Origin of the sequence: Thermoanaerobacterium butyriciformans, from assembly GCF_017874545.1 — a bacterium.
GTDB classification, from domain to species: domain Bacteria; phylum Bacillota; class Thermoanaerobacteria; order Thermoanaerobacterales; family Thermoanaerobacteraceae; genus Thermoanaerobacterium; species Thermoanaerobacterium butyriciformans.
On the sequence record NZ_JAGGLT010000016.1, the window covers coordinates 1 to 57,671 of the forward strand.

A 57,671-nucleotide genomic window follows, 5' to 3' on the forward strand; every position below is an offset into this window, starting at 1 on the left:
TGTACACTATTATTAAAAGCTTCAATTACACTGTCTTTACTACATTTCTCAATATTGTCTAATAATGTAAACACATCCATGATGCATGGTTGTTTTTTTTATATCCTTTCCCGTATTGATTGGAATCTCCTCTTTCACATAGTCCATTTTTTAATTTGTCTACATTAAGTCCGAGTAAACTCATCGCTCCTAAATCTCCTAACAGCATTTCACTCCCACGTATCTTAGGAATTCCAACAATAATTTTTAATATGTATAACAGTACAAATATGTGCGTTGCTATCATTTTTCTAAGATGTGTACCAGTGATTGTCTTAAGTTCTTTAATAATTCCTTGGCATTCGAGAAATTTTAGAAATTGTCCTATAAAAGGCCATTTGGTATTTATGGCAAAGTCTATTTTTTTATTTTTTAATGCTTCTGTCACTTTTCTTTTGTTTTCTATTATGTCTTTTATTTTATTTTCTTTTGATTTACTTTTTAATGATTTCATCTATATCTCCTTCCTTTATTTTTAAAATCTCTTGTATTAATTCATTTATCTCATTATTTATCTTTTTTATTTCTTTTTGAGCATTTCTAAATGTTTTATAGTTTTCGGTCATTTCTTTTGTTCTTGCAACGTTGTTAGATGGAACTGAAGTTGATACGGTTTTAGTTTCTTTTTTGCATGTTATCCAGGGTATTGGTCCATGCTTTTCTCCATGCATGCATTTGCAATTTGGTTTGCCACATACGATGAAACGTTCATAATATGAAGCTTTTAAAATATCTCCTGTATTCATGATTTTATTCTCAAGCATTTGCCGTCTTTTACTTAATTGTGAAATTCTTTGTCTTATTTTTGATAAATCTTCATTCATTTTCATTACCCTTTCTATTTTTAAAGTATACTTACTTATATATTCGACATAAAGGCGTAAGATTCCTGCTAAAAAATGAAGAAAATCAAAAAAAATTTGATTTTCTTTACCTTTTTTTATTCATATATTAGGCTTTTCAACTGTTTCGAGCTGCATTTTTCTTATAGCAACTTTAAAGTGAGAAATTTTTATAGGGAACTGATGGCTATTTCATCAGTTCCTCTCTGATTATCGTCTTTTCTCTTCCTGGACCTACAGATATTATTGAAGCATTTATTCCTGTCAGTTCTTCTATCCTTTCTACATATTTCTTAGCGTTTTGAGGCAAATCTTCAAATTTTTTAATATTAGTTATGTCTTCTGTCCATCCATCTAATTCCTCATAGACAGGCTCACACATAGCAAGGTCTTTTAAACTAGCCGGAAAATTATTTATTATTTTCCCATTATATCTATATCCTGTACATATTTTAATCTTTTTAAGTCCTGTCAGTGTATCAAGTTTAGTCAGTGCAAATGTTCTTATGCCGGATACTCTTACAGCGTAATTGACTATGACAATGTCAAGCCAGCCGCATCTTCTGGGCCTTCCTGTCGTTGTGCCGTACTCATGTCCTTTCTCCCTTAAAAAATCTCCTTCTTCATTAAAGAGCTCTGTGGGAAATGGCCCCTTTCCGACTCTTGTCGTATACGCTTTAACAACTCCTACCACATCATTAATCATTGTAGGGCCTATACCTGCACCCACAGTTACACCACCTGATATCGGATGTGATGCTGTAACATACGGATATGTCCCTAAATCGATATCAAGAAGAGTTCCCTGAGCACCTTCAAATAATACCTTTTTGCCTTTTTTTATTAAATCATACAAAAGCGAAGTTGTATCAACGATGTAAGGTTTTAAAATTTCTGCATAATTCATGTATTCTTCATATATTTTTTCAAAATCCATTTCTTTTGAATCATATATTTTGGTAAATATCTTATTCTTACTTTGTACGTTATTCATCAGTTTTTCTTTAAAAGATTGGGGATCTACAAGGTCGCAAGCCCTTATTCCAATCCTTTCTGATTTATCCATATAACATGGGCCAATGCCTCTCTTTGTTGTGCCTATATCGTTCTCACCTTTAGACAATTCTTCCAATTCATCAAGTCTAACATGATACGGAAGAACTATATGTGCCCTATCGCTTATTTTTAAATTTTCTACGCTAATTCCTTGGCTTTTCAGTGTATTTATCTCCTCAATCAGTGAAGCAGGATCTAGTACAACGCCATTTCCAATTATGCAGATTTTATCAGGATAAAGAATACCAGATGGTATTAAATGCAATTTATATTGAATACCATCTTTCTCAACAGTATGTCCAGCGTTATTGCCACCTTGATATCTTACGACGACATCGGCCTTTTCAGCAAGATAATCAGTTATCTTTCCTTTTCCTTCATCGCCCCATTGTGAGCCTACTATGACAAGTGTTGACATTATTTTTGCTCCTTTCCTTACTTAACTCTATTTAAAATTTCTCTCGCAACAACGACACCTGACACAGATGCTTGTGCTAGCCCCCTTGTAATACCTGCACCATCGCCGGCTGCAAAGAGATTTTCGATTTGCGTTTCAAACTTATTTGTAAGTTTTACTCTAGATGAATAGAACTTCACTTCTACCCCATACAAAAGGGTGTGCTTGGAATAAATGCCAGGTGATACTTTGTCAAGAGCCTCAAGCATTTCAACGATGGATTGGAGAAATCTATAAGGTAGTACAAGGCTTAAATCACCTGGTGTGGCATCTTTAAGAGTAGGTTCTACAAGCCCTCTTTTAAGCCTTTCTGGAGTTGACCTTCTACCTGACAAAAGATCCCCAAGCCTCTGCACAATTACGCCGTCCCCCAGCATATTTGCCAGTGATGCAATGTACTTTCCATACGCAATTGGCTCTTTAAATGGTTCTGTAAATTCTTTGCTTACAAGTATTGCAAAATTTGTGTTATCTGTCTTTATATCTTTGTAACTGTGTCCATTGACAGTCTTAAGGCCTTCATTATTTTCTACAACTACTTTACCATAAGGATTCATACAAAAAGTCCTGACTCTGTCATCAAAAGACTTTGAATAGTAAATGAATTTCGACTCATAAACAACGTCTGTTATGTCTTCCATGACGACAGCAGGAATTTCTACTCTGACACCAACATCGACCGCATTATTTTTCGTCTCAAGAGACAACCTCTCTGATTCTCTCTTAAACCAGTCAGCACCTTCCCTTCCTGGCACAACTACTACAAATTTAGCCAAGTACTTCTCCCCATCCTCTGTCACAACACCGTAGGCTTTGCCGTCTTCCGTCAGTATCTCCTTAACCATCTTTTTAGTCTTTATCTCTATTTTATCCATTAAAAAATCTTCTATATTTTTTATTATGTCGTAACACTTTTCCGTGCCTAAATGCTTTATAACAGCAGGTATTAATTTCAAGTCTGCCGCAGCAGCTCTTTTTTCTATTTCCCTTATTTTTTCTTTATCAGTTCCGTGTACTTCTCTAGTTCCGCCAAATTTCACATAAACACTGTCTACGTAATTTATCAGCTCATCCAATTGTGACTTTGGAATATATTCATCCAAAACACCACCATAGTCAGATGTCAAAGTAAGTTTTCCATCGCTAAAAGCACCTGCTCCACCTATTCCGCATGTGATGGAACACGGTTTGCAGTTTGTGCACTTTGAGCCATACTGACTTATGGGACATACTCTTCCTCTTATATCTCTACCTTTTTCTAGAAGCAATATGTTAAGTCCACTATTTTCTTTCACCAATTCCAGGGATGCAAATAGTCCTGCCGGACCACCACCAACTATTATTACATCGTATGATTTCATATGAAACACTCCTTCTAGATAAGATAACAACATCCCCTTAAGTATATTATCAGATATTCTTAATTTAATCAACTAAAATTACGAATAATAATCAATATTTTTTGCATAAAGTTCGTTTTTTACCCGTATTCTGGATTTTTTGAGACCAATTTTTAATTTTTTAATGCCAACTTTTATTTCGTTAATGAGATAAAGTCAATAAAATCATACCTTATATAATACTGTTGCCTTTTTAAATTCCTATATCATTAATGTCGTTTTTTTATGCCCAAAAATAATATATAATAGTCTTGTAAATTTTATAATATGAAAGGAATGTAACTAATTGAATCACGAAGATCTTTTAAAATTTGCCGTTACAGCAGGCCAGACGGTATTGGAAAATGGCGGAGAAACATACAGAAGTGAAGACACAATAACAAGAATGCTGGAAAACAAAGTGGAGAGAATAGAGACGTTCGTAACACCTACAGGCATTTTTGCATCTATTGAAAATGATGGGAAGATTCAGACTACAATAACAAGAGTAAAACAAAGAGATAGCGATTTGAATAAGGTTGCTCTTGTCAATGATTTATCAAGAAGGTTTAGCGGGGAAAAATTAGATACACTGAATTTTGACAAATACGTAGAGGAATTAAGGGAAATAAGATCAAAAGGTAAATACAATTATGTGTTGAGAATATTTTTTGCAGGTGTTGCAGCTGCATCGTCAGGTATGTTACTAGGAAGTACGCTTAAAGATTTCTTGCCTACATTTGTAACTGCCACATTTTTACAAATATTTGTAACATATTTTGAAAATTTGCGTCTTTCAACATTTATAATCAACATCATCGGTGGAGCATTTGCAGCATTACTTGGAATAATCTTTTCGCATTTTTCTGTCGGTACATTAAATGGTATCATAATAGGATCCATCGTGACACTCCTTCCAGGTGTGGCCATAACAAATGCTGTAAGAGATGCCATATGGGGTGATCTAGTGTCAGCTGTCTCTAGAGGTGTTGAAGCAGGAATGTCTGCTATAAGCATCGCCGCTGGAGTAGGATTTATCCTTAATATATGGTATGTAATTGGAGGTAAACTATGATACTGCAGATTTTATACGGTTTTTTTGCAACAGCCGGTTTTGCATTTCTCTTTAATGTACCATTTGATGCTATAGTTGTATCAGGACTATCTGGCGCAATTGGATGGGCCGGATACCTTTTGTCCATGAAAATATATCCATCTATTGTGGCAGCTTCTTTTATAGCATCCCTTTTCATTGGTATAATGGGAGAAGTTTTTGCCCAAAAAAAGAAGTACCCTACAACTATATTTGTCATACCCGGCATCATCCCATTAGTACCGGGAGCATATTCCTACAAGACAGTACTTGCCATAATTCAAGGCAATAATAAACAGGCCTTTGATTTAGGCCTGCAAACCATCGGCATCGCTTTAGCAATAGCCGCTGGACTGATGTTCGTAGTCTCTTTTTCAAGAATTAGGAAACGATAATCTTTGATAGCTCTTTGTCAAGATCTCTAACAGTGCTCAACAAATTCTCTAAATCGTCTTTAATATCGTGTATAAATTTAGATTGCTCTTCAGTTGATGCAGATACTTCTTCTGTAGATGCCGCAGTTTCCTCCGAAACTGCCGATATATTTTCAATAGAAGATATAATCTCATTTTTGTACTCTGTAAGTCCTACAACAGCATCATTCAATACCCGCGTATTTTTAATAATCGTATCTATAGACGATTTAATATCATTAAACGCCTGTGCAGTAGTCTCCACCTGATCTGATTGTTCATCAGCGATTTGCTTAACTACATTAGCCTGTTCGACAGTCGCATCAGTTTTCTGTTTAATATTGCCTATAATCTTTGCAATCTCTGACGCTGCTTCTCTTGACTGTTCAGCTAAGTTTCTCACTTCTTCTGCAACGACTGCAAATCCTTTGCCTGCTTCACCAGCTCTTGCAGCCTCAATCGCAGCATTTAAAGCTAGAAGGTTTGTCTGATCAGATATTCCTGTAATAACTTCTATAATCTTTTCTATCTGTCTTGAATTTGACTGCAATTCATTAATCTCAGCAACAACGCTGTCAATTGACTCTTTAGTTTCGGCTGTCTTGTCCTTTAGTGATTTTATTGTTTCTATACCATTTTGGCTTATCATGTTGGCATTGTTTGTAGATTCTTCTACAGCTTTGAAGTAGTTTGCAGATTCATCGATATTCTGTCCCATTTTCTGTGCCATTTCTGCTGCATTGGAAGCATCTTTTGCCTGTTCTGAAGAACCTTGAGCTATTTCTTCTACTGCTTTTGATATCTGGCTGAAAGTCGTATTTGCCTCTTCTATAGAGCTTGAAAAATTGCTTACTGTACTCTCTGTATTTTTAGCGAATTCAGTCACATTTTTAATTATGCTTCTTACCCTGTTAACCATCATATTGTAGCTTTCTATCAAAGAACCCAGCTCGTCATTGCGTCCCCTTTTTACATTGGCATTAAAATTTCCATCTGAAAGCTTTTTAAAACCTTCTTTAAGCCTGGATATAGGCTTTGTAATTGATAATGATATGTATATTGAAAATAATATTGACAATAAAAACGAAACAACCGCTACAATAACAAATACGCCTTTACGTGTGTCATCCACAACATATTGATATGTCCCAGCAAGAGGAACAAGTACTACAACTATAAAGGAAAGCATCAATCTCCAAAATATACTTTTCATTCATATACCCCCTAACTTTTATATATTCTCCCTATTTTAACGACAAAATATATATAACTACCTGCCTAAAAGTTTAGCTATATACATAAATAATTGGCCGCCCAAGTAAATACCTACTATTCCTGCTATACCCGGGAGAACATTTGGTGCAGGCAGTGGCAGCTTCAAAAATGAAAATATAAGTCCAACCAACAGACCTGTAAATAAAGCAAAAACTGTAGCCTTCAAATTAACACCTCACTTATCATTATCGTCATCAAGACTATAAACTTTAGAACTTTTATATTATACCACAAAAAATAATTTTTTATGGCTTATGCAGTTCTAAGCTTTATTAAAAAACAGACACCTTCATCTGTGTTAAAGGCTTCAATTGTTCCACCGTGCCATTCTATTATTGCCTTAGTAATAGCAAGACCAAGGCCTGTTTCACCCTCATCACCTTTAAAAAACCTTTCGAACATATTGTTTAATTCTTCATCTGTAAATTTCCTCCCATCATTTTTAATCTTTATCTCTACATGGTCTTTTTGATTATGTGTTTCTACATCTATTGCCGTTTTAGCATACCTTACACCATTGCTTAATATATTCATAAAAGCTTGAATCAATTTCCCTCTATCGCATTTTACGACTGCATCATCACCACTTAATCCTATTTTAATGTTTTTCTTATTTAACTGAGGCATTATTTTCTCTATACATTCGTCAAAAATGTCTTTGAGATATTCTTTGTGCATTTTAAGGCCTTCTTGATGTGTCTCTAGTTTCGTCAGATACATCAAGTCATTTACGATGTCTCTAAGCCTTATGCTTTCATCTATTATTATGTCTAGAGACTTTGGTATATCATCACTTTCAATGACCCCATCCTTTATCCCTTCTGCATAGCCTTGTATTGACATAAGGGGAGTCTTTAACTCATGTGAAGCATTTTGCAAAAAACGCCTTTGGGATGTATAGTAATTCCTGAGTTCCACAGACATGTCGTTAAAAGCATCTGCCAAAAGCTTTATTTCTCCATCAGATTTTATTTCTACCTTTTCCCCAAACTTCTTGTTTTTAATCTTCTCAACCACTTCTGTTAGTTTTGCAATTGGTGCGGAGATAGATTTTGAAAGCAAATAACCTATTATGAGTGATATTATGCCAGAGACTAAAAATCCTTTTAAAAGGACTCCTACTATATGAAGGGAAGCAATCTTTATGCCTTTGACAAGTGTATACATAACTATAGAACCTATTACTTTTCCGCTTATATTGCTTATTATGGGAAATACAGCAGCTACTACATCTATGTTGCCTATCTTTATGCTATTGTAAGAGCCTTCCTTTGTTATTTTATCCAGTATAGCGTACTCTATCTTATTGCCTCCACCAAACGGGTTTTGTTTTGATGAGTACACAATATCACCATTAAGGTCTACTACTAGCAAATCGCCATCAAGGATTTTGCCACCAACCCTAAACTGCGGCATGTACCTTATGGATTGCAACGCCTCAGGCGTACTTATCCTTCCATTGTAAAGCCTCTGTATAACAGAACCTTGCCTTATGAGATTTTGCCTCGCTTCATTTATTAAAAAGTCCCTTATCATTAAATTAAAAAATACACCGATTATAGAGAATGAAATAAATATAAGCAATATATAAGAAATTATCAACTTAAATCTTATAGACATCACGATTCCACCTTATAACCATATCCCCAAATGGTAGAAATATTAAACTCACAACCATAGCTTTGCAATTTTTTCCTTACCCTTTTTACCATATCGTCAACTGCCCTTGTCTCAGTAAACGAATCATATTTCCAGACTTTCTCTAAAAGCTGTTCTCTTGTAAATGCCTTATTTGCATTCTCAGCTAAAAATTGTATTAGCTCAAACTCCATCGAAGTAAAACTCATTTCTTCTCCATTGTAAAGGACTTTCCTTTCGTCTGGAACTATAACTATATCTTTTATTTTTATCTCGTTGCTTCTTTTAGGCATTTTCACCCTTCTAAATACAGATTTCATTCTTGCTATAAGCTCTCTAGGCGAAAAAGGCTTTGCAATGTAATCATCAGATCCTAATTCTAAACCTAATATTTTATCCAAATCCTCATCTCTTGCAGAAACAATTATTATTGGCACATCGCTTATCTTCCTTATTTCCTTGCAAAGCTCGTAACCGTCCATTCCAGGCATCATTATGTCTAAGATAAGCATATCAGGCTTATCTTTATTGAAATTTTCTAAGACGTCTTCAGCATTATCAAATGCTTTTACATTATACCCTTCTTTTTCGACGTATTTAACCATTAAATCTCTAATATTCTTATCATCATCAATAATATATATAAGCTCAGACATAGTACCACCTCATCTATAATTTACCATTTTAAAACTGTAAAAACAACACTTGTATACTGTAGATATACATATTTTAAAACATTTTGACATAAAAAATAAAAGACGGGCATACCGCCTTTAAATATACTTTAATTTTATACAAATGAAAACACCATAAGAATTGCGGTTAGTGAAATCAATACAATTGTAGTTCCCCAACCAATAACATTTTTTGCAGGACTATTTACGTATTTGCCCATTATTTCTTTATTATTTACAAGTAGCATCATAGATATTAAAACTACCGGCAATAAAATACCGTTCAATACCTGTGTCCATATTGTTATGGTAATAAGTGGTGCATGTGGAATCAATATTATGGCAACAGCTATGATGATTATAGCCGTAAATAGTGTATAAAATTCTGGAGCTTCATCAAGCCTTTTGTCTATACCTGCTTCAAAACCAAATGCTTCACAGATGTAAAATGCCGTTGCAACCGGAAGTATTGCAGCAGAAAAAATTGACGCAATAAAAAGCCCAAACGCAAATACACCTGAAGCCAACTCACCAGCCAGCGGTTTTAAAGCCATAGCTGCATCCTTTGCCTCGTTTATCCTTATTCCGTTAACATGAAGTGTGGATGCGCAAGCTACTATTATAAAAAATGCTACGGCTACTGTTGCGATACAGCCTATCACAACATCCCAAATAGTGTACCTATAATCCTCTATTTTTACGCCTTTTTCTATAACAGATGACTGCATGTAAAATTGCATCCAAGGGGCTATTGTAGTACCGACGATACCTATTACCATGCTTAAATAATCTGCTTTAAACGACATCGTAGGTTTTAATATAGATAATCCAATTGTCTTCCAATCCGGATGTGCCAAAAGGGCTGAAATTATATAAGACAGCAAAAATACGCTAAAAACCAAAAACACCTTTTCTGCTATCGTATAATTCCCCTTGACAATTAGAAGCCAAACTGCAATAGCCGCTAAAGGTACCATTATATACTTGCTAATGCCAAAAATCTCCATACTGCCTGCAACGCCGGCAAATTCTGTTGCAGTGTTGCCAATATCCGCAATGAGGAGTCCAAGAAAAATAAAAAATGTAACTTTTACACCAAAATTTTCTCTTATGAGATCTGCCAATCCTTTTCCTGTTACAACACCCATTCTAGCATTCATCTCTTGAATCACTATTAAGACAATAAATGATGGTATCAATGTCCAAAGCAATTTATATCCGTAAATGGCACCTGCCACAGAATACGTGGTTATGCCACCTGCATCATTATCTACACTTCCTGTTATAATACCTGGGCCTAAAATAGACAGAAATATCAACAAATTTGTAAGAAATGTCTTTCTCTTTGCCACTCCACACTACCTCCTTGCGTACATCTTTCCGCTCTTCATCAGTTCATATATAATGTCGTTTATAAGTACTGTTCCTAAAAGCTTCATATCATCATCAACGACAGGTATTGCCACCAAGTTGTACTTAGTCACAGTTTTTATAAGCGACTTAATAGAGTCTGTGTCTTTTGTATAAATTATATCTCTGTTCATAATATCATTTAACAGAGTGTTTGGCTCTGAAATGACTAAATCTCTTAATGTTACAGCTCCTAAAAGTTTATTCGTTTTATCGACTATATAAAGATAATATATAATGTCTTCATCAGGTTTTAAAAGCCTCAGCTCACGTATTGCCTCTTCAACGGAAAGAGTATTCTCAAATGCCACAAAATCAGTTGTCATCAAGCTTCCAACAACATACTCAGGATACTCCATCAGCTCTCTAACTTCTAATGAGGCATTGTTTTCCATTTCATTTAACAGTTCTTCAACTTTTTCTTCATTCAGATCATCAAGTATGTCTGCAACTTCATCTGCAGGCATTTCTTCCAAAATATCTGCAGCCTTAGACACAGGTAGCTCGTTTAATATGCTTCTTTGAGTATCTGTCTCCATCTCTTCCAGCACATCTGCTGCTCTTCCATGCTCGAGGCTTGAAAATATATCTATACCGGTTTTTAAATCAAGATCTTCGATTATGTCCGCAAGGTCTGAAGGGTGAAGTGTTGCCAATTTATGATAAGTCTTTGATAACATTATATTTTCATTTGAACGAGAAACTGTTTCTATATCCTCCCAAAGTATGAATTTACTGGATACGGTTTTGCCAAATCTCTTTAATACCCTTTTTAACGGCTTTGCAAGTCCAAGCCTTCTTAAAATTCCTTCAATTCCTATATCAACAGCAATCGCAAACAAGCCCTTATCCAAAAGTGCAAGCCTTATATCATTTACCCTTACAACTTTTCTTCCATTGACATCAATAATCTGCTTATCCAAAACGTTTTTTGATAAGTATAAAACATCCTTAAGATTACCTGCTTCTACTGGATTATTGCATACAAGTTCATACTGCCCAAACTTTTTTGTTATCTTCATATTCTCCCATTTGTATGTCTTAGTGCCCAATCTCGTTTTTACTACCATGGATATGGCTACAGGATGCTGAATAGCCGTTGAAACACCGATGTCTTTTAACCTGCCTAGAACTTCACCATTTTTTAAAAATATCTTATTTCCTAAGATTCTGCTTAAATAAAGGCTTAAAATAGGCATCATACTACCTCCTTTTCACCGGGAGGAGTTTAAGGTAAGATAGACTCCTCCCTCATATTCTTTTTTGAATTTTTAAATTTTATTCGCTTATTATAAGGGCCAGAGTCCATCATTACCACCTGCCTTTTGAAAAATTTAAGCCTTTTACAATAAAGTAAAAGGCTCTTTTCTCAACACACTCGTTGGGTTTTAGCACTATGCGGCATAGGCTTCACCAGCTGAATTAGATTAAACCTTGTTACGGTAGAATCTGTTGACCCATTGGCATCTCTCGATGTTTCCGGGCATCAGCATGTATCCGCATAGGAGCCTCACTTAACGAACTTTATTCAATTGCACATAAATTATAACATACAATCTTTATGTATACAACAAATTTATGACAAATTTTTTAACGCATTTACATCTTTTATTATTATAGCGTGTCTATCCAGTTTTATAACTCCTTCTTTGTCTAACTGACTTAAAATTCTTGTCATATTTTCTCGAGACGTCCCTACCATGTTGGCAAGGTCTTGTCTGCTTAAGTTTAATTCTATAGCAATTCCTTCTTTATTTTTCACACCTTTTTCTCTTGCAAATGTCAAAAGTATAGAAACAGTCCTACCTAAAGAATCCTTCAATGCCAAGTTTTCAATTATAACTGCAACATTCTGTAGTCTTTTTGCCATAAGTTTTATTATACCAAGGGCTATTTCGTTATTCTTTAATATGAGATTTTCAATGTCTTTGTTTTTTAAGATGATAATTATTGAATCTTCTATCGCTTCCGCTGTAGCTGGGTATTTCCCACCTATAAATAGAAGGGATTCAGCAAATATATCTCCATTTTCCATGATTTTAATAATATGCTCTTTGCCTTGTTGTGACGTTTTTGAAATCTTAATTTTACCTGTTTTTACAAAGTAGATAGCATCTCCTTCATCACCTTCAAAAAAAATAATGCTACCCTTTTTGTACTCTTTTTTATAGGCGATTTTATCCAATTCTTTTAATGAATTTTCGCTAAGAGTATTGAAATAGGGTATCTTCTTAAGATAATCATATTCACACATAAAAATACCTTCTTACCTATTCTGTCCTGTATTTTTCAATACTTACAAATTTCGTATATTGTCCCATCCACAATAGCTCAATCGTACCTGTTGGCCCATTTCTGTGTTTTGCAATGATTAGCTCTGCTATATTTTTCTTTTCGGAGTCTTTGTTGTAATAATCATCTCTGTAGAGAAACATCACTATGTCAGCATCCTGTTCTATTGCACCTGATTCTCTTAAATCGCTTAAAATTGGCCTATGATCTGATCTTGCCTCAGGTGCACGGGATAGCTGCGATAATGTTATAATGGGAACCTGTAATTCCCTCGCAAGTCCTTTTAATGACCTTGATATCTCTGAAACTTCTTGCTGGCGGCTTTCCGAATTTCCTCTTCCTTGCATAAGCTGCAAGTAATCTATAAGCACCAATGATAAACCTTTCTCCAGCTTTAGTCTTCTACACTTTGCCCTTATGTCCATCACAGATATGCCAGGTGTATCATCAATGTATATTGGTGCTGTGGAAAGAGGTGCCATTGCAGCAGCAAGTCTTGGCCAATCATCATCATCTAAATTGCCAGTCCTTAATTTCTGGCTATCGATATTAGCTGTAGAGCATATAAGTCTATTTACAAGCTGCTCTTTTGACATCTCAAGGCTAAATATTGCAACAGGCTCTTTAAGCGCCAGCGCCGCATTTTCTGCAATGTTTAAAGCAAATGATGTTTTACCCATTGAAGGCCTCGCTGCTAAAAGTATGAAATCTGATGGCTGAAATCCAGATGTCTTCAAATCCAGATCCGGAAAACCTGACGGCACACCGGTCAGATGCCCTTTATTTTTATAGAGATTCTCTATATTATAAAATGTATCCATTAAGACATCTTTTATGGGATAAAAATTTTCAGTGTTCCTTCCCTGTGCTATATCAAATATCTTTTGTTCTGCCGCATCCAATACATCATGGATATCGCCGCCGCTATATCCCATTTCCATTATTTCAGATGAAGCTTGGATAAGACGCCTTAATGTAGCCTTTTCCCTAATCATCTTTGCATAATACGATACATTAGCAGTAGTAACAATACTGGATGATAAATTTGTTATGTAGTCAAGTCCTCCAACAGCCTCCAAAAGGTTTTGCCTTCTCAACTCATCAACGACAGTAACTAAATCAACCGGTATGTTTTTTTCAAACATATCCATAATGATTGTAAAAAGCTTTTTATTTGACTCTTTATAAAAATCATCTGCTTTAATTATCTCAGATGCATCGATTATGGCATCCCTTGATAAAAGCATTGCACCTAAAACAGCTTGCTCTGCCTCTATATTTTGAGGAGGGATTTTATTCCACTCCATCTCATACCCCCCTTAAAGCAACCAAAACCCTGTGAATTTTTAGTACCAAGACCTGCAAAAAATTTTATTCGCCTACAACCTCTACTTTTATTTTAGCCTGTATGCCGGGGTACAATTTTACATCTACATTAAATGTACCTGTTGTTTTTATTGCATCAGCAAGATTTATTTTCTTTTTGTCTATATCGTATCCTCTTTTCTTTAGCTCATCTTGTATATCCTTAGACGTTATAGAACCAAACAATTTGCCATTTTCTCCTGTCTTTACTTTAAGCTTAATTGTCTCCTGTGAGAGCTTTTTTGCTATCTCTTGTGCTGCTTCCACCTCTTTCTGCCTTTTTTTCTCCTCTGCCTTCTTCTTTTCATTAAGCACATTTATATTGGACTTCGTGGCATCTATAGCAAGCCCCCGTGGCAAAAGATAATTCCTGCCATAACCATCGCTTACATTTACTATATCGCCTGCTTTACCTATGCCCTTTACATCTTTTTGCAAAATCACTTTCATTACAATTCACCTTCCTTAAAGTATTCATCAATAGCTTTCTTCAAATCATCTATTACATTTTGAAGGGGTTTTTTAACCTGCGCACCTGCAACAGTTAAATGTCCACCGCCTCCGAGTTTTTCAAGTATTACCTGAACATTTATATCTCCTATAGACCTTCCGCTGATAGCCACGTCGTCATGCCTTTTAAATACGACAAAAGATGCCTGAACACCTTTTATGTTTAAAAGCTCGTCTGCAGCTTGAGCAGCAATCACATTGTCAGTCTCTTCAGGGCTTACAGCAATTGCTATCCCTTCTTTTGTTATTTCCGCATTTTTAACTATCGTAGATTTTATTATATACGATTTTAAATCATTTTGAAATAGCATCTTGACAGATATGGTATCTGCTCCTTTCCTCCTCAAATAAGATGCTGCCTCAAACGTCCTTACACCTGTCCTAAATGTAAAATTTTTTGTATCAACTGTTATTCCAGCAAGTAAAGCTTCTGCCTCTATCGGTTTTAAGTCTACTTTATCTTTAATATACTGGGATATCTCCGTCACAAGCTCACACGTAGAAGATGCGTACGGCTCAAGGTAAACAAGCAATGCCTTGTCTATAAACTCTTTTCCCCTTCTGTGGTGATCTATAACTATTATCCTCTCTACAAGATTTACCAATTCAGGATACGTTAAATAACTTGGTCTGTGAGCATCTACTACTATAAGCAATGTTTTCTGATTAACGACACTTTTTACATTGCCTACATCTATAAATGGATTTGCATATTCCTCGTCTCTTTCTATCTTTTCTAAGAGAGTTTCTATTGCTGGATTCGATTTATCTAAAATTATCTTAGCTTCTTTTCCAAGTGATACAGCACACCTGTACATACCAATCGCTGCACCTAAAGAATCAAAATCCATAAAATTATGTCCCATCACCAAAACATTAGAAGACTCCTCAATAAGCTCTCTTATTGCATGTGATACAACTCTGGCTTTGACTTTTGTCCTTTTTTCAACAGCTTGTGTTTTACCACCGTAAATCAAAATTTTTTCACCTTTTTTTACGACGGCTTGGTCTCCGCCTCTGCCTAAAGCTAAATCAATTGCAGACGTTGCATACTCGTTCAATTTGCTGAACTCAGGTGAATCAGCACCAACACCTATACTCAATGTTACAGGAATTTTGTTGCCTACATTTATATCTCTTATGAAGTCAAGTATTTCAAATCGATTTTCTTCTAGATTGTTAAGATCTCTCTCTTGTGTAACAAAGATGTACCTATCATTAGCATATTTAATTATATATGCATTCATAGACTGTGCCCAGATATTAAGCCTTCTTTCAATCTCTGCCGCAATAACAGGCCTATTTAAATCATCTGCAGACTGAAGTGCTTCTTCATAATTATCTACAAGTATGTAGCCTAAAACCGGTTGTAAATTGCTAAGTTTCTTTGATATTTCCATGTAATCAGTTTCGTCAAAAATGAAAATATTATAATAAGTATGATTGTCTTTAGACTTTTTTCTTTTAGGTTGAGATAATATGCTCATCATGTAATAGTATTTATTGCCTATTTTAAAATGATACTTATCATCTTTTCTTGATTTAGCATATTTTAAAATAATATTATTTATGTCTTTCTTATCTTCAAAATTTTGAGCAAAACATGAATTATACCATACTATATTTCCTTCATCGCTTATTAAAGCGACTGGTATAGGCAAAAGTGATAATACATTGCCAGACGCCTTATCAACACTAAAAAAAAGTCTTTCAATGTACTTATCAAATTCTGTCCGCTTCTTTTTTTCTCCCTTGTACTCTAAGTACAAAATGTATATCAGCAATACCATTGATGCAAAACCTATATAAATATTGTAATATAAAACTGTAATCGTCAGAACCGCTGACAAAATTGCATTAAGTAGACTTACAGAGGATATCAATTTATAAATTTTTTTATCAAACATATCCACATCCCCTTAAAACTTAGATACTAAGTTAATCAAATTTCTAAGTAAATTTTCTCAAATTCATGCTTGTATCGATTACTCCTAACAGTGTCATTAATGAAAAAGTAACAGGAAATAGAAACAATGCTAACAATATGATATTGCTGATGGCAGAACTTAAATTAAATCTCTTTGTAATGAAATATTTAACGTAAGAAAGACCGCTTATAGTAAATCCAATAGACAGAAGAAGCAAAAGATTAGACGCCACTATACTGGAATTTACAAAATACTGATATAAAAGGGCACCGATAAATATCCAACCCGTCACGTACGGCATCCTCCAAAACATAAATTGAGGCAATCTTTTTACTTTCTGATCTTTCATCATTATCTTGGACAAAAGCATATAGTTTGCCACAACAACTATAGCAATCATTATGACAAAAATCGAAGGCAGCAAAACTTTAATAGTCTCTATCATATAATTTATCATGCTTCTAATCGCAGCTTCATTGGGGGTATTTTTATAAAGTGCTAAGACCTCATTCCCAATTTGTGCATAATCATTTAAAATACTGTTTATTACATTTATACCAAATATTTTGAGAATATACAATAGCCCAACAAATCCAACTAAAGATATTACTCCAGTCTCTATTACAACATCACGAGGTGTATTCCCTTTTTTTATGAGATAACCCATTATAATTCCGATTACACTTATAACTGCAACTATTGAGGCAGTTATAATATCTGTAAATAAAAATGTAGCTATAAAAACTATAATAGTGGATAAAATCCCATATAATAAATCGCTTCTAATAGATACAATGCTTATAGGCACTGGTACAAAAAAAAGTATGAAAAAAAGCGGTGGTACATATGCACCAATTAAAACAATTATAACTGCCATAGCCACCATAATAGCTGCATTTGCAATATTTTTGCTATCCATCTCTGCGCCTCCATGTATAGATCTTACCTCTTTTTAAGATAAGCAATAAGATCTTTATAATTCTCCGAACCCTCTTCATCGATTTCTGCCAAAATAGATCTTATGCGCTTTAAAATCTCCTCGTCAATTTCTCTAAAATCATATCCTAATTTATTTCCCAACAAATACCCAGTAATTATCACATGGCATATATTATCAATCAGCTCTAGTGATATATCATCATTATTAAAATTCTTGAATATAGATGCCGTTCTATCTAAAAGCTCTACTTTTAAATTTTCTAAGCTTTTGATATTCTTCGTTATATCAAAATTATTATCCATAATATCCCACCTTATACACATGAAAAACAAGAGAGGGCTGCGCCCTCTCTATTATATCATTATTCGACTGTATATGGTAGTAGTGCAATTTGCCTTGCTCTTTTTATGGCAACTGTAAGCTGTCTTTGATGTATTGCACAGTTTCCAGTTATCCTTCTAGGCAATATCTTGCCTCTTTCTGTTATATACTTACGCAACTTACCAACTTCTTTATAATCTATATAATCTATCTTGTCGGCACAAAAAGCACAGACACGCTTTTTTGCTTTTCTGTTTTTTCTCTTTTGAGCGGAATTTTCTTTAGCATTGCTATTATTGTTATTGTTGCCTGACATACTCAACCCTCCTTAGAATGGAAGATCATCTTCTGACTCTACCGGACTAAATCCATCAAAATCGCCGCCATCCACATCGATATCAAAACTATGAATATCTTTGCCTAAATCAATCATAGGATCATTGCCACTGCTTTTGTTGGAATCCAAAAATTTAACTTCATCTGCAACAACTTCTGTAATCCAGTGGCGATTGCCGCTGTTGTCATCCCATGAACGAGTCTGGATACTTCCGGCGACAGCAACTAATCTTCCCTTTTTAAGATTATTTCCACAAATCTCTGCAAGTTTTCGCCATGTAACGATGGGTATAAAATCTGCCAACCTGTCACCATTTTGCTGAGTATAATTCCTGTTAACAGCAAGTGTAAAAGTCGTTACAGGAATCATATTTGATGACGCATATTTTAGGACAGGATCTTTTGTTAAACGGCCTATCAATACAACTTTATTTAACATTATTTAACCCACCTATCAATGAATTATTTATCAACTTTAACAATAAGATATCTCAATATACCGTCTGTTATTTTGTAAACTCTCTCAAGTTCGTGTGGGACATCTACATCACTGTTAAAGTTCATCAAAACGTAATACCCTTCACTCTTCTTATCGATTTCATAAGCAAGCTTCCTTCTGCCCCACTCATCGACATTTGTAATTTCTCCACCTTTTTCTGTTATGAGATTTTTGAACTTCTCAATTAAAGCAGGTCTTGCTTCATCATTGACATCTGGAGAAATTATAAATATTGTTTCATACGATCTCATTATTTCACCTCCTTACGGACTTTACGGCCCTATTGGGCAAGGCGGCAATCCATATTGTTATTTTATCATTGTTCATTTGGTTTTTCAACAGTTTTTATTATTTTTTTCATTCCCTTCTCAAATTTAGGTCTTGGCATCAGCACCATTCTACCGCACTTTAAACATTTTATCCTTATGTCCATACCTACTCTAAGTACCTCCCATTCGTCTCCTCCACACGGATGGAGTTTTTTCATCTTGACAATATCACCCACGTTAATCTCTTTCGGCATCACTATCACCTTTCTTATTAATATCTTTTAATACAACATCCATGTGTGGATATGGAAACTCTACACTATTATCATCAAATTCCTGCTTTATTCTATATCTTAAATCCCTCTCTACAGCCCACTGCTGCATTGGCTTCGTCTTCGCAATTATTGTGACTTCAATAGCAGAATCTTTAAAGTTGGTTATACCAAGTACTGAAGGTCCTTCTAATATATCATCTCTATCTTTTTTTACCGCATTACATATTTCATTTAATATCTTTAAAGCTTTGTCTACATCCTCTTCATAAGATATACCAATAGTTACGAGAGCTCTCATAGCACCTTTAGAATGGTTTGTTACAGACGTAATTTCGCCATTTGGAATAATATTAAGATCACCTGAAAAGTCCCTAATTTTTGTGACTCTAAGTCCGATTTCCTCCACAGTTCCTGAAAAATTGTTTATAGTAATATAGTCACCAACTCCAAATTGATCTTCAAATATTATAAAAAAACCTGTTATGACATCTTTCACAAGACTTTGTGCTCCAAATCCAACTGCAAGACTGCCTACACCAGCTACAGCCAGTATTGAACCCATTTTTAATCCTAATATCTCCAGTATAGAGTAAATTGCAACAAAGTATATGACATACCTTAAAATATTTTTTGTAAGAGAAGAAAGTGTTTTTATCTTCCTTTCAGAAAATTGTATCTTAGACTTCTCCTGCATTACATAGAATCTATCTATCAAAAGGTATCCTAATTTTTTGGCAATATATGCTATTATTACGACTTTTAAAATATCAAAAGTCGTTCCTAGCATCTTTATTTCATAAAGTTTCAGTATTTGATTATACAAATTAAGCAGATATTCCAAATCAAACATCCTTTCACTCTAAATTATAGCAAAAACATTTTAAGGACATCATTGTTATTCAAAAATAGCTTTGCAAACTGAGACTTGTCTATATATGCCCAATAACTTAGTGGTAACATATTGTTTATAACTTTAAACAAACTGAATATGAAAAAAACAAATGCAAATCCTTCTACCATGCCTAAAAGTCCACCAGCTATTTTGTTAAAAATCCTTATAAACGGATAATTCAATAATTTGTTGAGTATCACTGCAAAGATTTTTAAAAATAATGTAAAGAACAAAAATATCAAAACTATGCTAATCAAATCTACAAACGACTTTATAGATGTAACATTAAAGACTACATTTTTTAAAGAACCTGCCAATTTCAATACAAAATCCAACAATTTTACATTCCCCATTATATACTGTGATACAATTGGATAAAACTTCACAGTCAAAATCCATGATATTACAATATTTGCTAATCCGTAAAGTGTCATAATAAAACCACTTATAAAACCAGAGTATATAAAATATGAAATTATCAAAACTATTAGAACATCAACAATATTCATAAAAACCACCTTAAAACACCTAATATTATAATACACATTTATGTGTCTGTTTTCAACCAATACTTAATTACAGTGTATTAACGGAACGAAACTTGTGAAAAATAATTATAGAAATACGCTTTAAGGAGATGGCATAGTGAAATTAATCAACATAAATGATAAAACGTGTTACAGTGATTTTAGTTTGGAATTTTCAAGATGTTTTAATAGATTGTTTAACTTTAAGGATGACTTTGTCGTTGTCTGTATTGGAACAGACAGATCCACTGGTGACAGTCTTGGACCAATAGTTGGATATAAACTGAAAAATTTCTTTTCAGATAGAATCGGTATTTATGGAACATTAAGCGAACCTGTCCATGCAAAAAATATAAATGAAACCTTATACAATATTAAAAAAGTACATAAAAATCCTTTTATTATAGCTGTAGATGCATGTCTTGGTTCACTAAATCATGTAGGCTGTATATCTATAGGTGAAGGTGCTATAAAACCCGGTGCTGGTGTTTCAAAAGATTTACCTCCTATAGGAAATATGTATGTGACAGGTATAGTAAATATTTCTGGATTTATGGAATTTATGGTACTACAAAACACAAGGCTCAATGTTGTAATGAAGATGGCAGATATAATAACATATGGCATAACGAAATCTATAATAGAATTGAAAAATCGCAAAGAAAGGGCATAATTCAAGCCCTTTCTTTGCTTTCATCTATATCAAACTGACTTATTTTTATAAAATTGTTTATGGCATCTACTACAGGCGCATATTTTTCATAGAATATCACAATCAAATCTCCCGGTTGTGCTTCGTACATAGCGGTCTTTAACGCATCTACTTCTTTTAAAATCACATTTACGTCTTCTTTACCGAGTCCACCCTTTAGTGCGCCTATTTCCAGAAGTTTTGCTATTTCACCTGGCTTTCGTCCTCTTAAATCTAAATCCTCTTTTATATAAACTTTATCAAATCCTTCTCCGCAGATTTCACCTATCTTCAATGTGCTTGAATCACTTCTGTCACCCGGCACACCAATTACTCCAAGCAAGCGATTAGGATTCAGCTTTCGAGCCGATTCTATTACCTTTCTTATACCGTCTATATTATGGCCATAATCCACAAGGACTCGGAAACTTCCTACATTGAAAATATTAAATCTACCTGGATTGTGATTTTCATCGCAATAAAATGATTTGATTCCCTTTGAAATCACATTCACTGGAATCTTGATGCCGTACGATGCGGCAATTGCTGCCATGGCATTTTCTACATTGTACAAGACTTTGCCGTTTAGCGTAGCTGGAATCTCATCAATTTTTGCAACAGGTACTATTTCACCATTTGCGATTACTATCGTATCATTTTTTACGTATACAGAAATACCACCTTCTTCTAAATGCCTTTTTATAGTAAGGTTATTCTCATGCATTGAAAAATATATGATTTTTCCTTTTGCCCTTTTAGAAATATACGGTGTCATAGGATCATCAGCATTTAAGACTGAGTACCCATCTTTTTTTACAGCTTCCACCACTAAAGATTTTACAAATGCTAGATCTTCTAATGTTTCAATACCATCTATGCCAAGGTGGTCTTCTGAAATATTCGTAATTATGCCTACATCAGCCAAATCGTATCCTAAACCTTCCCTTACAATGCCACCTCTTGCTGTTTCCAACACAGCCGCATCAATATTTTTATCCGCAAGACATGTCCTGGCACTTTTAGGTCCTGAATTATCACCTTTATATATACATACATCATCAACATAAATCCCATCTGTAGACGTCATTCCAACCGTATAACCATACGTCCTCAATATTTGAGATATCATTCTCACTGTCGTCGTTTTCCCATTGGTACCAGTAACTGATATAATTGGTATTGTAGCTTTGCTCCCTTTTGGATAAAGCATATTTATAATCGCTTTTGCGACATCTCTTGATTTACCCTTAGACGGGTAGTGATGCATCCTTATGCCTGGAGCCGCATTAACTTCAATTATAGCGCCATTGCCTCTGTTTAAAGGCATAGAAATATTTTCCATAGTAATATCAATTCCTGCAATATCCAAGCCAATGGCCTTTGCAGCTCTCACTGCTATTTCTATATTATCAGGATGTATTTCTTTCGTCCTATCAATTGCTGTACCACCAGTGCTTAAGTTTGCACTTTCGCGAAAATATACGTATACACCTTTTGGAGGAATATCATCAATTTGGTATCCTTGCTTTTTTAACACAAATTGTGAAATATTGTCTATGTTTATTTTTGTAAGAGGTTTCTCATGCCCAACACCTCTTAGAGGATTTCTATTTTCAATCTCTACTAGCTCCTTAATTGTATGTATTCCATCACTTAAGACTCTAGCAGGTATTCTTTCCGATACTGCAACAACTCTATCACCAATCACAAGAACTCTGTAATTTTTCCCCTTAATATGTCTTTCAACTATAACTAAATCACTTATGTTTTTTGCATTTCTATAAGCGACGATTAATTCCTCTTTATTTAATAGATTCAAAAAAACACCTTTCCCTTGATTGCCATTATATGGTTTAACTACAACTGGGTAGCCAATTTCCTCAGCTATGGCTATTGCATCATTTTCATTATATGCAACATCTCCTTCAGGTACTGGCAGCCCGTATTCTCTAATAATGTTTTTGGTCAGAATCTTATCACAGGCTATATCTACAGCAATGCAGCTAGTATTCTGGGTTATAGTTCCTTCTATCATCTTTTGATAGCGTCCATAACCTAGTCTCAATATGCTGCCATTTCCAACCCTTGTTACAGGAATTGACGCTTCTTCTGCAGCTTTCTTTATAGCCATAGTACTGGGCCCCAGCTCAACTTCCACAACAATCTTTCTTATTTGCTCTAATTCTTTCTCAAAGTTGAAATCCTCTCCACTTATAAATTTATTGACCATCTCAACCGCTAATTTAGCTGATCTTATTGCACATTCTTCTAATTCATATTCAAATATTACATTGTAAAGATGTCCTTCAATCAATCTAGCTTTCCCATATTTCACATCATACCCAAGTATATTTTGAATTTCCAATATTATATGCTCTGTAACATGTGGAAGATATGTACCTTCATCAAGTCTCTTTAAAAAACCACCTTCATAACCGTACGAACAACAATGTTTGTTTAAACTAGGAATTGTTCTTATAAGCCTTTCATTAAATCCCGGTATATCTTTTGTTGGTATATCATAATCACCTGTATCCACAATCATCTTTACAACAGGTCTATGGCAGTATATGTTTCTGCCACGATATACCCTTATATCCTTTATAACCATTATATATCCTCCTTGTTATATTTAAAAGGCTCTCTTAGCATAATATCAAAACCATACCCTGATGGGAGTATATGTAGTGTCACATGTGTTAATGATAATATCTCATCAGGGCTAGACTCTGACACATTGGTATTTTTCAATGTCCTACCGTCGACTACAGTTACTGCATTCGAGCCAATAACTCTAAATTTATTTCCATCGACTACTATAGCGGTATCTTCATCAATTCCTACTCCAAGATTTTCTGGGTTTTCAGCTATCGCAGTAAGCAGCCTTCCAATTCTTCCTCTTTGTGCAAAATGCTGGTCTATTATCACGTCATTTAAAAGTCCCAATCCTGGAGCCATGTTTATTGTACATTTCCTTGGAGACTCCTCATCATTGCCACCTATTATCATCGTTGTGGACATAACAGATGCTCCTGCACTTGTCCCAACTATTAAAATACCTTTCTGTTTATTTAATTCATTTAAAAGTTTGTCAATACCACTTCCTCCAAGTATACTTGTAATCCTCAGCTGATCTCCGCCTGTAAAGAAAATACATGTGCTGTTTCTTAGTCTTTCTTCAACAATTTCGTTTTTTGCATCATCTCTCGAATCTATATTTACAGTTTCAACAGTTCCAGCTCCTAACCTCTTAAAAATTTCTACATAATTTTTACCTACCTCTTCTGGCTTTTCTGTTGCAGTAGTCATTATGACTATTCTGCTATTTTCACCACCAGATAGTTTTATCACTTCTTTTAAGATTATGCATTTGTCTTTTTTATCTTCTGCACCACCTATGATTAAAAGCTTTCCTCTGTTTATTCCATCCATCTATACGCCTCCAGGTCGGTTCTTATTGTGTGAAATGAAAAATCAAAAAACTTCAGACATATATAGTATGGCTGAAGTTTTTTGTTAATATACTTTTTATTTAATTTGTACATATTTTTACAGAATTCCTCTCTACGTTCAATACTATGTTGTTAAAAAGCAGAACTTCCCCATCAACACACATTGCTACTTATACTCACCTTTGACCCTTCCTCGCTTTGTCTATTGCCTGAATCTCCTCTGCCGATAAAGGATAATTTGACTGTGCTTTAACTATTGGCTTTGCAAATGTAGCTGTTTCATTTCTGCCATATATTCCTGACAAGACTATTCCATTGTCTTCACTGTCTAAAAGAGCTATTGAAAAGCTCAAGTCAGATCCCACATCATTAAACGCATTATACCTTACAATACCAACTTTCTTTATAGAAGCCTTCATTTCACTATCTATCATGCTTAACTCTTTCCTAAACCTTTCAAGCTTTTCGTTAAATTCTTCATTTTTACTTATGTTCTTTGTTAAAAGCTCAATTACATCTCCGGTTTCCAATTCTTTTATAAGCTTCTTATACTGTTTCTTTAATTTTGTGTATCTAGAATTAATTATAATAACTACTATGAAATCAAATAACCCAAGAACAATGGCAAATAAAATAAATAAACTCATGTTTTTATTAAATATCATCATCAGTTCTTGCATACTTTCTCCTCCGAATTTCATAAATTTCCTTAAGTCAGCGCTTGTTTTGCTATGGTGTACAATGCATCTACAGCTTTATCTACTTCATCTTCGGTATTAAAATACCCTATTCCAAATCTGACTGTACCTGTCTTAAGTGTGCCTATCGTCTGATGAGCCAGTGATGAGCAATGAAGACCAGATCTTGTAGCTATATCAAAAGCTTTATCCAGAATGTAGCTGACTTCCCCAGAATCTATATCTTTGATATTTATAGATATAACTCCAACTCTCATTTCTTCATCGCTATTCCCATACAATATAAGGTTTGGTATATCTTTTACACCGTCAATGAACCTTTTTGTCAACTTCCTTTCATGTTTTAATATATTTTCTACACCTATGCTTCTAATATATTTCACACCTTCTTTTAGACCTGCAATACCAGGTGTGTTTGGTGTTCCACTCTCAAGCATGTCTGGCATCATATCAGGTTGATGGATATTTTCTGAATTGCTGCCTGTTCCACCTTCCTTTATCGTTTTAAGTTTTATCGTATCCCTTACATATAGTCCCCCTGTGCCTTGTGGCCCAAGGAGAGATTTATGGCCGGGAAACGCCAATAAATCAATATTGTCTCTTTCTACATCAATAGGATAACTTCCAGCAGTTTGTGCAGCATCAACCAGGAAATACACGCCCATTTCCCGGGCAATACTACCTATTTCCCTTATAGGCATCAATGTGCCAGTCACATTCGATGCGTGTATCATAGCAATCAATTTCGTATTTTTCTTAATAGCTTTTCTTACATCATCAACATCAATATTTCCCTTCTGATCGCATTTCACTATTGTCAAATCAATATAATTGCTGTCTCTTAAAGCTATCAGTGGTCTTATCATTGAGTTATGCTCCATGCTTGATGTTATCACATGATCGCCTTCATTTAAAATGCCTTTTAATGCGATATTTAAAGAATCTGTAGTATTAAGCGTAAAAATTACTCTCATAGGATCATTTATATTAAAAAGCTGGCACAACTCCTGCCTTGCCTCTAATATATGCTTTCCAGAGTCTATTGCTAATCTATGACTTCCTCTACCTGGATTTCCACAATACCTCATTACCCTGTCAATCTCATCGTAAACTGATTCTGGCTTAGGATATGATGTAGCTGCATTATCAAAATAAATCAATTATAACCCTCCCATCAATTAATTTTATTCACTATCTTTAATGTATTCTAAGTTAATATAAGGAGGCATTTTCCTTCCAGCTTTAATAACTGCTCTATATGCCGTCTGTAAATCTACCATGTTTTTATTGCTGTATATCTTATACCTGCTTCTGTACTTAGAAGGTGTAGAAATCAACATAATTGTATTTGCACCTGCCATTAAAGCCTTAACTTGTGCATCTTTATCAATAGTTGCCAATGCAGTTGTAGCAGGTATAAAAACATTTTTTAAAACAAGCCTCGTTGCCGCAACTGTCTTTAACGTCATCTCAACATCTCCATGTGGATATGTCTCCAATGGTGTGCCTGTAGCCGGTACAAATGGTCCAATACCTACCATGTGGATTCCCATATCTTTAAAAAACAATATATCTTTCGCTATATCTCTTGCTGTTTGTCCAGGAAGTCCTATAATATTGCCATTACCATTTACATATCCGTTCTCCCTTAGCCACTCAGAACATTTAACGCGATAATCAAAATCATCATCAGGATGTATATTTTTAAATATTTCCCTGTTGGTAGTTTCTATTTTCAACAAAAAATTATTTGCCCCAGCTTCCCTAAAATGCTTGTATTCTTCATAACTTCTTTCACCAATACTTAACGTTATGCGCATATTAGTCTCTTTCTTAATTTTCTTAATAATTTCAATTATCTTATTTTCTGTATACCACGGATCTTCACCTGATTGAAGAATAACTGTCCTTATACCCATCTTTTTTAATTCTTTTGCAGTTTGGATTATCTCATCTATGTCCATCCTATATCGCTCAACAGATAAATTATCTCTCCTTAACCCACAATAAAAACAATTCTTTCTGCAAATATTTGAAAATTCTATTGCTGCCCTTATATCAACAATATCACCTACAACTGCCTTTCGCATCTCATCCGCAGCTTTAAATATAGAATTTAAGTTCTTATCACCACTGGAACTTAGTATGACAACTATGTCGTCTTCTGTTAGCTCTATTCCATTTTCTACTTTTTTCAAGACATTTATTAAATCATCATTTAAGTCTTCTTTAATTTTATCAATAATTCCTTCAAGTTTACGTATTTTATAAGGGTATATCCCTTTCAATGATATAGAATTATCTTTAAGGAGTTTTTTTGCTACATCAACATTATATGCATTAATTTTTATTGCGGTACTGCACACAGAACCATACTCTGATGGAGCAGGAATCAATTCAGTCTTAATATCATTTTGCTTTAATATTTTATCTGCATTCAGCATATGCTGCGTCGAATTACAAATTATTATATAGTGTTCCATATATTTTCACCTGTAAGTTTTATTCATATATCTATATTTTATATTTATTTAGCCATAGTTACAATAGAAAATGCATTTGTTTTTACAAATGCATTTTCTATCATCTATTTATTATAAGATCTGTAAGCCTGGATAAATCCTCTTCACCGTAATATTCGATCATTATCTTTCCTTTATTTTTACCTGGTATTATCTTTACCTTCGTTCCAAAAAATCTGCAAAAATTGTCTTCTATCTCTTTAATATATATGTCATTAACCTGTCTTTTTTTTCTTTTCGATGATGCCACTTCTTTTATTAAATTTTCCGTTTCTCTAACATTTAAATTCTTATCAACAATTTTATTTGCAATTATATTCTGCTTGTCTGCATCTTGCAAAGCTAATATGACTTTTGCATGACCTGTAGTTATTTTCCCTTCCATCAGCATATTTTGAACTTTTTCATCTAGATTAAGCAATCTAATGCTATTAGCAATTGCCGACCTGCTTTTGCCAACTCTCTTTGATATTTCTTCCTGTGTTAAGTTAAACTGTTCCATCAGTGACTTGTATGCTTTTGCTTCGTCAATTGGATTGAGGTCTTCTCTCTGGAGATTTTCTATAAGGGCTATCTCCATCACTTTTTGGTCATCAAAATCTTTAACTATAGCTGGTATTTCTTTTAGCCCTGCAAGTTTAGCTGCTCTCCATCTTCTTTCCCCTGCTACAATTTGGTATCCTAAATTGATTTTTCTAACAATAATAGGCTGTATAATACCGTGTTCTTTTATAGAATCAGATAACTCTTTTAAAGATTCATCATCAAAATGTTTCCTTGGCTGGAATTGATTTGGCTCTATGTCTGAAATTTTTATATTTTCTACGCCTTTTGTATTTTCTTCATCAATATCAGGTATAAGAGCTTGTAAACCTCTACCAAGCCCTCTTTTATTATTCAATTGCCTCACCATTCCTTTCAATTATCTCTTTTGCCAATTCTTCATATGCTTCAGCACCTTTTGAATGTGGGTCATAAAGAGAAATAGGTTTTCCAAAGCTTGGTGCTTCACCTAATCGTATATTTCTCGGTATTATAGTGCCGTAGACTTTTCCCTTGAAGTATTTCTTAACTTCATCAACAACCTGTATCGATAAGTTTGTCCTAGCATTAAACATGGTTAATACAACCCCTTCAATTTCAAGGCTGTGATTGATGTTTTTCTTTATTAAGTTTATTGTATTCATTAACTGCGTTAAACCTTCCAAAGCATAATATTCACACTGTATCGGCACTAATACTGAATCTGCTGCCGTTAATGCATTAATTGTTAAAAGTCCCAACGATGGAGGACAATCAATCAAAATAAAATCATAATCATCTTTAATATCTTTGAGGGAATTTTTAAGCCTGAATTCCCTCGATAGCATGGGAACAAGTTCTATCTCTGCTCCTGCCAATTGGATGCTGGATGGTACAATAGAAATACCATTCATCTCATTAAGCGTTATAAGAGCTTCTTTTATGTTTCTTTCTTCAATTAAAATATTATATGTAGTACAATTAAGGGATGAATCATCTATTCCAAAGCCACTGGTCATATTGCTTTGGGGGTCCATATCGACACATAACACCTTTTTCCCACTGGCAGATAAGGAATAACCTAAATTTATTGTTGTCGTTGTTTTGCCAACTCCACCTTTTTGATTTGCTATAGCTATTATTTTTCCCAATTTATCACCCCGCTATTTTTATCATATTTTTATTATAACATTGTTCCATGTGGAACAAAAGTTAAATAACAACACGGGGATGATTGAATGCTATTTTTTAGGAATTCTTATCTTAAATTCTATATAATCATCTTCATTCTGCTCTGTGTATTCCGCATCAACACCAGATTTTTTCATTATTGAAATTGCCTGTTTAATAGTATTTACAAAAATTCTTATGTCCTTATAAAATTTCATCATTTTCTTTTTTTCTTGTTTCTTATCTTCTTCCATCGTAATCTTATTTATCATGTCCTGCACAATTTTTTCAGTTTCTTTAACATTGCATTTCTTCTTAATTATTATGTCAATTGCTTTATTTTGAAGTTCTTCATCGGGAAGCCTTAAAAGTGCTCTTGCGTGTCTCTCTGTCAGGTTATTTTCAATCAATTTTGCTTTAATGCTATCACTTAATTTTAAAAGCCTCAATTTGTTAGCTATTGTAGATTGGCTTTTTCCAAGCATAGCAGCTAATTTTTCTTGTGTGAGATTATGGTCGTTTATCAAATTATTATACCCTTCTGCTTCCTCTAAAAAATTTAGATCTTTTCTTTGAAGATTTTCAATCAAAGCAATAACTGCAGAGTCTTCGTCATAGGCTTCAAAAACTATGGCAGGTATCGTCTTAAGTCCCGCAAGTTTTGAAGCCCTCAACCGCCTCTCACCTGAAATAAGCTCGTAAGAATTGCCATTTACAACTCTTACACTTATTGGCTGTATCACTCCATAAGCTTTTATTGAATCACAAAGCTCCTGCAGATTGGCAGTGTCAAAAATTTTACGAGGCTGATATGGATTAGGTCTAATAAGGTCTATCGGCAAGTATTTAATCTCTTGTTGCTTTATCGAAACCATAAAAAACACCTCTTTAAAAACAATCAGATTATTACTTATATATATTCTACAATAAAATCAAAATTCCTCCTAATATACCATAATTATCCTATTATTTTATTATTGAAATAAAAAGCTATTTTACCTATAAATTTCAGGTATTCTTATACTTAGAGAATCAATGGTTCCATCTTTAATCATTTCTTTAAGTCCTTCAGGATATATATCATATTTGTCAAATTCAGAAATATCTATCCACTTAACATCTTTTATCACTTGTTTGTCTTCAGGCATATCCGGATCAAAACCCAATCGCAAATCTCCACCAACAATTGAACATCTAAAATACGTTGCGTAGTAAATGCTGTATTCCTCAAGATAGCATACACTATCTGCAATAATATCATAACCCGTTTCTTCTTTGCATTCTCTTATCAGTGCATCAACGCAAGACTCATTCTCCTCAACTCGTCCACCAGGAAAAACCCATCCAATCTCATTTTCCACCTGATGTTTAACAAGTAAAACTTTATTGTCATTAATAATTACAGCTCTTGATACTAATAAACACGCTCTTAGATTACCCATAATATTTATCCTTTCACTTAAAGTGGTATTTTTTCAATTAATTTTGGCTTTCTAGGATATTTCATATCTGTAGTACCAAATTTTCTTATCAAAAGCAGATTATGAACAATATCCGTATAAGGCAATGTTACTTCAAAAACATCTTCTATATTACTCTTTAAAATATTTAAAGCATTATTAGACATTGCTATCTCCTCATCTACATTTGAGCCTTTATATGCAATTAAATATCCATCAATTTTAACAAATGGAATGCAATACTCAAGTAATACATTTAATTGTGCAACAGCTCTTGACAATGATATATCGAATTTTTCTCTTAAAAAATTATCCTTTCCTAAGTCTTCTGCACGCCCATGTATTATCTCTACATCATTTAGATGTAATTGCTGTACTAATTCATTTAAAAAAACAGTTCGCTTTTTTAATGAGTCAATAATAGTCAATCTCAAAGAGGGATAAATAATTTTAAGAGGTATAGATGGAAATCCAGCACCTGCACCTACATCTATTATCTTTTCATTGCCATTTATCTTTTTACAAATTTTAGCTGTTAAGCTATCCAAAAAATGCTTAATGACAACATCCCTTTCTTCCGTAATGGCTGTCAAATTCATTTTTTGATTCCATTCCAGAAGAAGATCATAATATTTTATGAATTGTTCCACATGGAACAGTTGGAGATTAACTCCTAATGATTCTGCTCCACTTATTAGTAAATCAATATTGTCTTTCTTCATAATCTATCTCCTTGACTGCAAATAAATTAAAATTACAGATATATCAGCAGGTGATACACCTGATATCCTAGATGCCTGTCCCACAGAAGTCGGCATTATACTTTTTAACTTTTGCTTTGCCTCAATGCTTATACCTTTTATATCATCATAATTTATCCAAGAAGGTATCTTTTTGTTTTCTAACGCCTTAAATTTCTCCACTTGTTCCAACTGTTTCTTTATATATCCTTCATATTTTATATTAATATCGATCTGCTCTGCTACATCATCTCTTATATCTTCAGGTCTATCCTTGTCAATTAACTTAGATGAAATATAATCAATCTCAGGCCTTTTTAGTAAATCATACATGGTAATCCCTGTCACAATTGGTGAACTTCCTTTAGATTTTAAATATTCATTGACAAAATCACTTGGAACAATCATTGCGTTTTTCAATCTTTCCATCTCTTCTTCATACTGAATTTTTTTCTTCAAAAACCTTTCGTACCTTTCATCATCTACAAGTCCAATTTGCCTTCCCTTTTCAGTCAATCTAAAATCCGCATTGTCCTGTCTCAATATAAGTCTGTATTCAGCTCTTGATGTCAGCATTCTATAAGGTTCATTTGTACCTTTTGTAACAAGGTCATCAATTAAGACACCTATATACGCTTCAGATCTATCTAATATAAAAGGCTCTCTATTTAAAAGCTTCATAGCAGCATTTATACCTGCCATCAAACCCTGCGCAGCAGCTTCCTCATAACCAGATGTTCCATTTACCTGACCTGCAAAAAACAATCCTGATATTGTCTTTAATTCAAGTGACTGCTTTAACTGTGTAGGATCAATGCAGTCATACTCAATGGCGTATCCAGGCCTCATAACTTTTACATTTTCAAGTCCTTTTATTGTCCTTAAAAATTCAATCTGAACATCCTCAGGCATGCTAGAAGACATGCCTTGTACGTACATCTCATTGGTATTCCTTCCTTCAGGCTCTATAAAAAGCTGATGTCTAGGTTTGTCTGGAAATTTAACAACTTTATCTTCTATAGAAGGACAATACCTTGGTCCAACGCCTTTAATTTCACCACTGTAAAGTGGCGACCTGTCTATGTTTCTCATTATAACCTCATGTGTCTTACTATTTGTATACGTAAGCCAGCATGGGATTTGTTCCACATTTATTTCATCATGCAAATATGAAAAAGGTTTTATTTTTTCATCACCAGGCTGAATTTCCATAGCATCAAAATTAATAGATTTTTTATCTACACGAGCAGGTGTACCTGTCTTAAACCTCATCAATTTTATATTAAGTCTCTCTAAACATTTGGACAATTCATTTGCAGGAAACAATCCATTAGGACCACCGCTATAACTTACATCGCCAATTATAATTCTTCCCCTTAAATAAGTACCTGTCGTTACAATACATGACTTACACATATATCTTGCACCATTTTTTGTAATTACACTTTTCACTTCACCATTTTCTACTTCAATATCAACAACTTCAGCTTGTTTTATGTCGAGATTCTCCTGCTTTTCAAGTGTATACTTCATATTAAATTGGTATCTTTTTTTATCAGACTGAGCTCTTAATGCCCTTACAGCAGGCCCTTTGCTGGTATTTAAAGTCCTTTCCTGTATCAAAGTTTCATCTGTATTTATGGCCATTTGTCCCCCCAGTGCATCAATCTCTCTTACAAGATTTGTCTTGGCAGGGCCTCCTATTGCAGGATTACACGGCATTAACGCAATCGAATCTAAATTTATTGCAAACGCAACTGTTTTAAGTCCAAGCCTAGCCGTGGCTAAAGCTGCTTCACACCCTGCATGCCCTAAACCTATAACAGCAACATCATATGATCCAGCATCGTATATCATTTAAGCACCTACTTTCCAACACAAAATCTTTCGAAAATTTCATTTATCAAATCTTCATTAGCAGTTTCACCAGTTATCAAACCAAGATTATCAATAGCAGCATTTAAATCTATAGATACAAAATCCTCTGTTAAACCGCTTTCTATTGTATTAAGACAAGACATTAAATTTTCTTTAGCTTTTAATAAAGCGTCTTTATGCCTCATATTTGTTAAAAGAAATTCATTGTTTGATAGTCCATTCTCCATCACCATACTGTATACAGTATTTTCCAGAACATCAAACCCTTCTTTTGTAACAGATGATAAACTTATATATTTTTCATTTGAAATTCTTCTGATTTCATTCAAGTCTATCATAGATGGCAAATCGATTTTATTTAAAACGTACAAAACATTCTTATCATCAATTATACTCAGTATTTCATAATCTTCCTTCTCCAAAGGTCTTGAATTGTCAAAAACAAAAATAATAAGGTCTGCCTTATTAATTGCTTCCATACTTCTTTCTACACCTATTTTCTCTACTAATTCATCAGTATCTCTGATACCTGCTGTATCAATAAGCTTTATCGGTATCCCTTTTATATTCAAATACTCCTCAATTATATCCCTAGTCGTACCAGGTATATCAGTTACAATTGCTCTATTTTCATTTAAAAGTGCATTTAGTAGCGAAGACTTGCCTACATTAGGCTTACCAATTATGGCTGTATTAAGTCCTTCTCTTATTATCCTTCCTTTTTCTGATGAATCTAATAATTCATCAATTTTTTTAATTGCATTTTTAATTCCATCTATCAATTCACCATCATTGAATATCTCTACATCTTCATCAGGAAAGTCCATCAGTGCAAATATATGTGCAATGAGTGCAACTAAGTCCTTCTTTATTTCATTTATTTTATCTTTAACACTGCCACTTAACTGCATTACAGCGTATTTATTTGAAAGAGCCGTCTTTGACCTTATTATATCTATAACCGCTTCCGCCTGTGACATATCAATTCTTCCATTTATAAAAGCCCTCTTTGTAAATTCACCGGGTTCAGCAAGTCTTGCACCATTTTTTAAAACCAATTCTAAAATCCTCTTGGCAGGTACATAACCACCGTGACAATTTATCTCTACAATATCCTCTTTTGTGTAAGTGTGTGGGCTCTTCATTACATTAACAAGCACTTCATCATATACTTCATTAGATTCGCTATCGCAAATAAAGCCATAATGCACAGTATGGCTTCTCACGGTTTTTAAATCTATATTTCTTTTAGATTTGAATATGCCAGAAACTATTTTTATAGCATCACTGCCACTTATTCTTATAATCGAAATACCTGCTTCACCAACAGCAGTAGATATTGCTGCAATCGTATCATCTATCATATTAAACCACCAAACTTTCCAATCTTAAATATGATAATATATCACTAATCATTATTTTACAATATGGTAAAAGAAAAAATACCCTTGTCTTGGGTATCTACTTCAAAGATATTGTAACTCTCCTATTTGGCTCCTCGCCTTCACTAAATGTTTCTATATCAGGGTCATCCTGCAAAGCTAGATGAATTATCCTTCTCTCATTTGCATTCATCGGCTCTAATGTAATGCTCCTATTTTCTTGCTTGACTTTTTTTGCTATTTTATTTGCCAAATTTATCAGTATCTTCTCTCTCTTGGCACGATAATTTTCCGCATCTAACAAAATCCTCTTATGTATACCTTCTATATTTTTTTTGTTAGCTACTAACGAAGTCAAGTATTGAAGAGAATCCAATGTTTCACCTCTATATCCTATTAGAAGTCCAACTTCATTTCCCTTCAAATTCACCAATATGCTATTGTCTTTTTCATCAATATCATATTCTACATCTATTCCGATCAACTTGATTATTCCATCTAAAAATTTTTTGACATTTTCCTTTACAACGTCCTTAACAATAATCTTAACTATAGCTTGTTTTCCCAGTAGGCCCAGAAATCCTTTACTGCCTTCATCTATTACTTCTATATCTACCATATCTCTAGAAATACCTAGCTCTATAAGTCCGGCATTGATAGCCTCTTCAACTGTTTTTCCTGTTTTTATTATTTCCCTCATTTGAAGACTCTCCCTTCATTGATTCGGTAGGTCTTAAGAAGAAATATTGCTGAGCTATCTGAAAAATGTTGCTTGTAACCCAATATATTCCTACACCTGCCGGTAAAGAAACAGTTATCCAAATCATAAAAGCTGACATGATAAGATTCATTGATTTTTGGCTGTTATCTGTCTGTATCATCGCAGAAGAAATATACGTCGTAATACCAGACAATATTGGCAATATAAAGTAGGGATCCTTATCAGCTAAGCTTTTTAGCCATAAAAATGATGCAGTACTAAATGCCGGATAATTCCTAAGCATAGCAAAAAGCGGCCAAAGTATTATAAGCGGCAACAGCATCGGTAGACAACCACTCATAGGATTAACATTTTTCTCTTTATAAAGCTTCATCATTTCCTCATTTAACTTTTGAGGATCCTTTGCATATTTTTTCTTTAAATCTTCCACTAAAGGATTTATCTCTTTCATCTTTTTCATTGTTCCCATCTGTTGAACGTAAAAAGGCAAAAGAACAATTCTAATTAAAATCGTAAAAATAATTATAGCAACACCATAATTTCCAACAAAATCATATATAAACTTTAGTAACTGGCCAAGGTACATACCAATTGCTGCCATTTTAAACCTCCTAAACTATTTTACAGGATCATATCCACCCGGATTAAATGGATTGCATCTTAATATCCTCCACAAAGCCATAATACCACCTTTTAAAACACCATACTTTTTTATAGCGTCTATAGCGTATTGAGAACAAGTCGGATAAAATCTACACGATTTTGGCTTCATAGGAGATATAAATTTCTGATAGAATCGTATTAAATATATAAAAATGTATTTCATTATTTATTCACCATATAAAGAGAAGATTTTGTTAACAGTCTCCTCATAGCATTTCCTACCATATAGAAATCTGCCTCAATAATCTTATTTCTTGCAATAAAAATAATGTCATATCCTTTAAATAAATCGCGATCCAATAACCTAAAATTTTCATATAACAATCTCTTATAGCGGTTTCTAATTACGCTCTTACCTACTTTTTTGCTTACCGAAAAACCAACTCTATTGATTCCCAAATTATTTTCTAAGTAATACATTACAATGTACTGGTTTGAAATAGATTTACCGTATCTATAGACATTTTTAAAATCACTACTTCGTTTTATCTTAACCATATCATGTATATAAACCTCCGATTGCAAAAAAGGCCTCATTAAGGCCTTCCTTATGCTGTCAACCTATGTCTACCCTTTCTTCTTCTTCTTTTTAAAACATTACGACCATTTTTAGTAGACATCCTTTTTCTAAATCCATGTTCCTTTTTTCTGTGCCTTACTTTTGGCTGATGTGTACGTAACACTACTACACCTCCTAAAACCTTAAAAATGCTAATAAGATTATATCGTTTATTTATTTGCATGTCAATAAATTAATCCATTAATGTTATTAACATATTAAAAAGTTTTATTCATACGTTGTTGATAAATTTTATTTTTTTATTGATAATGTGTTAATAATTTGATATCATATAATCGAAGTTGTTAATAAGTAAAAGAATTTATTCATATAGATATTTAGTTATTCACAGGTTGTGTATAAATCTGTGAATAACTTGTTATTATTTCATTTTTTTCTTATACATTAAAATTATATTTAAGGTTTTTTAAGCCTTTTTATATAAATTTTTATAAACAAAATTTTATACACAGTATATTTATAACTAAAAAACAATGATACATTGTTGATATTTTTTTGCCTTTTAAACAAACTTTATCAACATTTATCCGATATAAACATAAATAAACTAATTTTTATCAACAGCTTGTTTATATTTGTAGGAGGTCACAAAATGTATGAAGATTGTTACACATTGTGGGATGCAATATTTGAAAAATTAAAAAGTGAGTTGACGTCTACCAGTTATACAACTTGGCTTGTTCATTTAAAGCCAGTTGCTCTTTTAGACAATATACTGGTACTATCAACTGTCAATGTATTTACCAAAAACATAATAAACGGAAGATACTTAAACGTAATATACGATGCAGCAAAATCTATTACTAATAAAAACATAGAAATAAAAATAGTCTCCGAAGATGAAGATGAGTATAAAAAAATAAAGGAAACAGTCCAGTATAAAAACGACAAAGACAAAATTGTTTCTACTATGCTGAATCCTAAATATACATTTGACACATTTGTGGTTGGAAACAGCAACAAACTGGCTCATGCTGCATGTTTAGCCGTAGCTCAATCACCTGCAAGGGCATATAATCCATTATTTATATATGGGGGGGTTGGCCTTGGCAAAACGCATTTAATGCATGCAATAGGCCATTTCGTACTAGAGCACAACAGCAATACAAAAATAATGTATGTTACATCTGAGACATTTACAAATGAACTAGTTAATTCTATAAAAGATGACAAAAACGAAGAATTTAGAAATAAATACAGAAGTATGGATATTCTCCTGATTGATGATATACAATTCATCGCTAAAAAAGAAAGGACACAGGAGGAATTCTTCCACACATTTAATACATTGTACGAAGCGAATAAACAGATCATAGTTTCAAGTGATAGACCTCCAAAAGAGATACCAACACTTGAAGACAGATTAAGATCTCGATTTGAATGGGGACTCATAGCAGATATTCAGCCGCCAGATTTTGAAACAAGGATAGCTATCTTAAAGAAAAAAGCGCAAAATGAAAACTTAAATATACCTGATGATGTACTTATATATATAGCAGAAAAAATTCCTTCTAACATAAGAGAATTAGAAGGTGCACTAATAAGAATCGTTGCCTTTTCATCACTTACAAAGGCAAATATCGATCTTGATCTTGCAAAGGATGCACTAAAAGACATAATATCAAACAAAGTTAGAAAAATAACGGTTAAATTAATACAAGAAGAAGTATGTAAATATTACAACATAAAATACGAGGATTTTATATCGAAAAAAAGAACGAAGACAATAGCATTTCCAAGGCAGATTGCAATGTACTTAGCCCGTGAAATGACTGATTTGTCATTACCAAAGATAGGTGAAGAATTCGGTAAAGATCATACTACAGTGATACATGCGTACGATAAAATTTCAAACGACATTAAAGAAGATGAGTCTTTAAATAAACAGATAGAGGAACTTAAAAAACGAATAAAGGGATTTTAACATATCCACGTTGATAAACTGTTAATAACATTATTTTTTTTGAGCTTGTTGATATTGTTAATAATTTTCTACTGTTTAAACAAATTTATTAACAAATGTCGAAGCTTGTCACTACGGATATTAAAATACTTTTTCACATATTAACAAGCTCTATTATTACTACTACTATTTTTATATATATTCTTATTTTTATAAAATATGCTTAAAAAGGAGCGAAAACTTTATGAAATTTTCTTGCGATAAAATTTCATTATTAAATGCAGTAAATAAAGTTATAAAGGGGGTAACCCCCCGTACCACCCTGCCTATTCTCCAAGGAATACTTTTAACTGCAAAAGACAATAAATTAGTCATGTATTCAACAGATATGGAAATAGGTATCGAATGTAAAGTTGATGCTGAAATTGTCGAAGAGGGAAGTATTGTCGTTTCATCGAAAGTATTCTCTGATCTCGTAAGAAAACTTCCAGAAGACACAATTTACTTTACAACTGACCAAGATTATATAGTGAATATAAAGTGCGGATTGTCAGAATTTACAATATCAGGTAATTCATCTGAAGAATTTCCTGATATACCGGAAGTTTTAAAAGAAATAACTTTTAGTATAAATCAAAATGTCTTAAAAGAAATGATTAAAATGACTTCATTTTGTGTGGCACAAGATATGACAAGACCTGTTTTAACAGGAATACTAATGGAGATAAACAAAAATACGATAAATATGGTAGCACTAGATGGATACCGCATGGCAATAAAAAAATATATATCAGAAGATCTTTTGTTAAAAAGATTTGACGACTTTAGTGTTGTCATACCGGGTACGACTGCAAATGAGCTTGTTAGGATAATGGAAGATAATGATGATAATGTGTATGTGTCTTTCACAGGTAATCAGATTTTATTTGAAATTAATGATACAAAAGTTATATCAAAGCTTCTGGATGGGAATTATATGAATTATAAGGCAGTCATTCCAAAAGACTTTAAGTCGATAGTCATTATCGAAAAAGATGATTTAATAGGTGCCATAGATAGGGCATCGCTATTAGCTTCAAATAAAAGCAATTTGATAAAGTTCACTTTTAATGAAAAGGAACTTATTATATCATCAAATTCAGAAAAGGGAAAGATGTCTGAACGTGTGAATATTGATATTGAAGGAAATCTGATAGAGATCGCATTTAACTCCAGGTATCTACTAGAAGCATTGAGGGTGATTGATTCTGAAAAAATTAAAATGAATATGATAAACAGCATTAACCCTATGATAATAACTCCTGTAGAAGATGATGATTATCTATACATGGTGTTGCCTGTAAAATTAAATGGTTAGTAATTGAAGGGATTAGATATTATGAAAGAGGTAAAAATTAACACGGATTATATTACACTTGATCAATTTTTGAAGTATGTAGGTGTTGCAGAAACTGGTGGTAAAGGTAAACAGATGATATTAGATGGGCTCGTAAAAGTAAACGGCAATATTGAACTTAAAAGAGGCAAGAAGTTGCGCAGTGGTGATATTGTAGTTGTTAATGACCATGAATTTAAAGTTTTGTAATATATTACAATGTATTAAGATTATGTTATTTTCCATATAACGAAAGGATAAGGAATAAGTGTATTTGAAAGAGCTTACAATTGACAATTTTAAGAATTTAAAGCATCAGAAGGTAATATTCTCTGCTGGAACTAATGTAATATATGGAACAAATGCACAAGGTAAAAGTAATCTTTTAGAATGTATAAGGATCTTAAGCATTGGCAAATCCTTCAGAAATAGCAAAAACAAAGATATGGTAAACTTTAACAGTGATTACTATTATATGAAAGGTATATTTAATATAGACAATGAAGAAATAACAATTGAAACAGGTTATAAATTGAATCAAAACAAATTTTTTAAAGTGAACAACAATAAGATAAAAAGTATTTCAGAGCTTATTGGGGTTATACTTACAACAATTTTTTCTCCAGACGATTTAAACATTGTAAAAGGCAGTCCTTTTATAAGAAGGCGGTATATGGACGCATCTATATCAATGATTAAAAGAAATTACCTTTACGATATTATACAGTACAACAAAGTTTTAGCAAATAGAAACAAAGTATTAAAAGATATAAAATTTAAAAGTGAAAATTTAAAGCTTCTGGATATAATGGATGAACAGCTTTCGATTTTTGGGTCTAAAATCATTATGTACAGAAAACAGTACGTCAATAATCTTAATTTAATTGTAAAAAAGATATTGAATGATATATCAAATGAAGAAGTTGAGATTTGCTACTGGAACAATGTTATGGATAAAATTGATGATATAAAGTACATAAAAGAATCACTAAGCAATAAGTTGAAATTAAATAGAGATACAGATATAAAATATGGCGATACTAAGTACGGGCCTCATAGAGATGATATTAAAATATATGTAAATGGTCATGATTCCAGAATTTATGCATCACAGGGACAGCAAAGGACAATTGCTTTATGTCTTAAACTAGCTGAACATGAAATGATGAAGTCTGAGAACCATGAAAATCCAATACTTTTACTTGATGATGTAATGTCAGAATTGGATTTAAATAGAAGAAGATATATTTTAAATAAAATTAGTGGTTGCCAGACATTTATAACACATACGGAAAAAGATGATATAAAAGGTGATAAATACTTTTTGATTTCAGATGGAGTAATAATGCCTGATTAAGGAGGAAATTATGTACGTTCATTTAGGTGGTAATGTTGTTGTACCTGACAACGAAATAATAGCAGTTTTTAATATTGATATCAAACATATGTCAAAAGATACTTGTGAATTTTTGAGAATAGCTGAGGAAGAAGGGTTTATTGTGAAGATATCAAAGGATAATTTAAAGTCTTTTGTGGTTACTGAAAGAGATAATAAAAGCATAATATACTTATCGCCAATTTCATCATATACAATAATAAAAAGAGCATTAAAATACGAAGAATAAAAAAATAGAGGATAACCTCTATTTTTTTGCAAATCTTTTTATTATGGCATTTTGAGTTAGATGTTCAAAAGAATCATCTAAAGGTTCTAGTTGGTTTTTTCCGTATTTTCTGTCCAGTGCTTTTCTTATCAACATGTCTGTAAATTCAGGGTTTTTAGGTAATACAGGCCCGTGAAGATATGTTCCAAAGGTATTCTTGTATACAGCACCTTCCATGCCGTCTTCACCATTATTTCCATTTCCATATATGACTCTTCCTAATGGTTTTACATTTTGTAAAAATGTTTTTCCAGAGTGATTTTCAAAACCAACCATTTTGAATGTTTTGCCATCAATGGTTGACTCTATTATTATGTTGTCAATCATCCTTTTGTTTCCTGCTACGGTGTATATGTCTAATGCACCTATACCGGGGAGTTTATTTCCATCTGATGATAAATAATATTTACCCAGCAATTGATATCCACCGCATATACTGAGGAGAGTCAAACCATCTTCAATAGCAGACTTTAAATTTTTTGCTCTTCTTAGTGTTAAATCATCGCTGACTATTTTTTGTTCTCTGTCAGAACCTCCACCTAAAAATAATATGTCGATGTCTGTAAAATCTGTATTTGTATCGATAGTTATAGACTTTATTTCAGCGTCTATTCCTCTCCATTCACATCTTTTTTTTAGTGTTATTATATTTCCTCTATCACCGTAAAGATTTAATAAATCAGGGTACATATGTCCAATTGTTAATTTCATGCTTTGACACCTCTTGACTTCATATAACTATTTACCTCATGCAGTGATGTATAATTAGGCAGTACTGCTATCAATTCTTCATTTGTAACAGTTGGGATGTAATCAAGGGCATTTTCTATGGAATTGATAATTTTTATCCTTTTTGGGTCTATACCAGCGTATTTTAGCCTCAATGCCATGTCTTCTGCTCTTAACCCTGATGTTACCACATGGTTTATTTTTGCATGTGATACAAAGTTCTCCATATCCACATCCCAAAGCCATGATACATCTCTGCCGTCAGCGTAATTATCATTTATGGCAATTAGGAGGTTTAAGGGTTTGTTTATTTCTCTTAACATGTTTAAAGTGCTGTCAAAGCCTATTGGGTTTTTAATAAGGTTTATTATGGCTTTTTTGCCTTTTAAGTATGTTGTCTGCAATCTTCCTGCTATAGGTCTATAATTGTTTAATCCGGCTTGTATATGGTTTAAAGGAGTCCCTAAAAGTATATTTGTGGCTACAGATGACATTACATTGTATACATTATAAGCTCCAGTGAGATGGCTTTCTATATTTATTATTTTATCTTCGTACTTGATTTTAAATGATATGCCATCTTCAGTAAGTTTGATATCTAGTGCACCAAAATCTAAGTCAGGCCTTGATTTGCCACATTTTGGGCAATAGTAATCTCCCAGTTGTCCGTAAAAAACATCTTTGTACACGTATTTACCGCCGCATACAGGACAGTACTTTTGTTCAAATGCTGGTGAAAGGCTATATCCGTAATTTAGCTTGTCTAAAATTCCATAGTACATGACATTTAAATCTAAATCATCACCTAATGAAGCAGTGAAAGGTTCATCTGCATTTAAAAGAAGTATTGAATCTTTAGGAAGTCTATTTAAAGATTCTTTAACCTTTTTTATTGTAATGTCCAGCTCGCCATATCTGTCAAGCTGGTCTCTAAAAAAGTTTGTAACTACGACTACCTTTGGATTAATATCATTCAAAACAAGAGGCATGTTTGCTTCATCGACTTCGAATACACCTGTGTCTCTTTTTATGTTTCCAAAAAAGTCGCTGTTTTTTATCAATATTGTAGCAATACCGCTTAACATGTTTGCGCCTTCCCTATTGTGTACAACTGTTTTACCTGATGATTTTAATATTTCTGCGATAAGTCCTGATGTTGTCGTTTTTCCATTTGTTCCCGTTACAACGACTTTTTCATTCTTTACACCTTTTATAATATCTTTTATTAGGTTAGGACTTATTTTAAGTGCAAGTTTCCCTGGTAGTGATGTACCGTTTTTCCCAGTTAATTTGCAACCTAATATGACAAATTTACCTAAGACAACACCGAGTAAATCCAATTTAACACCACCTTGATAATAACGCTCTTATTTTATTATATTTTAAGTATATTATAAAACAGTGTATTTATAAAATAAAAATATTTCATTTGATGATAAATTATTCATTATAAATTTGCCCAATACTGTGTTTCCTTGTATAAAAATCAAAAAAATGATACAATAAAACTATTGGAATTTAGTACGGAGGTATGAATATGGCAAAAGATGAAACATATGGTGCAAGTCAAATTCAAATTTTAGAAGGTCTTGAGGCTGTTAGAAAACGCCCTGGAATGTATATAGGAAGTACCAGTAGTAGAGGACTTCACCATCTTGTATATGAAATAGTAGACAACAGCATTGATGAGGCATTAGCCGGATATTGTAAAAATATCGATGTTATAATTCATAAAGATAATTCTGTATCAGTTATAGATGATGGAAGAGGTATACCTACAGATGTACATCCACAGACTGGTAAGTCAGGTGTTGAAGTGGCACTTACTGTGCTTCATGCTGGTGGTAAGTTTAATAACGATGTGTATAAAGTTTCTGGCGGACTTCACGGTGTTGGATTATCAGTTGTAAATGCGCTATCTAAAGAATTAGAAGTTATTGTTAAGCAAAACGGCAAAGTGTATGAACAAAGATATGAAAGAGGAGTTCCTAAATCAAAACTGAAGATCATTGGTGACACGGATGAAACCGGTACGATGATAAGATTTAAGCCTGATGATGAAATTTTTGAGACGCTGGAATACGATTATGATGTATTATCTCAAAGATTAAGGGAATTATCATTTTTAAATAAAGGCGTAAGAATTAAGCTTATGGATGAGAGAGATGGAAAGGAAGACGTATTCCATTATGAAGGTGGTATAGTAGAATTTGTCAAATATTTAAACAGAAATAAAGAAGTGCTACATCCTGAGCCTATTTACATGGAAAGTAAAAGTGATACTTATGAAGTAGAAGTTGCGATGCAGTATAATGATTCATATACAGAAAATATATTTAGCTTTGCCAATAATATTGATACCAGAGAAGGCGGTACTCATTTAGTAGGTTTTAAAGCAGCTTTAACAAAAGTTATAAATGATTATGCTAGAAAGTTTAATTTCATAAAGGATAATGACAAAAACCTGCAAGGTGAAGATGTCAGGGAAGGATTAACGGCTATCATAAGCGTAAAACTTATGAATCCACAGTTTGAAGGGCAGACAAAGACTAAATTAGGTAATTCTGAAATGCGTTCAATAGTGGATTCTGTTGTAACAGAAAAACTCACAGCATTTATGGAGGAAAATCCTTCTTTATCGAAGGTAATTCTTGAGAAAGCTACATCTGCTGCTAGGGCTAGAGAAGCTGCTAGAAAGGCTAGAGAACTTACAAGGAGAAAGTCAGCACTGGAATCCACTTCACTTCCTGGTAAATTAGCAGATTGTTCAGAAAAAGATGCATCAAAATGTGAGCTTTACCTTGTAGAGGGTGATTCTGCAGGTGGTTCTGCAAAGATGGGAAGAGATAGCAGATATCAAGCAATACTTCCTCTTAGAGGTAAGATTTTAAATGTTGAAAAGGCAAGGCTTGATAGAATTTTATCAAGCGATGAGATAAAAGCGATGATAACTGCTTTAGGTACCGGCATAGGAAGTGATTTTGATATTTCAAAGCTTAGATATCACAAAGTTGTGATTATGACAGATGCTGATGTAGATGGTAGCCACATAAGAACTTTGCTTCTTACATTTTTCTACAGGTTTATGAGACCGTTAATAGAAAATGGAAATGTATATATAGCACAACCGCCCCTTTACAAAATAGAAAAGAATAAAAAAGTTTATTATGCTTATTCTGATAAAGAACTTGACAATATTTTAAAAGAAATTGGAAGGGAAAATTACAATGTACAGAGATACAAAGGTCTTGGCGAAATGGATGCTGAGCAACTTTGGGATACTACAATGGATCCTGAAAAGAGGACAATGCTTAAAGTAAGCCTTGATGATGCAATTGCTGCAGACGAAATATTTACAATCTTGATGGGTGACAAAGTAGAGCCAAGGCGAGAATTTATTGAAAAATACGCTAAAACAGTTAGAAATCTTGATATATAGGCAGGTGTTTTAAGTGAGTGATAATAATACAAATAATGAAGAAATGAGAGTTATACCTGTAGATGTTGAAGATGAAATGAAAAAATCTTTTATTGATTACGCCATGAGCGTCATTGTAAGTAGGGCTTTGCCTGATGTCAGGGATGGATTAAAGCCTGTTCACAGGAGAATTCTTTATGCTATGAATGGGCTTGGATTAACACCTGATAAACCGTATAAAAAAAGTGTATCTGTCGTTGGAGAAGTTTTAGGAAAATACCATCCACATGGTGATGTAGCTGTTTATGATGCGATGGTAAGAATGGCACAGGATTTTTCCATGAGGGAGCCATTAGTTGACGGTCATGGAAACTTTGGAAGCATCGACGGAGATCCGGCTGCTGCTATGAGATATACAGAAGCAAGGCTATCGAAGATAGCGATAGAGATGCTTACTGATATCAATAAAGAAACTGTTGATTTTGTCCCGAATTTTGATGAAAATTTCAAAGAGCCTGTCGTACTACCATCGAGGTTTCCTAACCTATTGGTAAATGGATCACAGGGTATAGCTGTCGGTATGGCAACTAATATTCCTCCCCATAATTTAGGTGAAGTCATAGATGGTATAATAGCTTATATAGATAATCCATACATCACTACAGATGAGCTTATGAAATATATTAAAGGGCCTGACTTTCCAACAGGAGGCATTATTGTTGGAAAAGATGGTATAAAGGATACGTATAAAACAGGTAGAGGCAAAATAATAGTTAGAGCAAAAGCAGAAATAGAGGAGCATAATGGCAGAGATAGAATTGTAATTACGGAAGTACCTTATATGGTAATAAAATCAAAACTGGTTGAAAAGATAGCAGAGCTAGTGAGAGACAAACATATTGAAGGTATATCTGATTTAAGGGATGAATCCGATAGAAATGGAATGAGAGTTGTCATCGAATTAAAAAGAGATGTCAATCCAAAGGTTGTTCTAAATAAACTTTACATGCATACTCAGATGCAGCAGACATTTGGGGCTATAATGTTGGCATTAGTCGATGGAGCTCCAAAGATACTGTCATTAAATCAGATCATAGAAAAGTATGTAGACCATCAAGTAGATGTTATTACAAGAAGGACAAGGTTTGAGCTTCAAAAAGCTGAGGAAAGAGCACATATATTAGAAGGTCTGAAGATAGCATTAGATCATATAGATGAAGTTATAAATGTTATACGAAGCTCTAAAACAGAGCCTATAGCTAAGCAAAACTTGATGGAGAAATTTGGACTAAGTGATAAACAATCTCAGGCAATTGTTGATATGAGATTAGGGCGTTTAACTGGCCTTGAAAGGCAAAAAGTAGAAGATGAATTAAATGAACTATATAGGAAAATCAGTGAACTTAAAGGTATATTAGCTGATGAAAAAAAGGTGTTGGAAATAATTAAAAAAGAACTTAAAGAAGTAAAAAATAAATTTTCATCGGAAAGAAAGACTCATATAGTGGCAAAAGAAGATGAAATGGATATTGAAGATTTAGTTCAACTGGAAGATGCTGTTGTAACAATGACGCATTTTGGTTATATCAAGAGGATGCCCCTTGATGCATATAAATCTCAGAAGCGTGGAGGAAAGGGCATATCGGGTATATCTACGAGAGAAGACGACTTTGTAGAGAATGTTTTTACGACAACAACTCATGACAGGCTTTTGTTTTTTACAAATAAAGGAAAAGTATATAGCTTAAGAACTATAGATATACCTGAATCAGGAAGACAAGCAAAAGGTACAGCTATAGTTAATCTAATTCAAATAGATCAAGATGAAAAAGTAAATGCTGTAATACCAATAAAGAAATCTCATGATGCTAAATACGTCGTAATGTGCACAAAAAATGGCATAATCAAAAAGACTGAAATCGACGATTTTCCGAAGATAAAGAAAAGTGGCAATACTGCCATAAAGCTTGACGATAGTGATGAACTTATAAATGTTATGCTTACGGATGGTAATAAGGAAATTATTATAGGGACAGCTAATGGTTTTTGCATTAGATTTCATGAAAACAATCTGAGACCTATAGGAAGACAGGCAAGAGGGGTTATAGCTATATCACTTAGAGATGATGATTATGTTGTAGAGATGGATCTTATAGATGAAGGCAGTGAGATATTGGTTGTAACTGAAAATGGTTATGGAAAAAGAAGCGATGCGAAAGAATACAGATTGCAGACAAGGGCTGGAAAAGGAATAATAGCTACAAAAATAACGAAAAAAACTGGAAAATTAGTTTCGATAATGTCTGTAAATGAAAAAGATGAGCTTATGATAATTTCAGCTAATGGCATACTCATAAGGACGAAAATAGCCGATATATCAAAGATGCACAGGGATACTGCAGGTGTTACGCTGATGAAACTGGATGATGGTGATAGAGTTGTTTCAACTGCAAAGATAGACAATGATGATGATAAAAAATAAAATTTTGTTAAAAATTATTTAAACAAAAGAAGGAATTTTACATTTGATATCGAATATATATTAAGTGATGAAATGTCAAAATTTTTCTAAAAGGAGAGGTTAACATGAAAAAGGCTTTAGCTATAGGAATTGCTACGGCATTTATTACAATAAGCCTAGCAGGTTGTGGTTCAAATAGCTCAAATGCATCTTCTTCAGGTGCTTATAAAGACGGCACTTACAAAGCAGAGCAGGCTGCATTTGATGAACATGGGTATAAAGGTCAGATCGAGATAACTGTAAAAGATGGAAAAATAACAGATGTTTTGTATAATGAAGTTGATAAAAATGGCAAGTTCAAAAGAGATGACGCTGATTATGCATCGAAGATGAAAGCTAAAAACAACATAACTCCAAAAGAAGTAGATGAAAAACTTCAACAAGAATTGATAGATAGCCAAGATACATCAAAAGTCGATACTGTTGCAGGTGCAACAGAATCATCAAAGACATTTAAAGAATTGGCAGATGAAGCATTAAAAGATGCTAAGAAATAAAAGCTCCCTCCACGTGGAGGGATTTTTTTATGGATCTATTTTTAATATACCTAGAGCTTTTTCAAGATCTATTATATGATTTTCTTCTTCTAAAGCTATATTTCTGAGTTTCTGTCCTATATCAAATAATCCAAGGTTTTCTGCTTGTGATATTCTTTGATTGTATCCATTTAATGCGTCGTATTCATAGTTTAAATCTTGATAAAGCATTTCACGATTGTCAAGAGATGTTTGCCTTGGATACACTTCTACAGTTGGTATGCCACCAAGATATTGTATTATATCAGTCAGTATTATTGCATGTTCGTGCTCATCTTTTGCATGTTCTAATATTTTATCTATCACTTCTACGTATTCGCCTCCATGCAGCATACTGGAATGCTGTATATATTGAATCATTGCTGCGTATTCCTTTGTTAAATCAGAGTTCAAGTTTGAAATCAGTTCTTTTTTGCTTATCATAATAAAATCACCTCTCACTAAACATATGCTGATTTATAATATGATGTTACACTAAAAAAGTATTTTTTTGCTTAAAAAATTAAAATTTTTTAATAAATGTAAACGATGATTTATTTAGAATTTACAAAAAATTAAGTTGACTTATTTTAAATAAGCTGATAGAATAACTATTAATTTCACCTGTAATAATATTTAGTCAGTTTAAAAGCGATGATGGAGAGGGGTATATGTATAAGCTACAGAGAGCCGGTGGTTGCTGCAAACCGGTGCGAATACATATATTAGATCGCTCCGGAGTAGTTAAGTTGAAGCTTTAGTAGGCTTAACCGTATGACCTGCGTTAAAGGTAAAGTATGATTACTTGCTGAGGCATTTTACCGTGAGGTAAATGTGAAATCAGGTGGTACCGCGAGGCAATCCTCGCCCTGAATACGGGGCGAGGATTTTTTAGCATGTGAAGGGGGTGATATTATCATACACATTATATCTGTCTTAGTAAATAATCATTCTGGTGTTTTATCTCGGGTTGTAGGTCTTTTCTCGAGAAGAGGTTACAACATTGAAAGTCTTGCAGTTGGTACTACCGAGCAGAATGATCAATCTCGTATTACACTAACAGTCAATGGTGACGATTATGTAATAACACAGATAATAAGGCAGCTTAACAAGTTGTATGATGTCATTAAAGTTCAGGATGTTGGTAAATATCCCAATGTTTCAAGAGAACTTGTACTTGTAAAAGTGGAGATAAATTCAAATACAAGAGATGACATCATGCATATAGTTGAAACCTTCAGGGGGAAAGTCATTGATATTTCATTAGATTCAATCATCATTGAAATCACTGGTGACAGTGAAAAAGTTGAGGCATTTATAAAACTTATCAAACAATTTCAAGTCAGAGAACTTACAAGAACAGGTCTTATAACTTTAGAAAGAGGAAATAGAATTTTAAAAGAATATGAGGAGGAATTTTAAAATGGCAAGAATGTATTATGATGAGGATGCAGATCTAAATCTTTTGAAAGGCAAGAAAATTGCGATAATTGGCTATGGAAGCCAAGGTCATGCACATGCATTAAACTTAAAAGATTCAGGGCTTGATGTTGTTGTAGGTCTTTATGAAGGGAGCAAATCTGCTGAAAGGGCAAAAGAGAATGGACTTACAGTATTAAGTGTTGATGACGCCTGTGAAGCAGCTGATGTCATCATGATTTTAATACCTGATGAAAAGCAATCAAGGGTGTACAAAGAAAATATTGAAAAACATTTGAAACCAGGCAATGCTTTGGTATTTGCACATGGATTTAATATACACTTCCATCAAATAGTACCGCCAGAATATGTTGATGTGTTTATGGTTGCACCAAAGGGACCTGGGCATTTGGTAAGAAGAGTATTTACTGAGGGGAAAGGTGTACCAGATTTGGTTGCGGTGTATCAAAATTATACTGGAAAAGCTTTCGAACTTGCATTAGCTTATGCCAAAGGTATTGGTGGAACGAGAGCAGGTGTCTTGGAAACTACATTTAAAGAAGAGACAGAAACAGATCTTTTTGGAGAACAGGCTGTTTTATGTGGCGGTGTTACAGAGCTTATGAAAGCTGGATTTGAAACATTGGTAGAAGCAGGATACCAGCCTGAAATAGCGTACTTTGAGTGTATACATGAAATGAAACTTATAGTGGATTTGATCTATGAAGGCGGATTCGCAAACATGAGGTATTCTATATCTGACACGGCAGAATACGGTGATTATGTGACAGGAAAGAGAATAATCACAAAAGATACTAGAAATGAAATGAAAGAAGTTTTGAAGGAAATACAGAATGGAGAGTTTGCGAAAAAATGGCTTTTAGAAAATGCGGTAGGAAGACCACAGTTTAACGCTGTAAGAGAAAAAGAAGCAAATCAACAGCTTGAGAAAGTAGGAAAAGAGCTCCGCGGAATGATGTCATGGCTTAAAAAGAAATAAAGAGGGGGCTTGTATATGGGGGATAGAAAAGTCATTGTATTTGATACAACATTAAGAGATGGTGAGCAAACACCTGGTGTGAACTTTGACAAAGACAGCAAATACAAAATAGCAAAACAGCTTGTTTCACTTGGTGTAGATGTTATAGAAGCTGGTTTTCCTGCTGCATCAAACGGCGACTTCGAAGCGGTAAAGAATATAGCAGAAAATATTGGTGATGTAGTTGTAGCAGGATTATCAAGATGTGTGAAAAGTGATATAGATAAAACTTATGAAGCGCTGAAAAATGCTAAAAAATCAAGAATACATCTTTTTATAGCCACATCTGATATTCATCTAAAATACAAATTAAAAATATCAAGAGATGAAGCATTAAAAATGGCTGTTGAAAGTGTAAAATATGCTTCAGGTAAATTTGATGAGATACAATTTTCTGCAGAAGATGCTTCAAGGACGGATTGGGATTTTCTCGTGAAAATATTTAATGAAGTTGTTGATGCGGGAGCAAAAATAATCAATATACCTGACACTGTAGGCTATGCGGTTCCAAAAGAATTTGAAAAGTTAGTAGGATACGTTAAAAATCATATACATGATAAAGACAATGTTACAATAAGCGTTCATTGCCACAATGACCTAGGAATGGCTGTTGCCAATTCCCTTTCAGCATTGGAAAGCGGTGCTGAACAAGTTGAAGTAACTGTGTGCGGAATAGGGGAAAGAGCAGGAAATGCGTCTTTAGAAGAAGTCATTATGGCATTAAATACTCGAAAAGATTATTTCAATTTACCTCACAGTATAAATACTAGAGAAATATTTAGTACCTGCAAACTTGTAAGTGAACTTTCAGGTATCCAGCTACAACCTAATAAAGCGATTGTAGGTTCTAATGCATTTAGACATACTGCTGGAATTCACCAGCATGGAGTGATAAACAATAAAGCAACGTATGAAATAATGAGGCCTGAAGATATAGGAATCACTACAGATCATATATCGATGGGGAAGCTATCTGGCAGAAATGCTTTTGAATTGAAGTTGAAAAATATGGGATATGAGCTTTCCCGAGATGAAATCAATCTAGCTTTTAAAAAATTTAAAGATGTAGCAGACAATAAAAAAGTAGTGAATGATGATGATATAAAAGTGATTGTGGATGATGTTATTTTGAATACAAAAAGTTTCAAGGAGGGAGAGCTTTGGGGTTAACACTTACACAAAAAATTTTATCTGATAAAGCCGGATATGAAGTTAAACCCGGAGATCTTATAGAGATAGATGTGGACATGGTGCTTGGAAATGATGTCACATCACCTGTTGCGATAAAGGAATTTTTGAAGATAGGCGTAAAGAATGTATTTGATAGAGAGAAAATTGCACTGGTGCCAGACCATTTTGTTCCTAATAAAGACATAAAGTCTGCGGAACAGGTGAATATTGTAAGAAAATTTGCCAGGGAATATGGAATTGTAAACTTCTTTGAAGTTGGAAAGATGGGAATAGAACATGCCCTTTTGCCGGAAAAAGGCTTAGTATTGCCAGGAGATGTGGTAATAGGCGCAGATTCTCATACATGCACGTACGGTGCAATAACGTGTTTCTCTACAGGCATAGGAAGCACTGATATGGCCTGTGCCATGGCTACAGGTAAGGCATGGTTTAAAGTTCCTGAAGCTATCAGGTTTAACTTAAAAGGTAAGCTTAATAAATGGGTAAGTGGCAAGGATGTAATACTGTACATCATAGGAATGATAGGCGTTGATGGTGCACTGTATAAATCTATGGAGTTTACAGGTGATATCTCTTCTTTGTCAATTGATGACAGGTTTACAATTGCAAATATGGCAATAGAAGCAGGGGCTAAAAATGGTATTTTCGATTATGACGAAATTACCGAAACATATGTTAAAGGGAGAGCAAATAGAAAATACAAGGTATTTAAAGCCGATGAAGATGCAGATTACGTTGAAAGCTATGATATAGACTTATCAAAAATAAAACCACAAGTAGCATTTCCACATTTACCGGAAAACACAAAGCCAATAGATGAAGTAGGAAATATAAAAGTAGATCAAGTCGTGATTGGTTCTTGTACAAACGGGCGTATAACCGATATGGAAGTAACGTATGAAGTTTTAAAGGGTAAAAAGATTCATCCAGATGTTAGATTGATAATTTTCCCCGCTACACAGGATATATACCTTGAATGTGTAAAGAGAGGCTATATAGAAGAATTTATAAAAGCAGGTGCTGCAGTATCTACACCAACATGTGGTCCATGTTTAGGTGGTCACATGGGAATACTTGCAAAAGGTGAAAGAGCAATATCCACCACAAATAGAAACTTTGTAGGAAGGATGGGCCATACCGAAAGTGAAGTATACTTAGCAAGCCCAGCAGTAGCTGCTGCATCAGCCATAAAGGGATATATAGCAAGTCCTGAGGAGGTGGTATAAATGGAAGGAAAAGCAATAAAGTACGGTGATAATGTTGATACAGATGTAATAATACCTGCTAGATTTTTAAATACATCGGATCCAAAAGAACTTGCTTTACACTGCATGGAAGATATTGATAAAGATTTTAAAGACAAGGTTAAACCAGGAGATATAATGATTGCAGGATATAACTTTGGATGCGGATCATCTAGAGAACATGCTCCGATAGCAATAAAAGAATCAGGCATATCATGTGTCATTGCAAAGTCTTTTGCAAGGATTTTCTACAGAAATGCCATAAATATAGGTTTGCCTATCTTAGAATGTCCTGATGCAGCATCTGCGATAGAAGATGGGGATATAGTATCGGTTGACTTAGAGACAGGTATTATAAGAGATATAACTAAAGGCATTGAGTTTAAATCGCAGCCGTTTCCTGAGTTTATAAAGAAAATTATTGAATGTGGCGGCCTTATCAACTATGTTAAGGAAAAGGTGGTATAAATGTACAAAATAGCTGTATTGCCTGGTGATGGAATAGGAAAAGAAGTTATAGAGGAAGCATTGAAAGTATTGAGTGCAGTTTCAGAGAAGTATGGGATAGAATTTGATATAAAAAAATATTTGTTTGGCGGGTCTGCAATTGATGAGTACGGTACTCCATATCCTAAAGAGACGGAAGAAGCGTGTCTTGAAAGCGATGCTGTTCTATTAGGTGCTGTTGGTGGTCCGAAATGGGATGATTTAGATGGAGACAAAAGGCCTGAGGCAGGTCTTCTGGCATTGAGAAAAAGCCTTGATGTGTACGCAAATCTAAGACCTGCCATCCTTTTTAGCTCCTTGAAAAGTGCATCTCCACTTAAAGATGAGCTTTTAAAAGATGGTTTAGATGTGCTTGTTGTAAGAGAACTGACAGGTGGCATATATTTTGGCGATAGAGGAACGGAAAAGATAGATTATGGTTATAAAGCGTATGATACAGAAGCTTATACCACAAAAGAAATAGAAAGAATAGCTCATATTGCTTTTAAAGCTGCTAGAAATAGAAAGAAGAAAGTTACATCTGTTGATAAAGCAAACATATTGGATTCATCAAGACTATGGAGAAAAGTTGTCAATGAAGTAAGCAAGGAATACCCAGATGTAGATTTAAACCATCAGTATGTTGACAATTGCTCGATGCAGCTTATAAAAGATCCGTCCCAGTTTGATGTAATACTTACATCAAATATGTTTGGCGATATTTTATCTGATGAAGCATCACAGCTTACAGGTTCTATAGGAATGTTGCCATCTGCAAGTTTGAGAGGTGATAAAGTGGGGTTATACGAGCCTGTTCATGGTTCGGCGCCAGATATTGCAGGTACTAAAAAGGCCAATCCATTGGCGACTATATTATCAGTTGCAATGATGCTGGAATATTCATTTGATAGGCTTGATGCCGCAAATGATATAAGAAAGGCTGTAAATGAGCTGTTAGAAGATGGATACAGGACATCTGATTTAGGAAGTGGTATTATTTTAAATACTGAAGAGATGGGAGACATGGTTTTAAAGTATTTAAAGAGGTGATTTTATGTTAAGTGATAGTGTGAAGAAAGGAGTCGAAAAAGCGCCCCATAGATCATTATTATACGCTTTAGGGCTTACAGATGAAGAAATAAACAGGCCAATAATAGGTATTGCAAATTCGAAAAATGATATAATTCCAGGGCACATAAATCTTGACAAAATAGCTGATGCTGTAAAAGCAGGTGTAAGGCTTGCTGGCGGAACACCTATAGAGTTTTCAACAATAGGCGTTTGTGACGGTATAGCTATGAACCACAAAGGAATGAAATATTCTCTGGCCTCTAGGGAATTAATTGCAGACAGCGTTGAAACAATGGCAATGGCTCACGGGTTTGACGGACTCGTATTGATACCAAACTGTGATAAAATCGTTCCGGGTATGCTTATGGCTGCTGCAAGGCTAAACATACCGACGGTAGTTATAAGTGGAGGGCCGATGCTTGCTGGCAGCTACGAAGGAGAAATATGCGACTTAAGCTCTATGTTTGAAGCTGTAGGAGCATTGAAGGCAGGTAAGATAAGTGAGGAAGAGTTAAAGGCGATGGAGATGTCTGCTTGTCCTACGTGTGGCTCATGTTCAGGAATGTTTACTGCAAATACGATGAATTGCCTTACAGAAGGGCTTGGCATAGGACTTCCTGGCAATGGAACGATACCTGCCGTTTACTCAGAAAGGATAAGGCTTGCAAAAAAAGCAGGAATGAAGATAGTAGAGCTTGTAGAAAAGGATATTAAGGCAAGGGATATTTTGACAGAAGATGCATTTATAAATGCCTTTTGCTTAGATATGGCTTTGGGTGGCTCTACAAATACGGTTCTTCACTTAAAAGCAATTGCCCATGAGGCTGGAATTGATATTCCACTTCAAAAGATAAATGAGATTAACCAGAAAGTGCCAAATCTTTGCAAATTAAGCCCTGCAGGAAAGTACCACATCGAAGATCTATATCATGCGGGCGGTATACAGGCAGTGTTGAGAGAATTATCTAAATTAAATGTCTTAAATACAGATTGTATGACTGTAACTTGTAAGACATTAGGAGACAACTTTAAAGATGCAAAGATAAAAAATCATGATGTAATACATTCAGTAGAAGATCCCTACAGCAATACGGGCGGTTTGGCGATTTTGTATGGAAATATTGCAAAAGACGGTTCTGTCGTAAAAGCATCTGCTGTATCTCCTGAAATGCTTCGTCATTCAGGACCTGCCAGAGTATTTGATTCAGAAGATGAGGCTATAAAAGCGATTTACGATGGTAAAATACAAAAAGGCGATGTAGTTGTAATTAGATATGAAGGACCTAAAGGTGGACCGGGGATGAGGGAAATGCTAAGCCCGACATCGGCCCTTGCTGGTATGGGGCTTGATAAAGACGTGGCTCTTATAACAGATGGCAGATTTTCTGGTGCAACAAGAGGAGCTTGCATCGGTCATGTGTCACCTGAGGCTATGGAAGGTGGAGAAATAGCTCTAATAAACGATGGAGATATCATAGATATAGACATACCAGGAAGAAAGCTAAATTTGAGAGTAAGCGATGAAGAGATAGAGAACAGAAGAAAAAATTTCAAAAAACCTGAGCCACATATTAAGACAGGGTATATGGCAAGATACGCAAAATTGGTCACGTCTGCAAATACTGGTGCGGTTTTAAAGAATGTATAGTTTTAAATAATTGTTGGGAAAGGAGGCGTGATACATGATATTGAAAGGATCGCAAGTTATAATAGAAGTTTTAAAAGAACAGGATGTAGATACTGTATTTGGTATACCCGGTGGTTCTGTTATACCACTTTACGATGCTTTGTACGATTCTGATTTAAATCATATTCTTGCAACACATGAGCAGATGGCTGCTCATATGGCAGATGGATATGCAAGAGTAACGGGAAAAGTTGGTGTATGTATAGCTACATCTGGTCCAGGTGCCACAAATTTAGTAACAGGCATTGCAAATGCATATATGGATTCTGTGCCTATTGTTGCCATAACAGGTCAAGTTGCTACAAGCTTGATAGGTAAAGATTCCTTTCAGGAAGTAGACATTACCGGGATTACTATGCCTGTAACAAAGCATAATTTCATAGTAAAATCACCTGATAAATTAGCTGATACTTTAAGAGAAGCATTTTTTATAGCAAAGGAAGGAAGGCCTGGACCTGTTCTTGTAGATATACCAAAAGATATACAAACAACAGATATGA

General features: G+C 34.0%; 61 protein-coding genes, 1 riboswitch and 1 other annotated feature (1 of these 63 running past the window's edge). Of the genes, 19 read left to right on the top strand and 42 right to left on the bottom strand.

The window, feature by feature from the left end; all coding sequences use genetic code 11:
- Window positions 1–58: 58 nt before the first annotated feature.
- The 4 genes from J2Z80_RS07810 to J2Z80_RS07825 all read right to left on the bottom strand — a co-directional run bounded on the left by J2Z80_RS07810 (window position 59) and on the right by J2Z80_RS07825 (window position 3,755).
- Window positions 59–493, bottom strand: a complete 435-nt coding sequence (locus tag J2Z80_RS07810; protein ID WP_209453886.1) for a hypothetical protein — start codon at window positions 491–493, stop codon at window positions 59–61.
- Complete coding sequence (locus J2Z80_RS07815) at window positions 474–863, bottom strand: DUF6788 family protein (RefSeq protein WP_209453887.1); 390 nt, start codon at window positions 861–863, stop codon at window positions 474–476. Before J2Z80_RS07815 ends, J2Z80_RS07810 begins: the two co-directional genes overlap by 20 nt.
- 205 nt (window positions 864–1,068) lie before the next feature.
- On the bottom strand, window positions 1,069–2,355 hold the full coding sequence (locus tag J2Z80_RS07820) for an adenylosuccinate synthase (RefSeq protein WP_209453888.1): 1,287 nt from the start codon (window positions 2,353–2,355) through the stop codon (window positions 1,069–1,071).
- Between the two features lie 17 nt (window positions 2,356–2,372).
- On the bottom strand, window positions 2,373–3,755 hold the full coding sequence (locus tag J2Z80_RS07825) for an NAD(P)/FAD-dependent oxidoreductase (RefSeq protein ID WP_209453889.1): 1,383 nt from the start codon (window positions 3,753–3,755) through the stop codon (window positions 2,373–2,375).
- A 325-nt stretch (window positions 3,756–4,080) separates the two neighbouring features.
- Here J2Z80_RS07825 and J2Z80_RS07830 point away from each other — a divergent pair, with 325 nt between their 5' ends.
- Both J2Z80_RS07830 and J2Z80_RS07835 read left to right on the top strand, forming a co-directional pair.
- Window positions 4,081–4,848 (top strand): threonine/serine exporter family protein, encoded by a 768-nt coding sequence (locus J2Z80_RS07830; protein ID WP_209453890.1) that lies wholly within the window; start codon window positions 4,081–4,083, stop codon window positions 4,846–4,848.
- Window positions 4,845–5,261 (top strand): threonine/serine exporter family protein, encoded by a 417-nt coding sequence (locus tag J2Z80_RS07835; protein ID WP_209453891.1) that lies wholly within the window; start codon window positions 4,845–4,847, stop codon window positions 5,259–5,261. Before J2Z80_RS07830 ends, J2Z80_RS07835 begins: the two co-directional genes overlap by 4 nt.
- Here the strand turns inward: J2Z80_RS07835 and J2Z80_RS07840 are convergent.
- From J2Z80_RS07840 to J2Z80_RS07925, 18 genes are all read right to left on the bottom strand, one after another.
- On the bottom strand, window positions 5,248–6,492 hold the full coding sequence (locus J2Z80_RS07840) for a methyl-accepting chemotaxis protein (RefSeq protein ID WP_209453892.1): 1,245 nt from the start codon (window positions 6,490–6,492) through the stop codon (window positions 5,248–5,250). The two genes, J2Z80_RS07835 and J2Z80_RS07840, sit on opposite strands and share 14 nt — an antisense overlap.
- Before the next feature lie 57 nt (window positions 6,493–6,549).
- Entirely contained in the window at window positions 6,550–6,720 is a 171-nt protein-coding gene (locus tag J2Z80_RS07845) for a XapX domain-containing protein (RefSeq protein WP_209453893.1), read from the bottom strand.
- A gap of 86 nt (window positions 6,721–6,806) precedes the next feature.
- Window positions 6,807–8,174, bottom strand: a complete 1,368-nt coding sequence (locus J2Z80_RS07850) for a sensor histidine kinase (protein ID WP_209453894.1) — start codon at window positions 8,172–8,174, stop codon at window positions 6,807–6,809.
- Window positions 8,174–8,848: a response regulator transcription factor gene (locus J2Z80_RS07855; protein WP_209453895.1), complete on the bottom strand. Its 675-nt coding sequence runs from the start codon at window positions 8,846–8,848 to the stop codon at window positions 8,174–8,176. Before J2Z80_RS07855 ends, J2Z80_RS07850 begins: the two co-directional genes overlap by 1 nt.
- 134 nt (window positions 8,849–8,982) lie before the next feature.
- Window positions 8,983–10,218, bottom strand: a complete 1,236-nt coding sequence (locus tag J2Z80_RS07860) for an Nramp family divalent metal transporter (protein WP_209453896.1) — start codon at window positions 10,216–10,218, stop codon at window positions 8,983–8,985.
- 6 nt (window positions 10,219–10,224) lie between these two features.
- Window positions 10,225–11,475 (bottom strand): magnesium transporter, encoded by a 1,251-nt coding sequence (locus tag J2Z80_RS07865; RefSeq protein ID WP_209453897.1) that lies wholly within the window; start codon window positions 11,473–11,475, stop codon window positions 10,225–10,227.
- A gap of 167 nt (window positions 11,476–11,642) precedes the next feature.
- Window positions 11,643–11,805: riboswitch (M-box (ykoK) riboswitch) on the bottom strand.
- Window positions 11,806–11,852: 47 nt separating this feature from the next.
- Window positions 11,853–12,530: a Crp/Fnr family transcriptional regulator gene (locus tag J2Z80_RS07870; protein ID WP_209453898.1), complete on the bottom strand. Its 678-nt coding sequence runs from the start codon at window positions 12,528–12,530 to the stop codon at window positions 11,853–11,855.
- Between the two features lie 16 nt (window positions 12,531–12,546).
- Window positions 12,547–13,875 carry a replicative DNA helicase gene (gene dnaB, locus J2Z80_RS07875; protein ID WP_209453899.1) on the bottom strand — a complete coding sequence of 443 codons (1,329 nt, stop codon included), beginning with the start codon at window positions 13,873–13,875 and terminating at the stop codon, window positions 12,547–12,549.
- Between the two features lie 64 nt (window positions 13,876–13,939).
- Entirely contained in the window at window positions 13,940–14,383 is a 444-nt protein-coding gene (gene rplI, locus J2Z80_RS07880) for a 50S ribosomal protein L9 (protein WP_209453900.1), read from the bottom strand.
- Window positions 14,383–16,350 carry a DHH family phosphoesterase gene (locus J2Z80_RS07885; protein WP_209453901.1) on the bottom strand — a complete coding sequence of 656 codons (1,968 nt, stop codon included), beginning with the start codon at window positions 16,348–16,350 and terminating at the stop codon, window positions 14,383–14,385. The genes rplI and J2Z80_RS07885 overlap by 1 nt, the downstream gene beginning before the upstream one ends.
- Window positions 16,351–16,393: 43 nt before the next feature.
- Window positions 16,394–17,290, bottom strand: coding sequence for a YybS family protein (locus J2Z80_RS07890; RefSeq protein WP_209453902.1), 897 nt, complete (start codon window positions 17,288–17,290; stop codon window positions 16,394–16,396).
- A gap of 23 nt (window positions 17,291–17,313) precedes the next feature.
- Window positions 17,314–17,613, bottom strand: a complete 300-nt coding sequence (locus tag J2Z80_RS07895) for a MazG-like family protein (RefSeq protein WP_209453903.1) — start codon at window positions 17,611–17,613, stop codon at window positions 17,314–17,316.
- 59 nt (window positions 17,614–17,672) lie between these two features.
- Complete coding sequence (rpsR, locus tag J2Z80_RS07900; RefSeq protein WP_209453904.1) at window positions 17,673–17,948, bottom strand: 30S ribosomal protein S18; 276 nt, start codon at window positions 17,946–17,948, stop codon at window positions 17,673–17,675.
- A gap of 12 nt (window positions 17,949–17,960) precedes the next feature.
- Entirely contained in the window at window positions 17,961–18,407 is a 447-nt protein-coding gene (locus J2Z80_RS07905; protein WP_192403686.1) for a single-stranded DNA-binding protein, read from the bottom strand.
- A 23-nt stretch (window positions 18,408–18,430) separates the two neighbouring features.
- Entirely contained in the window at window positions 18,431–18,718 is a 288-nt protein-coding gene (rpsF, locus tag J2Z80_RS07910; RefSeq protein ID WP_013299131.1) for a 30S ribosomal protein S6, read from the bottom strand.
- 65 nt (window positions 18,719–18,783) lie between these two features.
- Window positions 18,784–18,990, bottom strand: a complete 207-nt coding sequence (locus J2Z80_RS07915; RefSeq protein ID WP_192403688.1) for a DUF951 domain-containing protein — start codon at window positions 18,988–18,990, stop codon at window positions 18,784–18,786.
- A complete protein-coding gene (gene mscS / locus J2Z80_RS07920; RefSeq protein ID WP_432422710.1) occupies window positions 18,974–19,852 on the bottom strand; it encodes a small-conductance mechanosensitive channel MscS in 879 nt (292 codons plus the stop codon). The genes J2Z80_RS07915 and mscS overlap by 17 nt, the downstream gene beginning before the upstream one ends.
- Window positions 19,853–19,875: 23 nt before the next feature.
- Window positions 19,876–20,412, bottom strand: coding sequence for a CvpA family protein (locus J2Z80_RS07925; protein WP_209453906.1), 537 nt, complete (start codon window positions 20,410–20,412; stop codon window positions 19,876–19,878).
- A gap of 136 nt (window positions 20,413–20,548) precedes the next feature.
- Between J2Z80_RS07925 and yyaC the strand changes: the two genes are divergently transcribed.
- Window positions 20,549–21,103, top strand: coding sequence for a spore protease YyaC (gene yyaC / locus J2Z80_RS07930; protein ID WP_209453907.1), 555 nt, complete (start codon window positions 20,549–20,551; stop codon window positions 21,101–21,103).
- Window position 21,104: 1 nt separating this feature from the next.
- Here the strand turns inward: yyaC and cphA are convergent, their stop codons facing one another.
- From cphA to rpmH, 17 genes are all read right to left on the bottom strand, one after another.
- Window positions 21,105–23,732 (bottom strand): cyanophycin synthetase, encoded by a 2,628-nt coding sequence (gene cphA / locus J2Z80_RS07935; RefSeq protein WP_209453908.1) that lies wholly within the window; start codon window positions 23,730–23,732, stop codon window positions 21,105–21,107.
- Window positions 23,732–24,553 (bottom strand): cyanophycinase, encoded by an 822-nt coding sequence (locus J2Z80_RS07940; protein WP_209453909.1) that lies wholly within the window; start codon window positions 24,551–24,553, stop codon window positions 23,732–23,734. Before J2Z80_RS07940 ends, cphA begins: the two co-directional genes overlap by 1 nt.
- A gap of 196 nt (window positions 24,554–24,749) precedes the next feature.
- Window positions 24,750–25,253: a DUF4446 family protein gene (locus J2Z80_RS07945; protein WP_209453910.1), complete on the bottom strand. Its 504-nt coding sequence runs from the start codon at window positions 25,251–25,253 to the stop codon at window positions 24,750–24,752.
- A gap of 29 nt (window positions 25,254–25,282) precedes the next feature.
- Window positions 25,283–26,431, bottom strand: a complete 1,149-nt coding sequence (locus J2Z80_RS07950; protein WP_209453911.1) for an aminotransferase class V-fold PLP-dependent enzyme — start codon at window positions 26,429–26,431, stop codon at window positions 25,283–25,285.
- Between the two features lie 24 nt (window positions 26,432–26,455).
- Window positions 26,456–27,754 carry a [FeFe] hydrogenase H-cluster radical SAM maturase HydE gene (gene hydE / locus J2Z80_RS07955; protein ID WP_209453912.1) on the bottom strand — a complete coding sequence of 433 codons (1,299 nt, stop codon included), beginning with the start codon at window positions 27,752–27,754 and terminating at the stop codon, window positions 26,456–26,458.
- A gap of 100 nt (window positions 27,755–27,854) precedes the next feature.
- Window positions 27,855–28,694: a ParB/RepB/Spo0J family partition protein gene (locus tag J2Z80_RS07960; protein ID WP_209453913.1), complete on the bottom strand. Its 840-nt coding sequence runs from the start codon at window positions 28,692–28,694 to the stop codon at window positions 27,855–27,857.
- A complete protein-coding gene (locus tag J2Z80_RS07965; protein ID WP_209453914.1) occupies window positions 28,687–29,466 on the bottom strand; it encodes a ParA family protein in 780 nt (259 codons plus the stop codon). Before J2Z80_RS07965 ends, J2Z80_RS07960 begins: the two co-directional genes overlap by 8 nt.
- Window positions 29,467–29,556: 90 nt before the next feature.
- Window positions 29,557–30,360, bottom strand: coding sequence for a nucleoid occlusion protein (gene noc / locus J2Z80_RS07970; protein WP_209453915.1), 804 nt, complete (start codon window positions 30,358–30,360; stop codon window positions 29,557–29,559).
- A gap of 120 nt (window positions 30,361–30,480) precedes the next feature.
- Window positions 30,481–30,927, bottom strand: coding sequence for an NUDIX domain-containing protein (locus J2Z80_RS07975; RefSeq protein WP_209453916.1), 447 nt, complete (start codon window positions 30,925–30,927; stop codon window positions 30,481–30,483).
- Window positions 30,928–30,944: 17 nt separating this feature from the next.
- On the bottom strand, window positions 30,945–31,667 hold the full coding sequence (gene rsmG / locus J2Z80_RS07980) for a 16S rRNA (guanine(527)-N(7))-methyltransferase RsmG (RefSeq protein ID WP_209453917.1): 723 nt from the start codon (window positions 31,665–31,667) through the stop codon (window positions 30,945–30,947).
- Window positions 31,668–31,670: 3 nt separating this feature from the next.
- The gene (gene mnmG / locus J2Z80_RS07985) at window positions 31,671–33,542 is read right to left on the bottom strand and encodes a tRNA uridine-5-carboxymethylaminomethyl(34) synthesis enzyme MnmG (RefSeq protein WP_209453918.1); all 1,872 of its coding nucleotides are present in this window, start codon (window positions 33,540–33,542) and stop codon (window positions 31,671–31,673) included.
- A gap of 8 nt (window positions 33,543–33,550) precedes the next feature.
- Complete coding sequence (gene mnmE / locus J2Z80_RS07990; RefSeq protein ID WP_209453919.1) at window positions 33,551–34,927, bottom strand: tRNA uridine-5-carboxymethylaminomethyl(34) synthesis GTPase MnmE; 1,377 nt, start codon at window positions 34,925–34,927, stop codon at window positions 33,551–33,553.
- A gap of 97 nt (window positions 34,928–35,024) precedes the next feature.
- Window positions 35,025–35,645: an RNA-binding cell elongation regulator Jag/EloR gene (jag, locus tag J2Z80_RS07995; protein WP_209453920.1), complete on the bottom strand. Its 621-nt coding sequence runs from the start codon at window positions 35,643–35,645 to the stop codon at window positions 35,025–35,027.
- Window positions 35,611–36,267: a YidC/Oxa1 family membrane protein insertase gene (locus J2Z80_RS08000; protein WP_209453921.1), complete on the bottom strand. Its 657-nt coding sequence runs from the start codon at window positions 36,265–36,267 to the stop codon at window positions 35,611–35,613. Before J2Z80_RS08000 ends, jag begins: the two co-directional genes overlap by 35 nt.
- 15 nt (window positions 36,268–36,282) lie before the next feature.
- Window positions 36,283–36,492, bottom strand: coding sequence for a membrane protein insertion efficiency factor YidD (yidD, locus tag J2Z80_RS08005; RefSeq protein ID WP_013299151.1), 210 nt, complete (start codon window positions 36,490–36,492; stop codon window positions 36,283–36,285).
- Window positions 36,492–36,866 (bottom strand): ribonuclease P protein component, encoded by a 375-nt coding sequence (gene rnpA, locus J2Z80_RS08010; RefSeq protein ID WP_209453922.1) that lies wholly within the window; start codon window positions 36,864–36,866, stop codon window positions 36,492–36,494. The genes yidD and rnpA overlap by 1 nt, the downstream gene beginning before the upstream one ends.
- Window positions 36,867–36,877: 11 nt before the next feature.
- A complete protein-coding gene (gene rpmH / locus J2Z80_RS08015) occupies window positions 36,878–37,012 on the bottom strand; it encodes a 50S ribosomal protein L34 (protein ID WP_013299153.1) in 135 nt (44 codons plus the stop codon).
- A gap of 489 nt (window positions 37,013–37,501) precedes the next feature.
- On the opposite strand from rpmH, the gene dnaA reads away from it, so the two are divergent.
- From dnaA to remB, 5 genes are all read left to right on the top strand, one after another.
- A complete protein-coding gene (dnaA, locus tag J2Z80_RS08020) occupies window positions 37,502–38,833 on the top strand; it encodes a chromosomal replication initiator protein DnaA (protein WP_192403716.1) in 1,332 nt (443 codons plus the stop codon).
- Window positions 38,834–39,056: 223 nt separating this feature from the next.
- Window positions 39,057–40,169 carry a DNA polymerase III subunit beta gene (gene dnaN, locus J2Z80_RS08025; protein WP_209453923.1) on the top strand — a complete coding sequence of 371 codons (1,113 nt, stop codon included), beginning with the start codon at window positions 39,057–39,059 and terminating at the stop codon, window positions 40,167–40,169.
- A 21-nt stretch (window positions 40,170–40,190) separates the two neighbouring features.
- Window positions 40,191–40,397, top strand: coding sequence for an RNA-binding S4 domain-containing protein (locus J2Z80_RS08030; RefSeq protein WP_209453924.1), 207 nt, complete (start codon window positions 40,191–40,193; stop codon window positions 40,395–40,397).
- Between the two features lie 58 nt (window positions 40,398–40,455).
- Window positions 40,456–41,544, top strand: coding sequence for a DNA replication/repair protein RecF (gene recF, locus J2Z80_RS08035; protein ID WP_192403719.1), 1,089 nt, complete (start codon window positions 40,456–40,458; stop codon window positions 41,542–41,544).
- A gap of 10 nt (window positions 41,545–41,554) precedes the next feature.
- Window positions 41,555–41,812, top strand: coding sequence for an extracellular matrix regulator RemB (gene remB / locus J2Z80_RS08040; protein WP_192403721.1), 258 nt, complete (start codon window positions 41,555–41,557; stop codon window positions 41,810–41,812).
- Between the two features lie 18 nt (window positions 41,813–41,830).
- On the opposite strand, the gene J2Z80_RS08045 is transcribed toward remB, so the two are convergent.
- Both J2Z80_RS08045 and J2Z80_RS08050 read right to left on the bottom strand, forming a co-directional pair.
- Complete coding sequence (locus J2Z80_RS08045; protein ID WP_192403723.1) at window positions 41,831–42,562, bottom strand: type 1 glutamine amidotransferase; 732 nt, start codon at window positions 42,560–42,562, stop codon at window positions 41,831–41,833.
- Window positions 42,559–43,920, bottom strand: coding sequence for a Mur ligase family protein (locus J2Z80_RS08050; RefSeq protein WP_192403725.1), 1,362 nt, complete (start codon window positions 43,918–43,920; stop codon window positions 42,559–42,561). Before J2Z80_RS08050 ends, J2Z80_RS08045 begins: the two co-directional genes overlap by 4 nt.
- Window positions 43,921–44,117: 197 nt before the next feature.
- Here J2Z80_RS08050 and gyrB point away from each other — a divergent pair, with 197 nt between their 5' ends.
- The 3 genes from gyrB to J2Z80_RS08065 all read left to right on the top strand — a co-directional run bounded on the left by gyrB (window position 44,118) and on the right by J2Z80_RS08065 (window position 49,016).
- Window positions 44,118–46,019 carry a DNA topoisomerase (ATP-hydrolyzing) subunit B gene (gene gyrB / locus J2Z80_RS08055; RefSeq protein WP_192403727.1) on the top strand — a complete coding sequence of 634 codons (1,902 nt, stop codon included), beginning with the start codon at window positions 44,118–44,120 and terminating at the stop codon, window positions 46,017–46,019.
- Between the two features lie 43 nt (window positions 46,020–46,062).
- On the top strand, window positions 46,063–48,480 hold the full coding sequence (gene gyrA / locus J2Z80_RS08060; RefSeq protein ID WP_209453947.1) for a DNA gyrase subunit A: 2,418 nt from the start codon (window positions 46,063–46,065) through the stop codon (window positions 48,478–48,480).
- 104 nt (window positions 48,481–48,584) lie between these two features.
- Window positions 48,585–49,016 carry an FMN-binding protein gene (locus J2Z80_RS08065; protein WP_209453925.1) on the top strand — a complete coding sequence of 144 codons (432 nt, stop codon included), beginning with the start codon at window positions 48,585–48,587 and terminating at the stop codon, window positions 49,014–49,016.
- A gap of 27 nt (window positions 49,017–49,043) precedes the next feature.
- Here the strand turns inward: J2Z80_RS08065 and J2Z80_RS08070 are convergent, their stop codons facing one another.
- Window positions 49,044–49,478 (bottom strand): ferritin-like domain-containing protein, encoded by a 435-nt coding sequence (locus J2Z80_RS08070; protein ID WP_209453926.1) that lies wholly within the window; start codon window positions 49,476–49,478, stop codon window positions 49,044–49,046.
- A 201-nt stretch (window positions 49,479–49,679) separates the two neighbouring features.
- Window positions 49,680–49,909, top strand: a binding site (T-box leader).
- A 43-nt stretch (window positions 49,910–49,952) separates the two neighbouring features.
- Here J2Z80_RS08070 and ilvN point away from each other — a divergent pair.
- The 8 genes in view from ilvN to ilvB are tightly spaced (at most 34 nt apart) and all read left to right on the top strand, a layout consistent with a single transcriptional unit that may run on beyond the window.
- Window positions 49,953–50,456 (top strand): acetolactate synthase small subunit, encoded by a 504-nt coding sequence (gene ilvN / locus J2Z80_RS08075; RefSeq protein WP_209453948.1) that lies wholly within the window; start codon window positions 49,953–49,955, stop codon window positions 50,454–50,456.
- Window position 50,457: 1 nt separating this feature from the next.
- On the top strand, window positions 50,458–51,453 hold the full coding sequence (gene ilvC, locus J2Z80_RS08080) for a ketol-acid reductoisomerase (RefSeq protein WP_209453927.1): 996 nt from the start codon (window positions 50,458–50,460) through the stop codon (window positions 51,451–51,453).
- 15 nt (window positions 51,454–51,468) lie between these two features.
- The gene (locus J2Z80_RS08085) at window positions 51,469–52,662 is read left to right on the top strand and encodes a 2-isopropylmalate synthase (protein WP_209453928.1); all 1,194 of its coding nucleotides are present in this window, start codon (window positions 51,469–51,471) and stop codon (window positions 52,660–52,662) included.
- Window positions 52,653–53,909: a 3-isopropylmalate dehydratase large subunit gene (gene leuC, locus J2Z80_RS08090; RefSeq protein WP_209453929.1), complete on the top strand. Its 1,257-nt coding sequence runs from the start codon at window positions 52,653–52,655 to the stop codon at window positions 53,907–53,909. Before J2Z80_RS08085 ends, leuC begins: the two co-directional genes overlap by 10 nt.
- A complete protein-coding gene (leuD, locus tag J2Z80_RS08095) occupies window positions 53,910–54,395 on the top strand; it encodes a 3-isopropylmalate dehydratase small subunit (protein WP_209453930.1) in 486 nt (161 codons plus the stop codon).
- A complete protein-coding gene (gene leuB, locus J2Z80_RS08100) occupies window positions 54,396–55,463 on the top strand; it encodes a 3-isopropylmalate dehydrogenase (RefSeq protein ID WP_209453931.1) in 1,068 nt (355 codons plus the stop codon).
- A 4-nt stretch (window positions 55,464–55,467) separates the two neighbouring features.
- Window positions 55,468–57,132, top strand: coding sequence for a dihydroxy-acid dehydratase (gene ilvD / locus J2Z80_RS08105; protein WP_209453932.1), 1,665 nt, complete (start codon window positions 55,468–55,470; stop codon window positions 57,130–57,132).
- Between the two features lie 34 nt (window positions 57,133–57,166).
- Window positions 57,167–57,671, top strand: partial view of a biosynthetic-type acetolactate synthase large subunit gene (gene ilvB / locus J2Z80_RS08110; protein ID WP_209453933.1) — the beginning only. The gene runs 1,151 nt beyond the window's last position; the window shows 505 of its 1,656 coding nt (coding positions 1–505); its start codon is at window positions 57,167–57,169; the stop codon falls past the right edge of the window.

Bases quoted from the DNA above. Each gene is read 5' to 3' on its own strand.
- J2Z80_RS07905 (WP_192403686.1), bottom strand. From the start codon at position 18,407: ATGTTAAATAAAGTTGTATTGATAGGCCGTTTAACAAAAGATCCTGTC.
- dnaB (WP_209453899.1), bottom strand. From the start codon at position 13,875: ATGGAGTGGAATAAAATCCCTCCTCAAAATATAGAGGCAGAGCAAGCT.
- J2Z80_RS08085 (WP_209453928.1), top strand. From the start codon at position 51,469: ATGGGGGATAGAAAAGTCATTGTATTTGATACAACATTAAGAGATGGT.
- J2Z80_RS07870 (WP_209453898.1), bottom strand. From the start codon at position 12,530: ATGTGTGAATATGATTATCTTAAGAAGATACCCTATTTCAATACTCTT.
- gyrA (WP_209453947.1), top strand. From the start codon at position 46,063: ATGAGAGTTATACCTGTAGATGTTGAAGATGAAATGAAAAAATCTTTT.
- hydE (WP_209453912.1), bottom strand. From the start codon at position 27,754: ATGGAACACTATATAATAATTTGTAATTCGACGCAGCATATGCTGAAT.
- J2Z80_RS07925 (WP_209453906.1), bottom strand. From the start codon at position 20,412: ATGAATATTGTTGATGTTCTAATAGTTTTGATAATTTCATATTTTATA.
- ilvD (WP_209453932.1), top strand. From the start codon at position 55,468: ATGTTAAGTGATAGTGTGAAGAAAGGAGTCGAAAAAGCGCCCCATAGA.
- rsmG (WP_209453917.1), bottom strand. From the start codon at position 31,667: ATGAAGAAAGACAATATTGATTTACTAATAAGTGGAGCAGAATCATTA.
- J2Z80_RS07810 (WP_209453886.1), bottom strand. From the start codon at position 493: ATGAAATCATTAAAAAGTAAATCAAAAGAAAATAAAATAAAAGACATA.
- jag (WP_209453920.1), bottom strand. From the start codon at position 35,645: ATGAGGGAAATAATAAAAACAGGAAAAACAGTTGAAGAGGCTATCAAT.
- leuB (WP_209453931.1), top strand. From the start codon at position 54,396: ATGTACAAAATAGCTGTATTGCCTGGTGATGGAATAGGAAAAGAAGTT.
- J2Z80_RS08045 (WP_192403723.1), bottom strand. From the start codon at position 42,562: ATGAAATTAACAATTGGACATATGTACCCTGATTTATTAAATCTTTAC.
- J2Z80_RS08070 (WP_209453926.1), bottom strand. From the start codon at position 49,478: ATGATAAGCAAAAAAGAACTGATTTCAAACTTGAACTCTGATTTAACA.
- J2Z80_RS07835 (WP_209453891.1), top strand. From the start codon at position 4,845: ATGATACTGCAGATTTTATACGGTTTTTTTGCAACAGCCGGTTTTGCA.
- gyrB (WP_192403727.1), top strand. From the start codon at position 44,118: ATGGCAAAAGATGAAACATATGGTGCAAGTCAAATTCAAATTTTAGAA.
- noc (WP_209453915.1), bottom strand. From the start codon at position 30,360: ATGGTTTCGATAAAGCAACAAGAGATTAAATACTTGCCGATAGACCTT.
- J2Z80_RS07940 (WP_209453909.1), bottom strand. From the start codon at position 24,553: ATGGATGGAATAAACAGAGGAAAGCTTTTAATCATAGGTGGTGCAGAA.
- J2Z80_RS07895 (WP_209453903.1), bottom strand. From the start codon at position 17,613: ATGGATAATAATTTTGATATAACGAAGAATATCAAAAGCTTAGAAAAT.
- mnmG (WP_209453918.1), bottom strand. From the start codon at position 33,542: ATGATATACGATGCTGGATCATATGATGTTGCTGTTATAGGTTTAGGG.
- J2Z80_RS07890 (WP_209453902.1), bottom strand. From the start codon at position 17,290: ATGGATAGCAAAAATATTGCAAATGCAGCTATTATGGTGGCTATGGCA.
- rnpA (WP_209453922.1), bottom strand. From the start codon at position 36,866: ATGAGGCCTTTTTTGCAATCGGAGGTTTATATACATGATATGGTTAAG.
- dnaN (WP_209453923.1), top strand. From the start codon at position 39,057: ATGAAATTTTCTTGCGATAAAATTTCATTATTAAATGCAGTAAATAAA.
- J2Z80_RS07815 (WP_209453887.1), bottom strand. From the start codon at position 863: ATGAATGAAGATTTATCAAAAATAAGACAAAGAATTTCACAATTAAGT.
- dnaA (WP_192403716.1), top strand. From the start codon at position 37,502: ATGTATGAAGATTGTTACACATTGTGGGATGCAATATTTGAAAAATTA.
- J2Z80_RS07915 (WP_192403688.1), bottom strand. From the start codon at position 18,990: ATGCCGAAAGAGATTAACGTGGGTGATATTGTCAAGATGAAAAAACTC.
- ilvC (WP_209453927.1), top strand. From the start codon at position 50,458: ATGGCAAGAATGTATTATGATGAGGATGCAGATCTAAATCTTTTGAAA.
- J2Z80_RS07885 (WP_209453901.1), bottom strand. From the start codon at position 16,350: ATGTTTGATAAAAAAATTTATAAATTGATATCCTCTGTAAGTCTACTT.
- J2Z80_RS07820 (WP_209453888.1), bottom strand. From the start codon at position 2,355: ATGTCAACACTTGTCATAGTAGGCTCACAATGGGGCGATGAAGGAAAA.
- J2Z80_RS07945 (WP_209453910.1), bottom strand. From the start codon at position 25,253: ATGCAAGAACTGATGATGATATTTAATAAAAACATGAGTTTATTTATT.
- remB (WP_192403721.1), top strand. From the start codon at position 41,555: ATGTACGTTCATTTAGGTGGTAATGTTGTTGTACCTGACAACGAAATA.
- J2Z80_RS07975 (WP_209453916.1), bottom strand. From the start codon at position 30,927: ATGGGTAATCTAAGAGCGTGTTTATTAGTATCAAGAGCTGTAATTATT.
- rpsF (WP_013299131.1), bottom strand. From the start codon at position 18,718: ATGAGATCGTATGAAACAATATTTATAATTTCTCCAGATGTCAATGAT.
- J2Z80_RS07850 (WP_209453894.1), bottom strand. From the start codon at position 8,174: ATGTCTATAAGATTTAAGTTGATAATTTCTTATATATTGCTTATATTT.
- J2Z80_RS08065 (WP_209453925.1), top strand. From the start codon at position 48,585: ATGAAAAAGGCTTTAGCTATAGGAATTGCTACGGCATTTATTACAATA.
- yidD (WP_013299151.1), bottom strand. From the start codon at position 36,492: ATGAAATACATTTTTATATATTTAATACGATTCTATCAGAAATTTATA.
- J2Z80_RS07855 (WP_209453895.1), bottom strand. From the start codon at position 8,848: ATGTCTGAGCTTATATATATTATTGATGATGATAAGAATATTAGAGAT.
- mnmE (WP_209453919.1), bottom strand. From the start codon at position 34,927: ATGATAGATGATACGATTGCAGCAATATCTACTGCTGTTGGTGAAGCA.
- rpsR (WP_209453904.1), bottom strand. From the start codon at position 17,948: ATGTCAGGCAACAATAACAATAATAGCAATGCTAAAGAAAATTCCGCT.
- J2Z80_RS07840 (WP_209453892.1), bottom strand. From the start codon at position 6,492: ATGAAAAGTATATTTTGGAGATTGATGCTTTCCTTTATAGTTGTAGTA.
- rplI (WP_209453900.1), bottom strand. From the start codon at position 14,383: ATGAAAGTGATTTTGCAAAAAGATGTAAAGGGCATAGGTAAAGCAGGC.
- J2Z80_RS08000 (WP_209453921.1), bottom strand. From the start codon at position 36,267: ATGGCAGCAATTGGTATGTACCTTGGCCAGTTACTAAAGTTTATATAT.
- J2Z80_RS07865 (WP_209453897.1), bottom strand. From the start codon at position 11,475: ATGCCTATTTTAAGCCTTTATTTAAGCAGAATCTTAGGAAATAAGATA.
- J2Z80_RS08030 (WP_209453924.1), top strand. From the start codon at position 40,191: ATGAAAGAGGTAAAAATTAACACGGATTATATTACACTTGATCAATTT.
- cphA (WP_209453908.1), bottom strand. From the start codon at position 23,732: ATGGTTATAAAGGATATAAGGGTATATCGTGGCAGAAACATATACTGC.
- J2Z80_RS07825 (WP_209453889.1), bottom strand. From the start codon at position 3,755: ATGAAATCATACGATGTAATAATAGTTGGTGGTGGTCCGGCAGGACTA.
- leuD (WP_209453930.1), top strand. From the start codon at position 53,910: ATGGAAGGAAAAGCAATAAAGTACGGTGATAATGTTGATACAGATGTA.